Source organism: Stenotrophomonas sp. 05N423, assembly GCF_056397145.1.
Window position 1 is genome coordinate 679,790 of sequence record NZ_JBFTMV010000001.1, and the last position, 55,836, is coordinate 735,625.

55 protein-coding genes (2 of these 55 only partly in view) are annotated in these 55,836 nt (G+C 68.5%); 25 read left to right on the forward strand and 30 right to left on the reverse strand.

Going from position 1 to position 55,836, the window contains the following annotated elements; genetic code table 11:
• On the forward strand, positions 1-603 hold the 3' portion of the coding sequence (cydD, locus tag AC1DGW_RS03120) for a thiol reductant ABC exporter subunit CydD (protein ID WP_478019262.1). The gene continues 1,098 nt to the left of window position 1, outside the view; only the last 603 of its 1,701 coding nucleotides appear in the window; its start codon lies off the left edge, out of view; it ends in the stop codon at positions 601-603.
• The gene (gene cydC, locus AC1DGW_RS03125; protein WP_478019264.1) at positions 600-2,291 is read left to right on the forward strand and encodes a thiol reductant ABC exporter subunit CydC; all 1,692 of its coding nucleotides are present in this window, start codon (positions 600-602) and stop codon (positions 2,289-2,291) included. The genes cydD and cydC overlap by 4 nt, the downstream gene beginning before the upstream one ends.
• A 187-nt stretch (positions 2,292-2,478) precedes the next feature.
• Here cydC and AC1DGW_RS03130 read toward each other — a convergent pair whose 3' ends face one another.
• From AC1DGW_RS03130 to ccmA, 18 genes are all read right to left on the reverse strand, one after another.
• Positions 2,479-2,895 (reverse strand): hypothetical protein, encoded by a 417-nt coding sequence (locus AC1DGW_RS03130; RefSeq protein WP_478019266.1) that lies wholly within the window; start codon positions 2,893-2,895, stop codon positions 2,479-2,481.
• A gap of 92 nt (positions 2,896-2,987) precedes the next feature.
• A complete protein-coding gene (locus tag AC1DGW_RS03135; protein ID WP_478019268.1) occupies positions 2,988-3,839 on the reverse strand; it encodes a DNA ligase in 852 nt (283 codons plus the stop codon).
• Positions 3,840-3,946: 107 nt separating this feature from the next.
• The gene (metX, locus tag AC1DGW_RS03140; protein ID WP_478019270.1) at positions 3,947-5,068 is read right to left on the reverse strand and encodes a homoserine O-acetyltransferase MetX; all 1,122 of its coding nucleotides are present in this window, start codon (positions 5,066-5,068) and stop codon (positions 3,947-3,949) included.
• Between the two features lie 177 nt (positions 5,069-5,245).
• Positions 5,246-5,953: a class I SAM-dependent methyltransferase gene (locus AC1DGW_RS03145; protein WP_478019272.1), complete on the reverse strand. Its 708-nt coding sequence runs from the start codon at positions 5,951-5,953 to the stop codon at positions 5,246-5,248.
• A gap of 22 nt (positions 5,954-5,975) precedes the next feature.
• The gene (locus tag AC1DGW_RS03150) at positions 5,976-7,001 is read right to left on the reverse strand and encodes a tetratricopeptide repeat protein (protein ID WP_478019275.1); all 1,026 of its coding nucleotides are present in this window, start codon (positions 6,999-7,001) and stop codon (positions 5,976-5,978) included.
• Positions 6,995-7,447 (reverse strand): cytochrome c-type biogenesis protein, encoded by a 453-nt coding sequence (locus tag AC1DGW_RS03155; RefSeq protein ID WP_478019277.1) that lies wholly within the window; start codon positions 7,445-7,447, stop codon positions 6,995-6,997. The genes AC1DGW_RS03150 and AC1DGW_RS03155 overlap by 7 nt, the downstream gene beginning before the upstream one ends.
• Positions 7,444-8,037 carry a DsbE family thiol:disulfide interchange protein gene (locus tag AC1DGW_RS03160; protein WP_478019279.1) on the reverse strand — a complete coding sequence of 198 codons (594 nt, stop codon included), beginning with the start codon at positions 8,035-8,037 and terminating at the stop codon, positions 7,444-7,446. The genes AC1DGW_RS03155 and AC1DGW_RS03160 overlap by 4 nt, the downstream gene beginning before the upstream one ends.
• A complete protein-coding gene (locus AC1DGW_RS03165) occupies positions 8,037-9,965 on the reverse strand; it encodes a heme lyase CcmF/NrfE family subunit (protein WP_478019281.1) in 1,929 nt (642 codons plus the stop codon). The genes AC1DGW_RS03160 and AC1DGW_RS03165 overlap by 1 nt, the downstream gene beginning before the upstream one ends.
• Complete coding sequence (ccmE, locus tag AC1DGW_RS03170) at positions 9,966-10,433, reverse strand: cytochrome c maturation protein CcmE (protein WP_478019283.1); 468 nt, start codon at positions 10,431-10,433, stop codon at positions 9,966-9,968.
• A complete protein-coding gene (gene ccmD / locus AC1DGW_RS03175; protein ID WP_478019285.1) occupies positions 10,430-10,609 on the reverse strand; it encodes a heme exporter protein CcmD in 180 nt (59 codons plus the stop codon). The genes ccmE and ccmD overlap by 4 nt, the downstream gene beginning before the upstream one ends.
• Positions 10,606-11,358 carry a heme ABC transporter permease CcmC gene (gene ccmC / locus AC1DGW_RS03180; protein WP_478019287.1) on the reverse strand — a complete coding sequence of 251 codons (753 nt, stop codon included), beginning with the start codon at positions 11,356-11,358 and terminating at the stop codon, positions 10,606-10,608. The genes ccmD and ccmC overlap by 4 nt, the downstream gene beginning before the upstream one ends.
• A 137-nt stretch (positions 11,359-11,495) precedes the next feature.
• The gene (gene azu, locus AC1DGW_RS03185) at positions 11,496-11,951 is read right to left on the reverse strand and encodes an azurin (protein ID WP_478019289.1); all 456 of its coding nucleotides are present in this window, start codon (positions 11,949-11,951) and stop codon (positions 11,496-11,498) included.
• 127 nt (positions 11,952-12,078) lie between these two features.
• Positions 12,079-12,858: a c-type cytochrome gene (locus AC1DGW_RS03190; RefSeq protein WP_478019291.1), complete on the reverse strand. Its 780-nt coding sequence runs from the start codon at positions 12,856-12,858 to the stop codon at positions 12,079-12,081.
• Positions 12,855-15,389: an MtrB/PioB family outer membrane beta-barrel protein gene (locus AC1DGW_RS03195; protein ID WP_478019294.1), complete on the reverse strand. Its 2,535-nt coding sequence runs from the start codon at positions 15,387-15,389 to the stop codon at positions 12,855-12,857. The genes AC1DGW_RS03190 and AC1DGW_RS03195 overlap by 4 nt, the downstream gene beginning before the upstream one ends.
• 12 nt (positions 15,390-15,401) lie before the next feature.
• Positions 15,402-16,445 carry a DmsE family decaheme c-type cytochrome gene (locus AC1DGW_RS03200; protein WP_478019296.1) on the reverse strand — a complete coding sequence of 348 codons (1,044 nt, stop codon included), beginning with the start codon at positions 16,443-16,445 and terminating at the stop codon, positions 15,402-15,404.
• A gap of 116 nt (positions 16,446-16,561) precedes the next feature.
• The gene (locus AC1DGW_RS03205) at positions 16,562-17,233 is read right to left on the reverse strand and encodes a TetR/AcrR family transcriptional regulator (RefSeq protein WP_478019298.1); all 672 of its coding nucleotides are present in this window, start codon (positions 17,231-17,233) and stop codon (positions 16,562-16,564) included.
• Between the two features lie 47 nt (positions 17,234-17,280).
• Positions 17,281-17,976 (reverse strand): heme exporter protein CcmB, encoded by a 696-nt coding sequence (gene ccmB / locus AC1DGW_RS03210; RefSeq protein WP_478019300.1) that lies wholly within the window; start codon positions 17,974-17,976, stop codon positions 17,281-17,283.
• Positions 17,973-18,614, reverse strand: coding sequence for a heme ABC exporter ATP-binding protein CcmA (gene ccmA / locus AC1DGW_RS03215; protein WP_478019302.1), 642 nt, complete (start codon positions 18,612-18,614; stop codon positions 17,973-17,975). Before ccmA ends, ccmB begins: the two co-directional genes overlap by 4 nt.
• 179 nt (positions 18,615-18,793) lie before the next feature.
• Between ccmA and AC1DGW_RS03220 the strand changes: the two genes are divergently transcribed.
• The 3 genes from AC1DGW_RS03220 to AC1DGW_RS03230 all read left to right on the forward strand — a co-directional run bounded on the left by AC1DGW_RS03220 (position 18,794) and on the right by AC1DGW_RS03230 (position 21,293).
• Complete coding sequence (locus AC1DGW_RS03220) at positions 18,794-19,942, forward strand: pyridoxal phosphate-dependent aminotransferase (protein WP_478019304.1); 1,149 nt, start codon at positions 18,794-18,796, stop codon at positions 19,940-19,942.
• Positions 19,943-19,953: 11 nt separating this feature from the next.
• A complete protein-coding gene (locus AC1DGW_RS03225; protein WP_478019306.1) occupies positions 19,954-20,751 on the forward strand; it encodes an amidohydrolase in 798 nt (265 codons plus the stop codon).
• Between the two features lie 110 nt (positions 20,752-20,861).
• Positions 20,862-21,293 (forward strand): hypothetical protein, encoded by a 432-nt coding sequence (locus AC1DGW_RS03230; RefSeq protein WP_055769447.1) that lies wholly within the window; start codon positions 20,862-20,864, stop codon positions 21,291-21,293.
• A gap of 42 nt (positions 21,294-21,335) precedes the next feature.
• Here AC1DGW_RS03230 and AC1DGW_RS03235 read toward each other — a convergent pair whose 3' ends face one another.
• From AC1DGW_RS03235 to AC1DGW_RS03255, 5 genes are all read right to left on the reverse strand, one after another.
• Positions 21,336-21,971: an ATPase gene (locus AC1DGW_RS03235; protein WP_478019309.1), complete on the reverse strand. Its 636-nt coding sequence runs from the start codon at positions 21,969-21,971 to the stop codon at positions 21,336-21,338.
• A gap of 3 nt (positions 21,972-21,974) precedes the next feature.
• Entirely contained in the window at positions 21,975-22,316 is a 342-nt protein-coding gene (locus AC1DGW_RS03240) for a type II toxin-antitoxin system prevent-host-death family antitoxin (RefSeq protein ID WP_478019311.1), read from the reverse strand.
• A gap of 167 nt (positions 22,317-22,483) precedes the next feature.
• Positions 22,484-24,133 (reverse strand): pseudouridine synthase, encoded by a 1,650-nt coding sequence (locus AC1DGW_RS03245; RefSeq protein WP_478019313.1) that lies wholly within the window; start codon positions 24,131-24,133, stop codon positions 22,484-22,486.
• A complete protein-coding gene (gene scpB, locus AC1DGW_RS03250) occupies positions 24,130-24,978 on the reverse strand; it encodes an SMC-Scp complex subunit ScpB (protein ID WP_478019315.1) in 849 nt (282 codons plus the stop codon). Before scpB ends, AC1DGW_RS03245 begins: the two co-directional genes overlap by 4 nt.
• A gap of 16 nt (positions 24,979-24,994) precedes the next feature.
• Positions 24,995-25,927, reverse strand: a complete 933-nt coding sequence (locus tag AC1DGW_RS03255; protein WP_478019317.1) for a segregation and condensation protein A — start codon at positions 25,925-25,927, stop codon at positions 24,995-24,997.
• Positions 25,928-26,275: 348 nt separating this feature from the next.
• Here AC1DGW_RS03255 and AC1DGW_RS03260 point away from each other — a divergent pair, with 348 nt between their 5' ends.
• The 9 genes from AC1DGW_RS03260 (at position 26,276) to AC1DGW_RS03300 (ending at position 39,142) form a co-directional block, all read left to right on the forward strand.
• The gene (locus tag AC1DGW_RS03260) at positions 26,276-26,575 is read left to right on the forward strand and encodes a YciI family protein (protein WP_478019319.1); all 300 of its coding nucleotides are present in this window, start codon (positions 26,276-26,278) and stop codon (positions 26,573-26,575) included.
• Complete coding sequence (locus tag AC1DGW_RS03265; protein ID WP_478019321.1) at positions 26,572-26,844, forward strand: BolA family protein; 273 nt, start codon at positions 26,572-26,574, stop codon at positions 26,842-26,844. The genes AC1DGW_RS03260 and AC1DGW_RS03265 overlap by 4 nt, the downstream gene beginning before the upstream one ends.
• A gap of 166 nt (positions 26,845-27,010) precedes the next feature.
• Positions 27,011-28,033 carry a LacI family DNA-binding transcriptional regulator gene (locus tag AC1DGW_RS03270; protein ID WP_478019323.1) on the forward strand — a complete coding sequence of 341 codons (1,023 nt, stop codon included), beginning with the start codon at positions 27,011-27,013 and terminating at the stop codon, positions 28,031-28,033.
• An 85-nt stretch (positions 28,034-28,118) separates the two neighbouring features.
• Positions 28,119-31,082: a TonB-dependent receptor gene (locus AC1DGW_RS03275; RefSeq protein ID WP_478019325.1), complete on the forward strand. Its 2,964-nt coding sequence runs from the start codon at positions 28,119-28,121 to the stop codon at positions 31,080-31,082.
• 90 nt (positions 31,083-31,172) lie between these two features.
• Positions 31,173-32,789: a glucoamylase family protein gene (locus tag AC1DGW_RS03280; protein WP_478019328.1), complete on the forward strand. Its 1,617-nt coding sequence runs from the start codon at positions 31,173-31,175 to the stop codon at positions 32,787-32,789.
• 15 nt (positions 32,790-32,804) lie between these two features.
• On the forward strand, positions 32,805-34,070 hold the full coding sequence (locus AC1DGW_RS03285) for a sugar ABC transporter substrate-binding protein (RefSeq protein WP_478019630.1): 1,266 nt from the start codon (positions 32,805-32,807) through the stop codon (positions 34,068-34,070).
• Entirely contained in the window at positions 34,067-34,948 is an 882-nt protein-coding gene (locus AC1DGW_RS03290) for a carbohydrate ABC transporter permease (protein ID WP_478019330.1), read from the forward strand. The genes AC1DGW_RS03285 and AC1DGW_RS03290 overlap by 4 nt, the downstream gene beginning before the upstream one ends.
• Complete coding sequence (locus AC1DGW_RS03295; protein WP_478019332.1) at positions 34,945-35,781, forward strand: carbohydrate ABC transporter permease; 837 nt, start codon at positions 34,945-34,947, stop codon at positions 35,779-35,781. The genes AC1DGW_RS03290 and AC1DGW_RS03295 overlap by 4 nt, the downstream gene beginning before the upstream one ends.
• A gap of 193 nt (positions 35,782-35,974) precedes the next feature.
• Positions 35,975-39,142, forward strand: coding sequence for a discoidin domain-containing protein (locus AC1DGW_RS03300; protein WP_478019334.1), 3,168 nt, complete (start codon positions 35,975-35,977; stop codon positions 39,140-39,142).
• Positions 39,143-39,155: 13 nt separating this feature from the next.
• On the opposite strand, the gene AC1DGW_RS03305 is transcribed toward AC1DGW_RS03300, so the two are convergent.
• On the reverse strand, positions 39,156-41,168 hold the full coding sequence (locus AC1DGW_RS03305; RefSeq protein ID WP_478019336.1) for a winged helix-turn-helix domain-containing protein: 2,013 nt from the start codon (positions 41,166-41,168) through the stop codon (positions 39,156-39,158).
• A gap of 179 nt (positions 41,169-41,347) precedes the next feature.
• Between AC1DGW_RS03305 and AC1DGW_RS03310 the strand changes: the two genes are divergently transcribed.
• From AC1DGW_RS03310 to AC1DGW_RS03320, 3 genes are all read left to right on the forward strand, one after another.
• Positions 41,348-42,217 (forward strand): DUF2306 domain-containing protein, encoded by an 870-nt coding sequence (locus AC1DGW_RS03310; RefSeq protein WP_478019338.1) that lies wholly within the window; start codon positions 41,348-41,350, stop codon positions 42,215-42,217.
• A 101-nt stretch (positions 42,218-42,318) separates the two neighbouring features.
• On the forward strand, positions 42,319-42,606 hold the full coding sequence (locus AC1DGW_RS03315; RefSeq protein ID WP_478019340.1) for a type II toxin-antitoxin system TacA family antitoxin: 288 nt from the start codon (positions 42,319-42,321) through the stop codon (positions 42,604-42,606).
• Positions 42,587-43,081 (forward strand): GNAT family N-acetyltransferase, encoded by a 495-nt coding sequence (locus tag AC1DGW_RS03320; protein WP_478019342.1) that lies wholly within the window; start codon positions 42,587-42,589, stop codon positions 43,079-43,081. The genes AC1DGW_RS03315 and AC1DGW_RS03320 overlap by 20 nt, the downstream gene beginning before the upstream one ends.
• Before the next feature lie 120 nt (positions 43,082-43,201).
• On the opposite strand, the gene eda is transcribed toward AC1DGW_RS03320, so the two are convergent.
• From eda to zwf, 5 genes are all read right to left on the reverse strand, one after another.
• Entirely contained in the window at positions 43,202-43,861 is a 660-nt protein-coding gene (gene eda, locus AC1DGW_RS03325; protein WP_478019344.1) for a bifunctional 4-hydroxy-2-oxoglutarate aldolase/2-dehydro-3-deoxy-phosphogluconate aldolase, read from the reverse strand.
• A 43-nt stretch (positions 43,862-43,904) separates the two neighbouring features.
• A complete protein-coding gene (gene edd, locus AC1DGW_RS03330; RefSeq protein ID WP_478019346.1) occupies positions 43,905-45,821 on the reverse strand; it encodes a phosphogluconate dehydratase in 1,917 nt (638 codons plus the stop codon).
• 144 nt (positions 45,822-45,965) lie between these two features.
• On the reverse strand, positions 45,966-46,682 hold the full coding sequence (gene pgl / locus AC1DGW_RS03335; RefSeq protein WP_478019348.1) for a 6-phosphogluconolactonase: 717 nt from the start codon (positions 46,680-46,682) through the stop codon (positions 45,966-45,968).
• Positions 46,679-47,686 (reverse strand): glucokinase, encoded by a 1,008-nt coding sequence (glk, locus tag AC1DGW_RS03340; protein WP_478019350.1) that lies wholly within the window; start codon positions 47,684-47,686, stop codon positions 46,679-46,681. Before glk ends, pgl begins: the two co-directional genes overlap by 4 nt.
• Positions 47,683-49,122, reverse strand: coding sequence for a glucose-6-phosphate dehydrogenase (zwf, locus tag AC1DGW_RS03345; RefSeq protein ID WP_478019353.1), 1,440 nt, complete (start codon positions 49,120-49,122; stop codon positions 47,683-47,685). The genes glk and zwf overlap by 4 nt, the downstream gene beginning before the upstream one ends.
• A gap of 349 nt (positions 49,123-49,471) precedes the next feature.
• On the opposite strand from zwf, the gene AC1DGW_RS03350 reads away from it, so the two are divergent.
• Positions 49,472-50,566, forward strand: a complete 1,095-nt coding sequence (locus AC1DGW_RS03350) for an ABC transporter ATP-binding protein (protein WP_478019357.1) — start codon at positions 49,472-49,474, stop codon at positions 50,564-50,566.
• Positions 50,567-50,630: 64 nt separating this feature from the next.
• On the opposite strand, the gene ygfZ is transcribed toward AC1DGW_RS03350, so the two are convergent.
• Positions 50,631-51,491 (reverse strand): CAF17-like 4Fe-4S cluster assembly/insertion protein YgfZ, encoded by an 861-nt coding sequence (ygfZ, locus tag AC1DGW_RS03355; protein WP_478019361.1) that lies wholly within the window; start codon positions 51,489-51,491, stop codon positions 50,631-50,633.
• 39 nt (positions 51,492-51,530) lie between these two features.
• Here ygfZ and AC1DGW_RS03360 point away from each other — a divergent pair, with 39 nt between their 5' ends.
• The 7 genes from AC1DGW_RS03360 to AC1DGW_RS03390 form a co-directional block, all read left to right on the forward strand.
• On the forward strand, positions 51,531-51,704 hold the full coding sequence (locus tag AC1DGW_RS03360) for a DUF1674 domain-containing protein (RefSeq protein WP_478019363.1): 174 nt from the start codon (positions 51,531-51,533) through the stop codon (positions 51,702-51,704).
• A 53-nt stretch (positions 51,705-51,757) separates the two neighbouring features.
• Positions 51,758-52,153: a succinate dehydrogenase, cytochrome b556 subunit gene (gene sdhC / locus AC1DGW_RS03365; RefSeq protein WP_478019365.1), complete on the forward strand. Its 396-nt coding sequence runs from the start codon at positions 51,758-51,760 to the stop codon at positions 52,151-52,153.
• Positions 52,150-52,533: a succinate dehydrogenase, hydrophobic membrane anchor protein gene (gene sdhD, locus AC1DGW_RS03370; protein ID WP_478019367.1), complete on the forward strand. Its 384-nt coding sequence runs from the start codon at positions 52,150-52,152 to the stop codon at positions 52,531-52,533. The genes sdhC and sdhD overlap by 4 nt, the downstream gene beginning before the upstream one ends.
• Positions 52,534-52,536: 3 nt before the next feature.
• Positions 52,537-54,327 (forward strand): succinate dehydrogenase flavoprotein subunit, encoded by a 1,791-nt coding sequence (sdhA, locus tag AC1DGW_RS03375; protein ID WP_478019369.1) that lies wholly within the window; start codon positions 52,537-52,539, stop codon positions 54,325-54,327.
• 18 nt (positions 54,328-54,345) lie between these two features.
• Positions 54,346-55,131, forward strand: coding sequence for a succinate dehydrogenase iron-sulfur subunit (locus AC1DGW_RS03380; protein ID WP_478019371.1), 786 nt, complete (start codon positions 54,346-54,348; stop codon positions 55,129-55,131).
• Between the two features lie 110 nt (positions 55,132-55,241).
• The gene (locus tag AC1DGW_RS03385) at positions 55,242-55,496 is read left to right on the forward strand and encodes an FAD assembly factor SdhE (protein ID WP_478019373.1); all 255 of its coding nucleotides are present in this window, start codon (positions 55,242-55,244) and stop codon (positions 55,494-55,496) included.
• Positions 55,447-55,836: the 5' portion of a hypothetical protein gene (locus tag AC1DGW_RS03390; RefSeq protein WP_478019375.1), read on the forward strand. It continues 39 nt past the right edge of the window; the window shows 390 of its 429 coding nt (coding positions 1-390); the start codon lies at positions 55,447-55,449; its stop codon lies off the right edge, out of view. The genes AC1DGW_RS03385 and AC1DGW_RS03390 overlap by 50 nt, the downstream gene beginning before the upstream one ends.

The window sequence follows — 55,836 nt, forward strand, 5'->3', positions numbered from 1 at the left end:
TCGCTGGTGCTGCGCCCGATGGGGGCCGGCCACGATGTGTTGACCGGTTTCTCGCTGGACGTCGAGGCGGGGCAGCGTCTGGCGCTGGTTGGTTCCAGTGGCAGCGGCAAGAGCACCCTGCTGGAAGCACTGGCTGGCTGGTTGCCGCCACGCGGCGGGCGCATCGTGTTGCGCGATGGCGTGCGCGTGGGCTACGCCGGGCAGCGCCCGTATCTTTTCCACGGTTCCATCGCTGACAACCTGCGCCTGGCCGATCCCGGCGCCTGTGACGCGCGGCTGCGCGCGGCGGCCGAGGCCGCGCAGGTGATGCGGTTCGCCGGGCAGTTGCCGCAGGGGCTGGATACGGTGATCGGCGAGCGCGGTTTCGGCCTGTCGGGCGGCGAGGCGCGGCGCATCGGACTGGCGCGGCTGCTGCTGCGCGATCCGGACCTGTTGCTGCTGGACGAACCCACCGCCTTCCTCGATCCGCAGACCGAGGCCGACCTGCTGCAGTCGCTGGCCTGTTTCACCCGCGGCCGCGCGGTGTTGATGGCCACGCACAGCGCGGCGGCGATGCAATGGGCCGATCGCGTGGTGCGGCTGCATGACGGGGGACACGCATGAGCGGCGACGATTCCCTGCGCGCGGTGTTCGCGCGGCATCGCTGGCGCCTGCTGCTGGCGGTGGTGCTGCTGCTGGTGACGATGCTGGCGGGTATCGGCCTGCTGGGCCTGTCCGGCGGCTTCCTGACCGCCGCTGCGCTGGCCGGCGCGCTGGGCGCGGGGGCCACGTTCAACTTCTTCTCGCCCTCGGCGGGAATCCGCGCGTTGACCCTGGTGCGCATCGCTTCGCGCTACTTCGAGAAGCTGGTCGGCCACGACGCGACCCTGCGCATCGCCCGCGATCTGCGCGTGTGGTTCTTCCGGCGCGCGCTGCCGCTGGCGCCGGCGCGCCTGGGCGGCACGCGCACCGGCGAACTGCTGGCGCGGCTGATGTCCGACATCGGAGAGGTCGACGGCCTGCTGGTGCGTGCGGTGGGGCCGCTGCTGGCACTGGCCGGCATTGCGCTGGCGGCGATCGCCGTCGCCGCCAGCATCCATTGGCCGGCGGCGGTGCTGTTGCTCCTGCTGTCGCTGCTGGTGGGCGTCGGCGTACCGGTGCTGGCCGTGCGTCGCGGCGAAGCCGGCGAAACCCGGCGCGCGCTGCATCGCACGCGACTGCGTACGCTGGCCTACGAAGGGCTGGAAGGCGCCGCCGACCTTGCCGCGCTGGAAGCACGCGACGACTGGTGCACGCGCGTCGATGGCGCGGCACGCCAGCTCGCGGGCGACGACCACCTGCGCCGCGGTCGCCTGATCGCCGGCAACGTACTGCATTCGGCCAGCGCCGGACTGGGCCTGCTGGCGATGCTGTGGCTGGCACTTTCCGCTTTCCAGGCCGGCAGGGTGGATGCGCCGCTGGCCGCCACGCTGGTATTCCTGACCGTGGCGTTGCTGGAAGTCGCCGCCGGTTGCGGCCTGGCCTGGCAGGCGCTGCAGTCGGCACGCGTATCGGCGGCACGGCTGCAGGCCATCATCGGGCAGGCGCCATCGGTCTTCGATCCCGCACATCCGCGTCCGCTGCCGGAACCGCCAGCCACGCTCTCATTCGAGCAGGTGGTGTTCGCCTGGCCAGGCGAACACCGGCGCCTGCTCGATGGCATCGATCTGCAGCTTCGACCCGGCGAACGCATCGCGATCCGCGGCGACAGCGGTTGCGGCAAGACCACCCTGTCGGCCCTGCTGCTGCGGTTGTGGGATCCGCAGCAGGGCGCCGTGCGCTGGGGCGGCGTGGACCTGCGCGAGGTCGCGCAGGACGACTGGCACCGACACATTGCCTGGTTGCCGCAGGGCGCGCCGGTGTTCGCGGGCAGCATCGCCGACAACCTGCGGCTGGGCGATCCGCAGGCCGACGAGGCGCGATTGTGGGCGGTGCTGGAACAGGTGCGGCTGGGTGACTGGGCGCGCCACCAGGGCGGGTTGCCGGCATGGGTCGGCGAGAACGGCGGCACGATGTCCGCGGGGCAGGCGCGCCGCCTGGCGATGGCGCGCGCGCTGCTGCGCGACGCGCCGTTGATGGTGCTCGACGAACCGACCGAAGGCCTGGACGTGGATACCGCCGACGCGCTGCTCGTCGATCTGGCGGCGGCTCTGGGGTCACGCAGCCTGCTGATGATCACCCACGGCCATCTGCCGGACGGTGTAGTGCACCGCGAATACCGGCTGCAACAAGGGTGCCTGACGCAGGTGACAGGCAGCCACGGGCTGGAATAGGGGGGCGCCTTTACCGCCATGGGACGGGCATCTGGGCGATGGCGCTGTGGACGTGCGGTGGGCAGGGAAAATACGCAGAGCCCGTTGTCGTGAGGCACCATCTGTTTGCCCAGGGTGTAGTCCACAACCGCCGGCAGAATGACCCACCTGACCAGCAGGTTGAGTGGAACGCCAGCGCCACCGGTTCCTACAACGGAACGAGGAAGCAGTAAGTGTCACCGATCTTCCCGAAGGGGTAGGCCACGGATGGCTCCGGGTTGGGGTCGCCATTCTTGTCGTGGCTGTCGAAATGCAGATGGAGCAGGCCATCCGGCTTGACCGTGAATTCCTCCCCGGCCAGTGCTGGCGGAGCAGGCTCAAGAGTGGCCGAGATGATTCCGGTGCCAACGTCCCTGGCGAACAGCCATTGGAATACCGCAAGCGCCTCCGGTTCGGCTCCGTCGCCGCATAACAACCGTTGCGCGGCGGACACGTCGTTTCGCGAATTGGCATCCAGCAGGCTCTGTCGAAGCGCCTCCGGTGAATCCGGGGGAGTGGCCATGGCACTGGTGCACGCCAGGAGCAGGCTGGTGGCCGCAGCAATGCGGTGGAGACGTTTCTTCATGGTGAGGGTTCGAAGTAGACGTCGCGGCACTATAGCCATCGTTTCCGATCCGGGAGAGGTCGATCCCTTCCCGCCGATGATGAACACCCGGATCATGGAGTGTTGCCTGGTGGCGCTTCATCGCGCACACGCAGGAAGCGCGCGAACCGTGGCAGGCCGTTCGTGGTCAACCCGTTGTAGCGGTAGGTGACCAGGCTGCCGACCGGCGGCGGCGCCATGCGCTGGGCGTCCTTGAAACCACTGCCGATACGAAAGCGCGCGCCATCGGCGCGCTCCACCAGCAGCGCGCCTAGCAGATTTGCGTATTTGCCCTTGCCTGGCAGATGCGCGACCACCCGTGCTTCGGCATCGTCCCAGGGCTTGAGCTTGAGCAGGCCGCCGCTGCGGCCTGCAACGTAGTAATTGTCCTGATGGTGCAGCATCAGTCCTTCGCCTCCGGCCGCAACCGTGGCTGCCAGATGGCGATGCAGCGCGGTGGTATCGGCAACGCGCTGTTGCGGGATGAGCTCGAGGCTGGGAGATGCAGCGCGTGCGACCAGCATGCGCAGGGCCATCAGGCGCTGGTCGAAGGTGCCTGAGTGCCCGGGCAGGTCGAAGACCATCAGGCGCAGGCTTCGCCAGCCGGCATCGTCGGGCGGATGCATGCGCACGATGGCGCTGGTGTGCTCGAAACGACCGCGGCCGCCCCACAGCTCGCCATCCAGCGGCTGCACGGGCCAGTTGCGGGTGAATCCGGGCGGGGGCTCGATGCGATGGCCGCCGCGCGTCCACAGCGCCTGCCCGTCCCAGTGTGCGCGCACGCCGTCGAGTTTCTCGCTCACCCAGTAACGGGACACGTCCGGCCCGTCGCGCCATTGGCCGGCCAGCATCAGCGGAGGCGCCGCCGCCACCGCAACCAGCGGCAGCAGCAACAGGTACAGCAGCAGTGTCGGCAGGCGTCGCATGGTCCCTCCGCGTGAATGGGGCAGGGACAGCATGCGTGCACGGCAAAAGCCGTTGGATCAGCCGTAGCTGGAAAAGCGCGTAGGCGCCGACGCCACCAGGTTGTCGGTCAACGGACCGGCAGCGTGTCGAGGAAGCCGCGTACCGCCGGGCCATAACGGTCGTAGTCGACCAGGAAGGCATCGTGGCCCTGCGGCGAATCCATGCCGATGAACTGCGTGTCGGCGCCACCGCCGCGCAGGCCGTCGGCGATCTGCTGCTGTTGTTCGACCGGGAACAGGATGTCGGTGTTGGCGCCGATGGCCAGCGCCCGCTGCACGCGGATCTTCGCCAGGCCGGCCATCACGTCGCCGTCGCCATACTCGGCCAGGTCGAACCAGTCCATCGCCCGGCCCAGGTACAGGTAACAGTTGGGGTCGAAGCGGCGCACGAAGCGGCGCGCGTGGCCCTCCAGGTAGCTTTCGACCTGGAACTCGAGGCCGAACGGGTCGTCGTCGCCCTGCTCCGAATCCAGCCGCACGCGGCCGAAACGGCCGTCCCATTCCAGCGCCGAGCGATAGGTGATGACACCCAGCTTGCGCGCCATGCGCATGCCCGATTCCGGGTAGTGGGCCTCGTCGTAGTCGCCGCCGTTCCACGCCGGGTCCAGGCGGATGGCCTCGCGCTGCAGCGAGCGGATGGCGATGGAGAACGGCAGGGCCTGCGCGCTGCCGGAGATGTTGATGTGGGTGCGTGCGATGCCAGGGTGCTGCAGCAGCAACGCCAACGCGGTCATGCCGCCCATCGAGTTGCCGACCAGGCACGCCAGCTGTCCGATGCCGAGCGTGCGCACCACCTCGGCCGCGGCGTTGGCGATGTCCTCCACCGACAGCTCGGGGAACGACAGCCGGTAGGGCTTGCCGGTGGCCGGGTCGAGGGACGCCGGACCGGTCGAACCCTTGCAGCTGCCCAGCGAGTTGACGCAGACCACGAACCAGCGGTCGGTGTCGATCGGTTTGCCGGGGCCGAGCATCGGCTCCCACCAGCCGGGCGCGGTGTTGCCCGGATGGCTGGCGGCGTGGGCGTCGGGCGACAGGCCGGTGACGATGAGGATGGCGTTGCCGGCATCGGCGGCCAGCGTGCCCCAGGTCTCGTAGGCGATGCGCGCGCCCTGCAGCTGGCCGCCGCGCTTCATCGGGAAGGGCGAGGCGAGCGCGTGGAAGCGGCTGCCTTCGGGGATGAACTCGGTCATCGGCCGATTCTACCGGCCGTGCGCCGATACGTGGACCTCACCTGATGCCCCGGTGTTATCAGGGCATGAGGCGTGGTTACCACGGTCGAAGAGGACGATGCCGGCGCACCCCCGTGGAGTGCTTCCTGTCGGAACGGGATGGGCGCCGATACGCACCGCTCGCCTGACCGGCGGGGCTCAGGGCGCGTGATTCCCGCGCCTGGCCAGCCAGCCGTGGATCAGGCCGGCCTGGAAGAACGGCACGGGCGGCTGGAAACCGCCTGCGGCGATGATCGAGGCGATCCGGTCCGGCGGAAGTATCCCGACATCCCTGGCGTAAGCATCGCGCATGCGTTCCATGGCTTCGGCCGGGACGTCGGCTGCGGCCATGAGGTTCATCCATGCGCGCAGGAGCACCTCGTAGGCGGGCGAGGCCACATCCGAGGCCAGGTCGGAGCTTGCGAGGATTCCACCGGGCGCAAGCCTGCGCGCGATTTCCTGGAAGAATCCGGTACGGGCCGCCGGATCGAGAATGAACTGGGATACGAGGAAGCAGGTAGCCGCGTCGAAGCTGCCCGTGGCGGCGAGCGACTCCAGGTAGCCTTCATGGAAATGGCAGCGCGCCGAAACGTTTTCCCTGTCGGCCGCCTGGCGGCAGAGGGCGAGCATCGCGCCGGAAGGCTCCACCGCGGTGAACTGCCAACCGGGGTGGTTCCGGGCAAGGTGCATCAATTCCGCGCCGGTTCCGACCCCGATACAGAGAATGCGGGCGTCCCGGGGCAGTGTGGCGAAGGCCGAATCCAACAGCAGGTGCAGGCAATCGCGGATCGGGTGGGTCCTGGCCCACTGGGCGTCGTAGCCGGCCGCCTGCTGGTCGAACAGCCGCTTGATTTCGTCCTGATTCACGGCATTCGTTCCGGCGGATGAGTCACGGCTGACCGAGTGTGATGTGCAGCGGTTCACTCGCAGGGAGGGCGACCTTGACCGGCACTGATTCCACATCCCCCTCCTGGCGCATCGCGGTGCCGCTGGCCGAGAGGCGCGCGAACACTTCGACTTCGCCCAGCGCGGAGAGTTTCTGCGTCGGCATCGGGCTGTCGGCGTCGTCGAGGGTGACCGTGAGCGGGCCGGCCTGGGCCGGGTGCCGTTCGACCGCAACCGGCATTGGCGGGCCGTCGGGCACGCGGGCGATGACGAACAGGGTGTCCTTGCCGGCGGCGACACGCGCCTGCAGCGTGGGCGCCAGCGTGACCCGCACGGTGATGGCGTGGCCGTCCGCATTGCCTGTAGCGGCAGGCGCGGCCGCGGCGGGTGTCGACGGGGGCAGGCCGGCATCGGCGCGGGCGGCGTCGATCTGTTCGCGCAGCGCGGTGGCGGCATTGGGTTCCAGGCGTGGCAGCAGGCCTTCCCAGGTGCGCACGGCGGCTTCGTCCTGGCCGCGCTGGCGCTGCACGATGCCGATCAGCCAGGTGGCGCGCTGGTTGTCCGGCGCCACCTCGCGTGCGTGCTGCAGCCATTGCAGGCCAGTGTCGTCGAACAGCATCTTCGGGTGCGCACGGGCGCGCGCCTGCGCCGCTTCGATCAGCAGTTCGGGCTGGTCCGGTTCGAGCTTCAGTGCGCGCTCGAACGATCCGGCGGCATCGGCCATGCGCCCGAGCTCGAGCTGCGAGCGGGCCAGCAGGACCCAGCCCTCGGCGCGCTCGGGATGCTCGTCCAGCACGGCGCGCAGTTGTTCGACCGCCTGCTCCAGGCTTTGCGGCGCTTCGGCGTCGCGCGGCTGCAGCGCCGCCGGCGTCCCCAGCCACAGGTACAGGCCCACGGTGGCGACGACCATCGACGTGACCAGGGTGCCCCAGATCGCGCGCTTGCCCGCGCGCAGCAGTGGCCACAGCATGATGCCGCCGGTGGTGGCGGCCAGCAGCGCGGCCAGCGACAGGAATACCGCCTTCACCATTCGCGTTCGTCCTGGTTGGCGTCTTCGGCGGCGGGGGCGGGCAGGACACGTCCGCGCCGGCTCACGTGCACGTACAGAAGCGCGGCGCCGGCCAGCAGCAGGGCGCCCGGCCCCAGCCACAGCAGCAGGGTGCTGCCTTCCATGCGCGGGCGGTAGAGCACGAATTCGCCATAGCGTTCGACCAGGAACTGCTTGATCTGCGCATCGCTGCGGCCTTCGCGCATGAGATTGAGGACTTCGCGGCGCAGGTCGTGGGCGATCTGCGCGTTGGAGTCGGCCAGCGACTGGTTCTGGCACTGCACGCAGCGCAGTTCGGCGGCCAGCGCATGGAAGCGGGCTTCCTCGGCGTGGTCGCGGTACTGCAGCGGGGCGGGGTCGCCCATCGGCTGCGCCACCGCCAGCCATGGCAGGCACAGCCCCAGCAGGAGGGCGGCCAGCCGCGTCATCGGCGCGCCTTGCCGCTGGACGCGGCCTCGATCTTCTCCAGCGCCGGGATCAGCTGCCGGTCGAGCACGTCCTGGGTGATGGCGCCGCTGTATTTCCAGCGCACGATGCCGTTGCCATCGACCAGGAAGGTTTCCGGCGCGGCGGCGATGCCCCAGTCCAGCGCGGTGCGGCCTTCCTCGTCGGCGATCACCACCATGTACGGATTGCCCAGCTGTTCCAGCCAGCGCAGTGCGTCCTCGCGCTCGTCCTTCCAGTTGTAGCCGATCACGCGCACGCGCTTGGTTTCGGCGAAACGGGTGAGGATGGGGTGTTCGTCGCGGCAGGTCGGGCACCAGCTGCCCCATACGTTGAGTAGGTAGGGCGCGCCGAGCAGGTCGCGGCTTTTGACCTTGACGGTGGGGTCGTGCAGCACCGGAAGGGTGAACGCCGGCGCGGGTTTGTCGATCAGCGCCGACGGCAGGCTGTCGCGGTCGGGGCGGTCCGAACGGCTGACGCCGTAGAGCATCAGGCCGACCAGGCCGAGGAAGAACAGCGCGCCGATGATGAGCGCGACCGGCGGCAGGCGATGGGAGGGGTTCGTGTCGGACATCAGGATTTCTCGGGCAGCCGGCGGAAGCGGCGGTCGACGGCGGTGACGAAACCGCCCAAGGCCATCAACAGCGCGCCCAGCCAGATCCAGCGGACGAAGGGTTTGACCTGCATGCGGACCGCCCAGGCACCATCGCCCAGCGATTCGCCAAGCGCAACATATACATCGCCGCCGAGTGCGGGATGGATGCCGGCCTCGGTCATCGGCATGCCGCCGCTGGCGTACATGCGTTTTTCCGGATGCAGCAGGGCGACTTCGCGGTCGCCGCGGAACACGCGCACGTGGCCACGATCGGAGTGGTAGTTGGGGCCGTCGGTGGCGTCCACGCCCTCGAACTCCAGGCGGTAACCGCCGATTTCGACCGCCTTGCCCGGCGCCAGCGCCACTTCATGCTGGATGCTGAGCGCTTCCACCAGCAGGGCGCCGACCAGGAACACGGCGATGCCGGCGTGGGCGATCAGCATGCCCCAGGTCTCGGCGTTGGGGCGTCCACCGCTACGCAGGCGCTGCCACAGCACGTACAGCGTGCCGGCACCCACCCACACCGCGGCGGCGATGCCGATGGCGGTCTTCAACTTGCCCTGCGGGGCCATGAACCAGCCGATGATGCCCAGCGCCACGGCCAGCGCCGCCCACGGCGCCAGCAGGGCGAGCGTGCGCAGCCCCTGCTCGCGCTGCCAGCGGGTCAGCGGGCCGAACGGCAGCAGCAGGACCAGCGGGGCCATCAGCAGCAGGAACAACGTGCCGAAGTAGGGCGGTCCCACCGAGACCTTGCCAAGGTCCAGCGCATCGGCCAGCAGCGGGTAGAGCGTGCCCAGCAGCACCATCGCGCAGGCGCAGGCGAGCAGCAGGTTGTTGGCCAGCAGCAGGCCCTCGCGCGAATTGAGCGCATAGGCGCGGCGCGGGTCGGCCTGGCCGCCCATCGCCGGCGCGCGCAGCGCGTAGAGCAGCAGCGAGCCGCCGATCACCAGCGCCAGGAAGACCAGGATGAACAGGCCGCGGGCCGGATCGGCGGCGAAGGAGTGCACGCTGGTCAGCACGCCCGAGCGCACCAGGAAGGTGCCCAGCAGCGACAGCGCGAATGCGGTGATGGCCAGCAGCAGGGTCCAGCCGACGAATACGCCGCGCTTTTCCGTGGCGGCCTGCGAATGCAGCAGCGCGGCGCCGGCCAGCCACGGCATGAAGCTGGCGTTCTCCACCGGGTCCCAGAACCACCAGCCGCCCCAGCCCAGTTCGTAATAGGCCCACCAGCTGCCCAGCGCGATGCCCAGGGTGAGGAAGGCCCAGGCCACGTTGGTCCAGGGGCGGGTCCAGCGCAGCCAGCGTACGTCGATGCGGCCGTCGAGCAGTGCGGCGATGGCGAAGGCGAACGGTACCGAGAATCCGACATAGCCCAGGTACAGCATCGGCGGGTGGATGATCAGCCCGGGGTCCTGCAGCAGCGGGTTGAGGTCGCGGCCTTCGACCGGCGCCGGCAGCAGGCGTTCGAACGGATTGGAGGTGAACAGCAGGAAGGCCAGGAAGCCGACGCTGATCAGCCCCATCACCGCCAGCACGCGCGCCACCACCACCGGCGGCAGGCGCCGCGAGAATTCGGCCACCGCCGCGGTCCACAGCGCCAGCACCAGGGTCCACAGCAGCAGCGAGCCCTCGTGCGCGCCCCATACCGCCGAATAGCGGTAGATCATCGGCAGCAGCGAGTTGGAGTTCTCGGCCACATAGCGCAGCGAGAAGTCCTGGCGCACGAAGGCCACGGTCAGCACCACGAACGCGCCCAGCACCATGGTCAGCTGCAGCAACGCGGCCGGGCGGGCGATGGCCACGAACGGAGCGATGCCGCGCTGCGCGCCGAGCAGCGGCAGCACGCTCTGCAGCAGCGCCGCCAGCAGGGCCAGGATCAGCAGGACCTGTCCGATCTCGGCGAGCACTCAGCGCGACTCCGCCGGCGCGGCCGTGGCCGGGACCTGGTGCTTGCCGTGGGCCACGCCCATCTTGTCGGCCAGTTCCTTGGGCATGTAGGTCTCGTCGTGTTTGGCCAGTACTTCCTCGGCCACGAACACGCCGCCGGCCATGCGCCCGGTGGCGACCACCGCCTGTCCCTCGCGGAACAGGTCGGGCAGGATCTTGTCGTAGGTCACCGGCAGCTGCGCGTCGCCGTCGGTCACCTCGAAGCGCGCCAGCAGCGCGCCGGGCGCGCGCTGGAACGAGCCTTTGGCTACCATGCCGCCCAGGCGGAAGCGCGCGTCGGGCGCGACCTTGCCGGCCTTCACTTCGGCCGGCGTGTACAGATAGGCGATGTTGCGCTGCAGGGCGGTGGCCACCAGTACGGCGGCGATGCCGGCCACGGCGACCACCAGCAGCACGAGCAGCAGGCGGCGGCGTTGGGTGGGGCTCATCGGTTCAGTTCCTCGTCGCCGGGCACGGTGGCCGCGGCATTGCGGCTGGCGCGCGCCAGCCGGTTGCGCACCTCGCGCAGCTGCCGCCGCACCTGCAGGCGCGGAACCGCGAAGTCCCAGGCCAGCACCACGAAGAACACGGCATAGGCCAGGGCGACGTACTGGAAGTAGGTCATGTCAGTTTCTCCACGCGCTCGCGCACCCAGGCCTTGCCGGCTTCGCGGCGCAGGTTGTCGGCACGGGCGCGGGCCAGCAGCGAGCCGGCGAACCAGAACTTGGTGGCCAGCACCATCAGCCACAGCGGCAGGACCATGCTGCCGTCCATGCTCGACTCGCCGAACATGCGGATGGTCTGGCCCTGGTGCAGCGAGTTCCACCACACCACCGAATAGCGGATGACCGGCAGCAGCACCACGCCGACGATGGACAGCAGCCCGGCGGCGCGCGCGGCGGCGCGGCGGTCGTCGATGGCGCCGTACAGGCCCATCACGCCCAGGTACAGGAACAGCAGGATCAGTTCGGTGGTCAGGCGCGGGTCCCAGTCCCACCAGGTCCCCCACATCGGCTTGCCCCACAGGCTCCCGGTGAGCAGGGTGATCAGGGTGAAGGCGGCGCCGATCGGCGCGCAGGCCATGGCCAGGATCTCGCACAGCTTGATCCGCCAGATCAGCGCGATGGCACTGTAGAAGGCCATCAGGCCGAATACGAACAGGCTCATCCAGGCCGAGGGCACGTGGATGTAGAGGATGCGGAACGCATCCAGCTGAAGTCGATCCGCCGGCACCACCGCCAGCGCCTGCCACAGCCCGAAGGCGAACAGGGGAAGGGAGGCGACGTAGCACCAGGGCGACCAGCGGGCGGCGAAGGCATCGAAGTAGGCGGGGGAACCCAGCCGGTGGAACCAACCTGCCAAACCTTTGAACATCCGCTTGCTCGCTAGGAAGAACGATGATGGGCTGGTCCCCAGCCATCCCGTCGCCGGGCACCGCGGCGGTCGCCTGCGGGTCCGTGAAGATTAGCCGAAGACGGCGCGGTTGGCACGGCCAGCCCGCGCCGCGGCGGTCACTTCAGGGTGAGCGTGCCCTTCATCAGGGCCGAGTGGCCGGGGAAGCTGCAGAAGAACGACAGCGGCGCGCCGGCGGCGGTGAGCTTGGCCACCGGGACACTGAGGGTGGTGCTTTCGCCGCCACCGACCACCTTGCTGTGGGCGATGACGCGCGCGTCGCCGGCCTTGATGTAGTCGGCGGCCAGCCCGGCCTTGATGCCGTCGGCGTCGATGCCGGACATGTCGGCGGCCTTGGCGACCACCACGTTGTGGCCCATCACGTTCCTGGCCATCTTGCCGGTGTGCTTGAGGTTGATGGTGAAGGTGGCACAGCTCTTGGGGACGTCGATGTTGGCCATGTTGTAGCGCATGGCGTCATTGCCCTCCAGGTTCGCCGAGCAGGTGTCGGCGGCATGGGCGGCACCGGCGGCGCCGAGGGCCAGGGTGGATGCGACGATCAGTTTGCGGAACATCTTCAAAGCTCCTGTCTGCGGGGAGGGGACGCCGCTGCGGGCGGGTGGCCGGCCATGCTGTCGCCGGCGGGGTGGGATGGCAAGCGACGCAATGTCGCAGGGCAAGCATGCTCCGGCATCTGCATGCTCAGTCTTCACGCAGGCTGGAAAGCCAGGCCGATACGGCCTGGATGCTGTCTTCGTCCAGCCGCTTGCCGACGCCGCTCATGATGAAGTCGCTGGTGGAATCCTGCAGGTCGCCATCGCGGTATTCGGCAAGCTTGCCCTGCAGGTAGGCGGCCTGCTGGCCGCGCAGTACCGGGAAGGTCGCATACGGCGTGCGCCCGTTGCGGTCGGCGACGTCGGCATCGCGCATGCCGCGGGCATCGGGGCCGTGGCAGCCTTGGCAGGGGGGGATGCCCTTGGCGGTATCGCCGTGCAGGTAGAGGTCGCGGCCGCGTTCGAGCAGGGCGGCATCGACCGGCCCGGCCGGCGTGTCGCCGGCGTCGGCCCTGGCCGGGTGCAGCGGCAGGCTGGCGTAGTAGGCCGCCAGGTCGCGCATGTCCTGGTCGTCGAGCGTGCTGACCAGCGGCGTCATCGGTGAAGGATGGCGTCCTCGTTTCAGCTCGACCAGCTGCCAGTAGAAGAAGTCGGCGCGCTGTCCGCCGAGGTTGGGGAAAGGTGGCGCGGTGCCGCCCCCGTCGTCGCCGTGGCAGGCGGTGCAGACCTGGGATTTCTCCTTGCCGGCGGCGGCGTTGCCGGCGATGCGCGGGGCCGCGCGCAGGTCGAGATAGCGGGGATGCAGCGCGGGAGCGGGCGGGTCGTCGTCCGCGCCACTGGCGGCATGGGCCAGGCCGGACCTGCCCGGCGCGGACAGGCCGAGCAGGCCTCCGGTGAGGACGAGCAGGAACAGGGTGGAACGTTTCATAGCGCCACCTCGAGCATCATTCCCAGCAGGTTGACGCGGTAGTTGGACGGGCCGCCGTCGGTATAGACGCGGTGGTCATAGACCAGCGTGTCCTCGAAGCCGAAGTAGTGCCAGTCAGAAAGATTGCCGCGCTCCCAGGTGTCGAACACGCGCAGCCGCATGCGCTGGCCCAGCGGCATCGACAGCCCGGCGGTGAGGGTATTGACCCGGTAGACCATCAGCGGATAGCTGCCGCTGGCCAGCGGCGCATTGGCCGGCACGGTGAGCGCGTCGGGCGAATTCATGCGGTAGCCGGTGCGGCCGCGCGAGGATGTCCAGTTCCACGCCAGGTCCAGGGTGGCGCGGCCGAGCCGGCGGCTGAGGTTGAGGCCGGCGTAGTGGTTGCGCTGGGTATCGTCCATCCACCAGCGGCTGGCCTCCGGATAGGTGGGGCCGCCGAGTTCCGGATCGCTGCCGACGGCGTCGTTGACATTGGCGAACACCAGTTTCGAGCGGTCGTGGCCGTACCACGCGCTGGCGGTCGTGTCCGGGTTGGGCTGCCATTCCCACTGCACGCTGGTGGCGTAGCTGTCCAGCTTCTGCCGTCCGATCTGCGCATCGTAGTGGTTGCGGTCGCCGCGCGCGGAAACGTACACGGTCATGTCGCGGGGCAGGACGAAGGTCGCCATCAGGTCGAGCTTCTGCCGGGTGCGCGAGGCGATGTCGTACTTGCGCAGCGCCGCGACCGTATGCGGGCTCAGGCCGCCAGCCGGTTCGACGAAGCCGGGCAGCGAACTGGAGAAGGTGAACTCGTAGGGATCGTAGTAGTACGCGCTGCCGCCGCGGTCCAGCCAGGTGTAGTTGGCGCGGAAGCTCAACCAGTCGGCGGTGCGGTTGTTCCAGCTCAGCTTCACCGTGTTGTCGCGGGTGGTGGCGACCTCGCGGTGGGCGCGCTCGATCCAGGTGAACGTGTAGGTGGCGCCGAGCGTGTTGCGGGTGGACGGGCGCCAGTCCATGCCGGTGGAGATCTCGCGGGTTTCCTTGTCCAGCGGCAGGTTGCGGATGCGGGTGAGCACCGAGCTGTTGGCGCCGCCATCCCACAGGCCCATTTCGCCGGGCACCACCGAACCCTGCGCGCCGTTCTCGGCGACGTAGCCCCACTGGTCGGTCAGCGGGTTGTAGGACCAGTAGGTGCCGGCGTAGTCCTCGCGCAGGTAGCGCGCGGTGCTGCGCCAGGTCAGTCCCTCCATCGGCTGCAGTACCAGCCGGGCGTCGAACTTCTGGTTGTTGATCGCCATGTCGGCGCGGTCGCGCGAAAGCGCGGCGGTGGTGTTCCAGTTGGCGCAGTTGGCCATGAATGGCGGCGCCAGGTCCATGCCGAACTGGCCCTGGCAGTCCATCGGCGGCAGCAGCCGGTCGTTCTGGCGCATCGTGGTCAGCGCCGCGGCAAGGGTGAAATCGCCTTTCCACGCGGGCAGCTTGCGGCTGAAGCTGGCGCCGACGCGGTGATAGTCGTTGTCCGGTTCGTAGGCGAAGGAACCCTGGTACAGCGGCGGCGAACCTGCGCCCGGCACCACCGGTGCCAGGGAAAACGGCACTTCGTAGCTGTAGCCGCGGTTGGCATGGCGGAAGAACGAGCCGGTGTAGCTGAACTCGCTGCGCCACAGGTTGCCGACGAAGCGGAAGCCGCCGGTGAAGTTGAGCGTGCTGTCGTCGATCGGGCGCGGGATCTCGTAGATGCCGCCATTGTTGGCGAAGGGATAATTGAAGAAGAACGGGCCGCCGAACGGACGCGCACCCTTGCGCTCCTCGTGGGTGAGGCTGGCATAGGTGGTCCAGCGCGGGTTGAGCAGGTAGCTGATGCTCACACCCTGCTTGTCGCGCACCACCGCCAGCGTGGTCAGCGGCTGTGCAGCGGAAATGGCCGCGACCTGCGCGGAACTGCTGCCGGCCGCGGTGATCCCCGGCTTGAGGGTGAGGCGGTCGCTGCCCACGCCGTCCCAGATCGAGCGCGCGTTGCCGCTGAGCACATTGGGCGAACTGCGCACGAAGGCCTGCACCCTGTAGCGCCCGGCCTGTCCGAATACCGCGCGGTAGTACTGGTTGTCGCGGTCCAGCCGGCTCAGGCGCACGTCGGCGTAGCTGCCGTCGGCGGTGCGGCGCAGGCTGAAATCGGCCTGCAGGACGAGACCGTCGTCCGGGTCGCGGAACCGCCGCCAGTTGGTATTGGCGGTGTCGCCGCTGACATGCAGGTAGCCCAGCGCGACGTCGCCCGACCACTGCCAGCCGCCGTCGCCGGCCGGCTTCAGCGTCGGCATCTGCGGGTTGCAGCCATAGAGAAAGCCGGTGGGCGTGCGTCTGGGGCTGGCGGTCAGCCAACTGGTGCCGTCCGGATCGCAGCCGCTCCAACCGACGCGGCCGGATGGGTCCAGCCAGTTGCCGAACTGCAGGTCGATCCCGTTCCCGCTGTCCTGCGCCTGGGCCAGGCCGGCAAGCAGGGCGAGGGACAGCAACGACCAGCGGCAGGCGTGGGGGCGTTTCCACATGTACATGGCGTCCTCCCGTTACTTGTGCAGGCGTGGGCCGGAGGGATGGTTGGAGCCGTGGACCTGCGCATGGCAGGTGATGCAGCCGCGGCCCATCAGGCGTTCGTCCGGTGTCATGCCGTTGCCGAGCGACAACTCCGTCTGCAGGTCGTTGGGGTGGCGGGTATGCGAGTGGCACTGCTGGCACAGCATCGGGATCGGTGCGACCAGCAGGGCGTGCTGGTTGGAGCCGTGCACCTGGTGACAGTTGAGGCAGCTTTCGCGTACCGGGGCGTGTTCGAACAGGAACGGCCCGCGCTTCTCGGCGTGGCACTGGTAGCAGGTCTCGTTGACCGTGTCGGTCTTGAGCAGGGTGGCGTTGAGCGTGCCGTGCGGGTTGTGGCAGTCCACACAGCTGATCTGGCCTTCCGGCAGCGGCATGTGCGAACGGCGGTTGAACTGCTGGCGGATGTCCTTGTGGCAGGTGGCGCAGGTCTCGCTCACCGACTGTTTGGCGGTGAGGCCCTCGGCCGAGAATTTCTGCATCGGGTTGTGGCAGTCGCTGCACGACAGGTCGTTGCGCTGGTGGATCGAGCCCAGCCAGACATCGCGCGGACCGCCGGAGTGGCAGCCCAGGCAGCTTTCGGTCTGGTTGGCCACCGGCGTGCCGCCATCGTGGGTGAAGGCGATGATCGAGCCTTTCGCGGTCGGGTTGGCCGCATGCACCGAGCCCGGGCCATGGCAGGCCTCGCAGGTGGCGGTGGCAGGGTTGGCGGCCAGCGCCACCTGCATGCCCAGCGCGTGCGCGGTGTGGGCGAAGTTGTCGTTTTCCTTGGCGTGGCAGGCGGTGCAGACCTGCTCGCCGACCGCCTTGGCCTCCGGGTGCGCCTGGTTGCGCGCCGGTACCGCGTCGGCGAAGCCGGGCGGAGCGTCGAAGCCATGCCCGGAAACGGTGGAAGCGAACCGGGTCTCGGGGAGCTTGACCGCCTGCGCCGAGGCGTCGGCCTTGACCGGGGCGAGCCAGGCAGCGGAAACCAGCACCGCGGTGGCGAGCAGCATCACGAATGCGAGATAGAACCGCACGTGCCTCTCCTTTGTCGTCCCTGCCGATGGGTGGGTGACAACAACGTAATTGCGATTACGGTGCGATTCTGGGAAAGCCTGCGTTCAGGTCAAGCTGCAGCGCAGCAGGCTTGCGTTCAGGAACGGGGGAGGGCGCCCTGCAGGAACATCCGTACCGCCGAACGGGCGCGCTCCTGGATCTGCGGCAATTGGGTGACGTCGACCCAGCCATTGATGGAGCGGATGATCAGTCCGCCGAACACCAGCATGTAGAAATGGTCGGCGGCCATGTCCGGGTCTTCGATGTGCAGGCGTCCGGCGCGGGTCTCGCGGGTGAAGTACTCGCTCAGCAGCCGCTCCGCCGGCTGGATGCCGTGGGCGCGGAACCAGTCGCGCAACGCGGGCTGGCTGATGCCTTCGGTGGTGATGATGCGGTGGCAGGCGATGCGCGCCGGGCTGAGGATCTCCTCGACCATGTGGCAGGCGGCCTCTTCCAGCGCCTGCGCCGGCGGCAGCGGCGAATCCAGCAGTTCTTCGACCTCCTTGCCGAAGTCGTTGATGCTGCGCTCCATCAGCGCGTGCACCAGCCCTTCCTTGTCGCCGAAGGCGCGGTACAGCGTGGCCAGCGAACCGCCGGCGCGCTTGACGATGTCCGACAGCCGCGCGCCCTGGTAGCCCTTCTCGTTGAACACCTCGATGGCGACGTCGAGGAACCGCTCCACGCGCAGTTCGCCACGGCGCTGCAGTTCCACCGCCGGGCGCGGCGGCAGCGTGGGCTTTCCTGTGGAAGGATGTGGCGGTTGGCGCATGCGCGGTCGCGGGGGAAGTCCGGCGCCAAGGATAGCGCCGGTGTTCCTCAGGAGTTGGCGATGCGGATCGCGGCAGCGGCGGTCAGCGGCGCCAGCAGCAGGCTGACCACCAGGCCGGCGGCGAGCAGCAGCAGCGCGCCGCTGGCGTCGAAGCCCTGCGCCGACGCCGCCACCGCGCCGGCGCCGAACACCAGCACCGGCACGTACAGCGGCAGCACCAGCAGCGCCAGCAGGATGCCGGAGCGGCGCATGCCCACGGTCAGGGCCGCGACCACCGCGCCGAGCAGGCTCAGCAGCGGCGTGCCCAGCGCCAGCGAGGCGACCAGCACCGGCAGTTGTTCGTGCGGCAACTGCATCAGTTCGGCCAGCAGCGGGCTGACCAGCACCAGCGGGAAGGCGGTGGTCAGCCAGTGCGAGAACACCCGCACCGCGACCAGCCACGGCAGCGGCACCGGCGAGAGCAGCCACTGTTCCAGCGAGCCGTCCTCGGCATCGCCGCGGAACAGCGTGTCCAGCGACAGCAGGCCGGCCAGCAGCACCGACAGCCACAGCACCGCCGAGGCCACGCGCTGCAGCAGCTGCGGGTTGCCGCCGAGGGCGAGGGCGAACAGCGCCACCACCAGCAGTGCGAACAGGATCGGCTGCGCGGCGTCGCCGCGGCGCCGCCACAGCAGTTTCAGATCGCGCGCGAGCAGCGCCCTGGCGGCGTCGAACAACGTGGGCTGCGGGCCGGGCAGGCTCATGCGGCCGCCTCCGTGGCGGCGCCGAGCGTCAGGGTGCGGTTGCGCACCGGCGGCGCCGCATAGGCGCCGTGGGTGGTGACCAGGGTGCCGCCACCGCTGCGCAGGTGCGCGGAAATCATGCGGTTGACCAGGTTGATGCCGTCCAGATCGAGATTGGCGTAGGGCTCGTCCAGCAGCCACACCGGTGCCGGCGACAACCATAGCCGGGCCAGCGACAGGCGCTTCTTCTGCCCGGCCGACAGCTGCCGCACCAGGGTGTCCTCGTAGCCGGCCAAGCCGACGATGGCCAGCGCGTTGCCGGGCATCTGCCGCACGCGACGGCCCTGCAGGCCGCACAGCACGTGCAGGTTCTCCAGCGTGCCCAGATCCTGCTTGAGCGCCGGAAGGTGGCCCAGATAGGCGATGTAGCGCGAGCGGTCGCCGCTGCCGGCGGGGCGGCCGTCGATGCGGATCGTGCCGTCGTCGGCACGCAGCAGCCCGGCGAGCACGCGCAGCAGGGTGGTCTTGCCGGCGCCGTTGCCGCCCTGCACCAGCAGGGCTTCGCCCGCGTCCACGTGCAGGTCGAGCGGGCCGAACACCGGGTCGTCGTTGCGGGTGAAGCGCAGCCCGCGCGCATCGAGCAGCGGCGGAGTGTTCATGGTCGCGGTCATCGGATCGGGCGCTTCCGTCCTTGGGTGGGAGCGCAGGCAGGCTGGCGCATCGGGCGCGACATTATAGGCATTGCCGCCGGCGCCGCAGCGCGCGGACGGGCGAGGGCGGCCGTTGCCGCCGGCATTGCGTAAACTCGGCGTTCTCCTTCCCCGACGCCGACGCATCGATGCAACCGCAGACCAAGTTGCCCAAGGTGGGCACCACCATCTTCACCGTGATGTCGCAGCTGGCCGCCGAACACGGCGCCGTCAACCTGGGCCAGGGCTTCCCGGATTTCGCAGCGCCACAGCGCCTGGTCGACGAGACCGCCAAGGCCATGCGCGACGGTCTGAACCAGTACGCGCCGATGACCGGCGTCGCGCCGCTGCGCCAGGCCATCGCGCAGAAAGCGCTGGACTGCTATGGCGCGCAGGTGGACCCGGATACGGAAATCACCGTCACGTCCGGCGGTACCGAGGCGATCTTCAACGCCATCCATGCGGTGGTGCGCGCCGGCGACGAGGTCATCGTGCTCGACCCGGCGTACGACTGCTACGAGCCGGCCATCGACCTGGCCGGCGCGCGCGCGGTGCATGTCGCGCTCGATCCGCAGACCTTCGCCGTGGACTGGGAGAAGGTGCGCGCGGCGATCACGCCAAGGACGCGCATGCTGATGGTCAACACGCCGCACAACCCGTCCGGTGCGATGCTCTCGGCGGCGGACATGCAGGCGCTGGCCGACGTGCTGCGTGGCACCGGCATCTACCTGATCTCCGACGAGGTGTACGAACACATCGTCTACGACGGCGCCCGCCACGAATCGGCGCTGCGCTACCCGGAACTGCGCGAGCGCGCCTTCGTCATCTCCAGTTTCGGCAAGACCTACCACTGCACCGGCTGGAAGATCGGCTACGCCATCGCGCCGCCGGCGCTGAGCGCCGAGTTCCGCAAGGTGCACCAGTACAACACCTTCACCACCTACGGCCCCGCGCAGTATGGCTTTGCCGCGATGATCCGCGACGAGCCGGAGCACCACCTTGAGCTGGGCGCGTTCTACCAGGCCAAGCGCGACCGTTTCCGCGAGCAGCTGCTGGGCACGCGGCTGAAGCCGCTGCCGGTGCCGGGCGGTTACTTCCAGCTGGTGGACTACTCGGCGGTCAGCGATCTGCCGGACCACGAGTTCGTGAAGTGGCTGACCATCGAGAAAGGCGTCACCGCGATTCCGCTGTCGCCGTTCTACGAAACTCCGCCTGCCGGGCAGCGCCTGGTGCGGCTGTGCTTCGCCAAGAACGACGCGACCCTGGATGCGGCGATCGAACGCCTGCGCAAGCTGTGATGGAGACGGGCATGCAGGACCTGCGCATTTCGCTGGTACAGGGCGATACCCGCTGGCACGACCCGGCGGGCAACCGCGCGCATTACGGCGCCCTGCTGGCGCCGCTGGCCGGCATCACCGACCTGGTGATCCTGCCGGAGACCTTCACCAGCGGCTTCTCCAACGACGCCATCGACAAGGCCGAAGGCATGGAAGGCCCGACCGTGGCCTGGATCCGCGAACAGGCGCGCGTGCTGGGCGCGGCGGTCACCGGCAGCGTGCAGCTGCGCGTCGGCGACGAGGTCTTCAACCGCCTGCTGTGGGCCATGCCCGATGGCGAGCTGCGGTATTACGACAAGCGCCACCTGTTCCGCTACGGCGGCGAGCACGAGCGTTATGCCGCCGGGCGCGAGCGCCTGTGCGTGGAGTTGAAGGGGTGGCGGATCAATCCGCAGATCTGCTACGACCTGCGCTTCCCGGTGTTCTGCCGCAACCGCTTCGACGTGGAACGGGCGGGGCGGATGGATTTCGACCTGCAGATCTTCGTCGCCAACTGGCCCTCGGCGCGCGCATACGCCTGGCGGACGCTGGCTCGAGCGCGCGCTATCGAGAATCTGTGCTACGTGGCCGTGGTCAACCGCGTCGGCGTGGACGGCAATGGCCTGCACTATGCCGGCGACAGCGCGGTGATCGACTTCCTCGGCCAGCCGCAGGTGGAAATCCGCGAGCGCGAGCAGGTGGTCACCACCACCATCTCGGCGCAGGCGCTGGCTGCCCACCGCGAACGTTTTCCGGCGATGCTGGATGCCGATGCCTTCACCCTGGGGTGACCCCGGGACAACGCTGAACGCCGGCCGGACGATGTCGCCGGCCGCCACCTGGCGGATGCGCCGACGCTGCTAGGCTCGGCCCGTCCCATTGTTGTTATGGAGAGCGAACCATGAAGATCCTGGCGGGAGCCCTGCTGCTGGCGGCTGTTGTTTTTGCGCCGTCCGCGCATGCGGCCGGCAATATCGATTGCGAACTGCGTTTCAACCTGTCCGGCTGGTCGATCTTCTACAAGACCGCCACCGGCAACGGCACCATCACCTGCGACAACGGCGCCAGCATCCCGGTGAAGATCAGCGCCAAGGGCGGCGGCCTGACGGTCGGCAAATCCACGGTCAGCGATGGTCGCGGCAAGTTCACCGGCGCCTACAGCCTCAACGACCTGATCGGCACCTACGGCGGTGCCGAGGTGCATGCCGGCGCTTCCCGCTCCAGCAATGCCCAGGTGGTGACCAAGGGCGATATCTCGCTGGCCCTGGCCGGCACCGGCCGCGGCTGGGACCTGGGCGTGGGCTTCGGCAAGTTCGTGATCGAACGGCGCTGAGTTGCGATGCCCGATGCCCGGTCGCCTGGCCGGGCATCGGGTTCAATCATCCGTCGCCACCGGGAACGCCTTCAGCGTCGCCCACACGATGGGCTTGGCCCATCCGGGTACCTGGGCGAATTCCTCCTGCGTCGCCGGGCAGAGGATCCGCCCGCGCTCCACTTCCAGTACCAGCAGTGGCTCGACCCTGCCATTGGCGTCGGCCGGTCGGCTGTTGTCGTAGAGATGCAGTGCGGTGAGGTGCGGCAACAGTCCGATCAGGTTCAACCGCGAACTGTCGAAGCGCTGGCGGATCTTGCCTTCGGGAATGTCGTGGCCGCCGTTGGCGACGCGTCCAGCGACGCGCTGCAGGTGCAGTTCGACGCTCTCCAGCCCGCAGAACCAGATGCTGACCTCATGCCGCGCGTAGGCTTCGCGCAGCAGGGCGGGGATGGTGTTCGCGCCGAGCGTGGTCTCGAAGACGTAATCGAGATCGTCGGCCATGGCCGCGCGCAGCCGGCGGGTGCCTTCCCGCCAGGCGGTCGCGTTGGCCTCTTCCAGTGGCCAGCCGCGCTCGACCAGTCGGCGGGTGAAGGCATCGGGGTTGAACCAGGCTGCGCCGTCCTCGGCCAGCATCGCGCCCAGCAATGAGCTCTTGCCCGCACCATTGACGCCGGCAAGGACCAGGATCTTCGCCATCGCTTACGACGACTTGCCCAAGGCGATCCCGCGTCCGCGACGGGCGGGGCGGGCCAGGGCTTTTGCCAGGCTGCCCTCCTGCAATGTCGACAGGTGAGCGTCGAACTCGGTCTGGAGAGCCTGCAGCGACTGTGCGCGCTGTGCCGCGGCGGAATGGCCATTGGCCTGGTCGACCAGGCGCTGGTACTCCTCGGCGGACATCACCACCGCCTGCGGATGGTTGTGGTTGGTGACGACCACCGCGCCGCTCCTGAGCACCTTGCGCATCAGTTCCGGCCAGCCTTTGGCCTTGACGTCGCTGGCGGGCGTCTTTTCCAGATCAGGCAGGTTCAGGGTGATATCCATGAGGGCCGTCCAGTGAAGGGGTAGAGGGAAAATATCCCAAATTTCCCATTTTGGACAAATTTCGCATGAGTGGTTCAGGGCGGAGAGCGGATCCGTAAAGCAGAACGCCCGGCACGGGGCCGGGCGTTCACGTCATGCAGAGGGGTAGGGACGAGGCCGACCTTGGATCAGCCGCCGCGCGGGCCGCTGCGGCGTGGGCCGCCCGGACTGCGGTTGCCGCCGGGGCCGCCCGGGCCACGATTGCCGCCTGGACCGCCGGGGCCGCGATTCCCGCCCGGACCGCCGGGACCGCGATTCCCGCCCGGGCCGCGGTTGCCGCCGCCGGGGCGAGCAGCGGCCGGACGCGCGCCGTACGGGCTGAAGCCCGGATTGGCGTGGTCGGACGGGAAGCTCGGGGCATTGCCCGGATGGCCGTATGGATGCTTGCGCTGGCCCTGGCCGGCGGCCTGGCCGCCACCCTGCGTGCGGCCTTGGCCTGCACCCTGGCCGCCGCCCTGCGGACGCCCCTGGCCGGGACCGCCACGACCGGCGCCGCCGGCGCCCGGGCGCGGCTTGCCGTACGGCCGGGCTTGGCCTTCGCCGGCCGGGCCACGGCCCGGACCGCGGTTGCCGCCCGGGCCGGCGTTGCGGTGGCCGCTGGGGCCGGTGCTTACGCCCTCGGGCACGTACCAGGTGCGGAACGCGGCGGGATTGCCTTCCGGCAGGCTGCGGTCGCCCTTGGGCTTGCGCTGCTTGAACGGCTTCTGCGACTGCTTGGCCGCCGCTTCGCCGCTGACGGTCAGGCCGCCCTTGAAGCCGCCGCCCTTGCCGCCGCGGCCACGGCCGCGGTCTTCGCGCAGGGTGTCGAAGCGGCGCAGTTCGCGCCCCTCGTCGGCGGTGTTGTGGCCGTTGACGTAGGCATTGCCGCGACCGCCTTCGCGCACGCGCACGGTGGTCTTGGCCGCCTTGCGCTGGCCGATCACCGGCTGCAGGGTCAGCGCCGACGGCGCGCCTTCCTCAAGCTTCAGTTCGGCGCGCAGCGCCTCGACCTGGGCGTTGGGCAGTTCCACCGACTGGCCGCGCAGCAGTTCGCGCGGCAGTTCTACCTTGCCGTAGCGGGAGCGCTTGAGGCGGCTGACCTGGCAACCCTGCGATTCCCACAGGCGGCGCACTTCGCGGTTGCGGCCTTCCTTGACCACCACGCGGAACCAGTCGTGCGAGTCGGTGCCGCCGATGCGTTCGATTTCGTCGAACTTGGCCGGGCCGTCTTCCAGCGCCACGCCGCGGGCGAGGCGGTCGACGACGTTGTCCGGCACCTTCTCTTGGCCTTCCGGGGCGCGTACGCGCACCACGTACTCGCGCTCGACTTCGAAGGACGGATGCATCATGGCGTTGGCCAGTTCGCCGTCGGTGGTGAGCAGCAGCAGGCCGGTGGTGTTGATGTCCAGGCGACCGATGGCGATCCAGCGCGCGCCCTTGAGCGGCGGCAGCGACTCGAACACGGTCGGGCGGCCTTCAGGGTCCTCGCGGGTGGTCACTTCGCCTTCGGGCTTGTTGTAGACCAGCACGCGCGAGGGATCGGTCAGGGCGCTGGCGACGAAGCTGCGGCCGTCCAGGTCGATCTTGTCGCCGCTCTTGACCGACATGCCGGTCTGCGCGGTCTCGCCGTTGACCTTGACCAGGCCATCGGCGATGCGCTGTTCCAGCGCACGGCGCGAGCCGAGGCCGGCCTGGGCCAGGACCTTGTGCAGGCGCTCTTCCAGCTTGGGCTGTTCGATCGTGGCTTCGCGCTTGAGCGAGAGCTTGTTCAACGACGGCTTGCGGGGGGTGTCACTCATTCTGTTTGGCTCCGGCCGGCGTTTTCTTCGTCGGCCTCAGGTTCGGGATCGGCTTCGTCAACAGCCACGGTCGTCGTCGCGACGGCGTTGTTTCCGGTGTCTTCCACTTCCGCCGCGCGCTCTCCCGGCGCGGCGTCGGGTTCGCCCGTGGGGGCGGTGTCTTCTGCGGCATCTCCGTGGTCTGGAGTTGTCGCGGTATCGGTATCGCCGGTGCCGGCGTCATTGGCCGACGCGGCGGTTCCGGGCGTCGCCGCGCCGGCGGCGAGCGGCGCGGCCAGCTGGCCGTCGTCGCCCAGCGGCAGCTGCGGCTCCAGTTCGCCAATATCGCGCAGTTCGGACAGCGGCGGCAGTTCGTCCAGCCGCTTGAGGCCGAAATAGTCCAGGAATCCCCGGGTGGTACCGAACAGCGCCGGCTTGCCGGGCACATCGCGGTGGCCGACCACGCGGATCCACTCGCGCTCTTCCAGCGCCTGGATGATGTTGCTGCTGACCGCCACGCCGCGCACCTGTTCGATCTCGCCGCGGGTGATCGGCTGGCGGTAGGCGATCAGGGCCAGAGTTTCCAGGGTGGCGCGGGTATAGCGGGTCTTGCGCTCGGTCCACAGCCGCGAGACCCAGCCGTGCACTTCGCGGGTGATCTGGTAGCGGAAGCCGGAAGCGACCTCGACCAGCTCCACGCCGCGTCCCTGGCAACCCTCGCGCAGCAGTTCCAGCGCGCGTTCGACGCTGCCCGGCGGCGCTGGCTGTTCCTCGGGGAACAGCTCCTGCAGCTGCGCCAGGGTCAGCGGCTGGCTGGAGGCCAGCAGCGCGCCTTCGACGATGCGGTTGATCAGCGGTTGATCCATGTGTCGGGACTGTGGCTCAGGCGGGGTCGGGGATGTCGGTGTCGTCGAATTCGCTCGAAAACTGCAGCGGCGCATTGGTGTTGCCGGCCGCCAGCGACTTCACGTAGATCGGTGCCAGCGGCGGACGTTCGCCCTGGTGCACGTCATGGGCATGCTCCTGCACGATGTCCAGCAGCTGTTCCTTGGCCAGCTCCAGCAGGGCCAGGAAGGTGACCAGTACGCCGAGCTTGCCTTCCTCGGCGGTGAACAGGCTCTCGAAACGGTGGAATCTGCCGTCCTCGAGCTGCTCCAGCACGTCGCCCATGCGCTGGCGCACGCTCAGCGCCTCGCGCTTGATGGCGTGGCCGCTGAACAGCTCGGCGCGCTTGAGCACGTCGTGCAGGGCCAGCAGCATTTCCTTCAGGTCCACCGGCGGCGGCACCTTCACCGTGGTCCGGTCCGGCACGAAGGCGTGGGCCTGCGTCGTGTCGCGGTCCTGGCGGGGCAGGGCGTCGATATCCTCGGCAGCCTGCTTGAAGCGTTCGTACTCCTGCAGCCGGCGCACCAGCTCGGCGCGCGGGTCGGCTTCGTCGCCGTCCTCGCTGGGCGGGCGCGGCAGCAACATGCGCGATTTGATCTCGGCCAGCATCGCGGCCATCACCAGGTACTCGGCCGCCAGCTCGAAGCGCAGCTCCTGCATGACGTTGATGTACTCGACGTACTGGCGGGTGATCTCGGCGACCGGGATGTCCAGGATGTCCAGGTTCTGCCGGCGGATCAGGTACAGCAGCAGGTCCAGCGGGCCCTCGAAGGCGTCGAGGATGACTTCCAGCGCATCCGGCGGGATGTACAGGTCCTGCGGGATCTGCAGCACCGGCTGGCCATGCACCACCGCCAGCGGCATTTCCTGCTGCTGCGGAACGGTGGGCGGCGCTGGCGGGTTCGCGGCGGGCGCGAGTTCTGAAGTCATCAGGGCGACATCGGGTGTTGCGAGCCTTTACGTTCCGGGTTCCCGCCCGGGACAGGGTCCTGTCTTCTGGATTGCAAGCCATGCGCGCCTGTCCGGCGTGCGTGCACATCAACAACGCGACATGCCGCGCTTTCATGCGGCAACGTCATCACGAGGAGGTCGTCTACACAGTCCGGGAAGGAATCGTGGATCGGTCGGACGGCGGTGGCCTTGCCTGCCGCCGCACCGGGCCGTTACAGGCCGGCTGCGTGCAATAGGCGTAAAGAGTAATCGCCCCGGCCGGGCGGTGTCCAGCGCCGAGGCGCTAGACTTGCCGGCCATCATTCAGCGGACAAGGAGCGGCGAGCCGTGTGGTATGTGATCGAAGGCTACGACGGGCAGGGCGTGCTGGCCGCGCGCCAGGCCGCGCGGGCGGCGCATCTGGCGCGGCTGCAGGCGCTGCAGGAGCAGGGGCGGCTGCTGCTGGCCGGCCCCTGTCCGGCGATCGACGCCGAGGACCCGGGCGCAGCCGGCTTCAGCGGCAGCGTGGTGATCGCCAGCTTCGATGACCTGGAGGCCGCCCGCGCCTGGGCCGGCGAGGACCCCTATGTGGTCGCCGGTGTCTACCAGCGCGTGGACGTGCGCCCGTTCCGCAAGGTGCTGCCGTGAGCCGGCCTGAGCGGATCAGGGTGGCGTTGGAGGCCGCGTTCTCGCCCCTGCGCCTGGAGGTGGAGGACGACAGCCACCGCCATGCCGGTCACGCGGGTGCGCGCGACGGACGGGGGCATTTCAATGTGGCCATCGTCAGTGAGGCGTTCGCCGGGATGGCGCCACTGGCCCGCCATCGGGCGGTTTATGCGGCACTTGGCGACATGATGCAGACCGATATCCACGCATTGTCGATCGAGGCGCGGACGCCGGCCGAAGCGGGCGGCTGATCCGGGACGCGGGGGAGGGCCACGCTCCGCCCCGTGCGAGGACCATGCAGGTGCGCCAGGTGGACAGGGCCTGTCCCATCGGGGACATCGCCTGTAACAAATCGTTTACAAATCGACGTGGAACCGATTACAGTCGCCGCGACCCCTGCCTGCGGAGGGCACAGCGGTGGCGAAACCGGCAATCACCATCAAGGATGTTGCCCGTGAGGCGAAGGTCTCCGTCGCCACCGTATCGCGCGCCCTCAACGGCCACGAGAACGTCGCCGAGCCGGTGCGCCAGCAGGTGCTGGAAGTGGCCCGCCGGCTCCGCTACACCCCGCACGCCGCCGCGCGCAGCCTGAGCAGCCGCAGCACGCAGACCATCGGCCTGGTGTTGCCCGACCTGCACGGCGAGTTCTTTTCCGAACTGATGCGCGGCATCGATGGCGTGGCGCGCATGCACCGCTGGCACCTGCTGGTGTCCAGCTACCACGGCGACCAGGAGCAGCAGGGCGTGGCCCTGCAGGCGATGCGCGGCCGCGTGGATGGCCTGCTGGTCATGTCGCCCTATACGGCCGATCCCGGGTTCCTGGTGGACAACCTGCCGCCGGCGCTGCCCACCGTGCTGATCAATACGCCGCTGGCGGACGGCCAGTACCCGGCCTTCGGGATCGACGACCACGCCGGTGCCATGGCCATGACCCGGCACCTGCTGGAAGCCGGGCATCGCCGCATCGCCTTCATCGCCGGCCCCGACGGAAACCATGACGCCCGCGAGCGCCTGCGCGGATTCGAGGAAGCGATGGCCGGATCCGGCGCGTCCGCCGAGGGCATCGTCCTGTCCGGCGGCTTCGACGAGGCGTCCGGATACGCGGCCGGACAGGCGCTGCTGCGCGAGGCCCGGCTGCCCGATGCGGTGTTCGCCGCCAACGACATGATGGCGCTGGGCTGTCTGTACGCCTTCAACCAGGCCGGCGTGCGCGTGCCGCAGCAGGTCGCGCTGGCCGGCTTCGACGATATCCCGCTGGCACGTTTCGTTCACCCCTCGTTGACCACGATGCAGGTCAGCATCGCCGACCTCGGCGGGCGGGCGACATCGCATCTGCTGCACCTGATCGACCGCGATGGCGTATCGGAAGAGGTCGGCGGAGCGACCCTGGTCCCCACATTGATCGTGCGTGACTCGACATCCCGACGAGAATCTTCCTGACCCGTTGTCCGTACGCCGGAGCCTCCGGCGGCAACGCACTGGAACGAACCGAATGGCAGCCGCGCTGCCGCACCCGGAGAGCAACATGAATCATCCCGCTACCCGCAAGACGCATCCGGCCCGCAGGCTGCTCAGCTGCGCGCTGGCCAGCTGCCTCGTGCTCGGCGCCGCCCCAGCGTTCGCGCAGAGCACCGGCGCCACCATCCGTGGCCAGGTAATGGCCGATTCGGCACCGGCCGGACAGGCGCAGGTGACCGCGACCAATCTCGCCACCGGCCTGACCCGCAGCGTGCAGAGCACCGCCAATGGCGGTTACTCGCTGGCCGGCCTGCCGCCGGGCACCTATCGCGTGGACGTCAATGCCAGCGGCAAGACCAGCAGCCAGAACATCACCGTGCAGGTCGGGCAGACTGCCACCGTGAACCTGGGCGTCGGCGGGGTGGCCGAAACCGCGAGCGGTGCGGCGACGACGCTGGATGCGGTGCAGGTGACGGCGCAGGCGCCGATCGAGACCAAGACCTCGGAAATCGCCACCTACATCACGTCCAGGCAGATCGAGGCGCTGCCGCAGACCACGCGCAACTTCCTGGCCTTCGCCGATACCGTGCCGGGCATGAGCTTCGAACAGAACCCGTCCAACGGCGCGACCAAGCTGCGCGGCGGCGTGCAGAGCGCCAACAACGTCAACGTCTACATCGACGGCATCGGGCAGAAGAACTATGTCACCCAGGGCGGGTTGACCGGCCAGGACTCCAGCCGCGGCAATCCGTTCCCGCAGCTGGCGATCGGCGAATACAAGGTCATCACCTCCAACTACAAGGCCGAGTACGACCAGATCAGCTCGGCGGCGGTGACCGCGGTGACCAAGTCGGGCACCAACGATTTCTCCGGTTCGTTCTTCTGGGACTACACCAACCAGAACTGGCGCGAGCCGCGCGAGAGCGAGAAGAATGGTGCCGGCAAGACCCGTTCGGGCGAGAAACAGTACGGCGCCGCGTTTGGTGGCCCGATCATCAAGGACAAGGCGCATTTCTTCGTCACCTACGAGGCCAAGGAATACAACGCGCCGCAGGACCTGACGCCGGGCGAGGGCCGCACCGCCGCCGACCTGCCGCAGGCATGGCGCGACCAGCTGGGTGCGGCCAGCACGCCGTTCAAGGAAGACCTGTACTTCGGCAAGCTGGACTGGTCGATCAATGACGAAAACCTGGTCGACCTGACCTACAAGCGCCGCGAGGAAAGCGACATCAGCAACGTCGGCGGGCAGAGCGCGCGCAGCTACGGCACCGATACCGGCGTCAACGAGGACCGCTACGACCTGCACTGGCAGTTCTCCAACACCAACTGGCTCAACGACGCGCATCTGACCTACGAGAAGGCGTTCTGGAGCATGGCGCCGGCCAACTACGGCAACGGCATGGTGCTGACCGACGGGTCGTCCAACGACGGCAGGCAGATCTTCCGCATTGGCGCCGGCAACGGCGGCCTGCAGGACAAGGGCCAGAAGGGCTGGTCGTTCCAGAACGACACCACGTTCTTCGGCTGGGAGGGCCACGCCGTCAAGTTCGGCGTCAAGTACAAGCAGGTCGACCTGGATACGACCGAGCAGCAGCCCTACAACCCGCAGTTCTACTACGACATCAACCAGGGCGGGATGGTGCCGTACTTCGTGCGCTTCGGCAGTCCGGCAGCCGGCACCGGCGGTGGTACGGTCACGTCGAAGAACAAGCAGTTCGGCCTCTACATCCAGGACGACTGGGACGTCACCGATCGCCTGATCCTGAATCTGGGCCTGCGCTGGGATTACGAGAAAACGCCTTCCTACCTGGACTACGTGACCGGCGCGGATGTGCTGGCATCGCTCAACAGCCAGGATCCACAGGCGGGCGCCGCGCCGGGCCAGACCTATGCGCAGACGCTGGCGCTGGGCGGCATCGACATCAACCGATTCATCAGTACCGGCAGCAACCGCAAGCCATTCAAGAAGGCCATCCAGCCGCGCATCGGTTTTTCCTATGACCTCAGCGGCGACGAACGCCATGTGCTGTTCGGCGGCATCGGCCGTTCCTACGATCGCAACCTGTTCGACTACCTGCAGCTGGAACTGACCAAGGCGACGTTCCCGACCCGCGAGTTCATGATCAATTCGCCGGGGCATGCCTGCGATCCGGCCGCAGCCAACTGCCTGGACTGGAACACGCAGCTGCTCGACCGCGACTACCTGATGTCGCTGGTGAATTCGTCCCAGGCCGGTCGTGAAGTGTGGATGTTCGACAACGACCTGAAGACGCCGTATTCGGACCAGATCAGCTTCGGCATCCGCAACACGTTCGAGGTGATGGGCCACGACTGGAATACGTCGGCAACCCTGCAGCACATCCGTTACAAGGATGGCCTGCTGATCATGCGCGGCAACCGCCGTGGCGACGGCAGCTACTACAACGCTTCCGGCAGCCCGTGGAGCGGGGGTGGACTGCCGGGACTGGGCGGGCTGATCCTGGCGACCAATGGCTTCGAGTCCAGGAACAACGCATTGCTGCTCGGTGCCGACAAGCCTTATACGGCCGAAAGCCCATGGAATCTCAACGTCGCCTATACCTTCACCGACGCCAGGCAGAACATCCATGAGAAGGACCCGGTGTATGGCTGGTACTTCCCGGGAGGCGGCTGGTACGACGGCGCATGGACCCCGCGCCATCGCCTGGTGGTCAGTGGCTTCACCGACCTGCCATGGGGCATGAGCGCAGCCGGCAAGCTGACCCTGGCCAGCAAGATCAAGCGCTGGGATGTCGACGGCACCAGCGGCTACGAACACCCGCGTAGCTGGGAGCCGGACGGCACCTATGGCTTCAAGCAGTTCGACATGTCGCTGACCAAGACCTGGGACACCGGCACCGACCTGAAGCTGAAGGTCCGCGCCGACGTGATCAACGTGTTCAACTGGACCAACTGGGGCGGCTACGGCATCAACTGGAACACCGGCGCGATCAACAGCTGGGACCAGTATGCGACCCGTACCTTCAAGCTGTCCTTCGGCCTGGACTGGTAAGACCCCGCTCCCGGCCGCCGGCGACGGCGGCCGGGCGGCCTGTCCGCAGGCATCCCCGTCATCCCACGGTTCCACCCAACGGAAAGCGTCTTGAGCATCCCGCGTACCTCCAAGCTGTTGCTGTGCACCGCCGCCGGCCTCGCGCTGGGCCTGCTGGGCGGGTGCGGCAAAGCGCCAGAGCCGACACCGAAAGTGCTGCCCCAGGTGATCCTGATCGAACCCGACCTGCCGCCGCGGCCGATGAAGCCCGAACTGCCGCCGCTGTTCGACGACATCGAGCGGCGCACCTTCCAGTTCTTCTGGGACACCACCAACGAGCAGAACGGGCTGACGCCGGACCGTTATCCGTCGCGGCCGTTCGCCAGCATCGCCTCGGTCGGTTTCGCCCTGACCGCCTATCCGATCGGCATCGAGAACGGCTGGGTCAGCCGCACCCAGGCCGTGGACCGTACCCTCACCACGCTCAGGTTCCTGCGCGACGTGCCCACCGGTCCGCAGCGCACCGGCAAGGCCGGTTACAAGGGCTTCTACTACCACTTCCTCGACATGCAGGACGGCCGCCGCTACGACAGCTGGGTGGAACTGTCCAGCGTGGATACCGCGCTGCTGATGATGGGCATGCTGTTCGCGCAGTCCTATTACGATGGCAACGACGCGCGCGAGAAGGAGATCCGGCAGATCGCCGACACGCTCTACAGGCGCGTGGACTGGCAGTGGCTGCAGCGCAACAAGCCGCTGGTGTCGATGGGCTGGTTCCCGGAAAGCGGCTTCATCCAGCACGACTGGATGGGCTACAACGAGGCGATGATGCTCTACGTGCTCGCGCTGGGCTCGCCGACGCATCCGGTCCAGCCCGATGCGTGGACGGTGTGGACGCGCACCTACGACAACGACTGGGGCGTGTTCCAGGGGCAGGAATACCTGTCGTTCGGGCCGTTGTTCGGCCACCAGTACAGCCACGTCTGGATCGACTTCCGCGACATCCAGGACGCCTACATGCGCGAGCGCGGCATCGATTATTTCCTCAACAGCCGCCGCGCCACGCTGGCCCAGCGCGAATACGCCATCGCCAACCCGATGCAGTGGAAGGACTACGGCGAGAACGTCTGGGGCCTGACCGCCGGCGATGGCCCGCAGAACACCACCCAGGAGTACAAGGGCGAGCAGCGCCAGTTCCGTCATTACTCCGCGCGCGGCGCGGGCCTGCGCGAGAATTTCGACGATGGCACCATCGTGCCGTCGGCGGCGATTTCCTCGCTGCCGTTCGCGCCGGAGGTGGTGATCCCGGCCACGCAGGAAATGCACAAGCGGTACGGCGACTACCTGTATTCGAGCTATGGCTTCCTGGATTCGTTCAACCCCAGCTTCAATTACGACATCCCGCTCAAGACAGGCCGCCTGATTCCCGATCGCGGCTGGGTGGCCAGCGACTACATCGCCATCGACCAGGGGCCGATACTCGCCGGCATCGCCAACTACCGCGACGAGTTCGTCTGGAACGTGATGAAGAAGAACCCCTATATCCGCAAGGGCCTGGAGCGCGCCGGTTTCGCCGGCGGCTGGCTGTCGCCGGAAGGCGAGGAATGGCAGCCGTTGCAGAAGGACGACAAGGCCGCCGCGGCGCGCGCGGTGGGCATCGCCGAGTCGCGCGCCGCCGCCGCGCAGGAGCAGAAGGCGGTGGACAAGCCCGCGGCGCGGCCGCAGTAGGCCTGGCCGATGGTGCTGCGCCTGCCCGCGTTGTTGTGCCTGCTCCTGCTGGCCGGCTGTGCGCGGCCGCAGGAAGGCATCACCCTGCGCTTCTGGGCGATGGGCCGCGAAGCCGAGGTGGTCGGCGAACTGGTGCGCGAGTTCGAGGCCGAGAATCCCGGCATCCGCGTCGAGGTGCAGAACGTCCCATGGACGGCGGCGCACGAGAAACTGCTGACCGCCTACGCGGCCGACGGACTGCCGGACATCTGCCAGCTCGGCAACACCTGGATTCCCGAATTCGCCACCCTGCGGTCGCTCACGCCGCTGCAGCCCTACGTGGCCGGTTCGCGCGGGATCGTGCCCGCGGACTACTTCCCGGGCATCTGGGATACCAACGTGGTCGAGGGGCAGCTGGTCGGCATTCCCTGGTATGTGGACACGCGGTTGCTGTTCTACCGCAAGGACCTGCTGCGGCAGGCCGGCTACGACCATCCGCCGCGCGATTGGGCCGAGTGGGCGCGGATGAACGCCGCGCTGAAGCAGGTGATCGGGCCGGACCGCTACCCGGTATTGATGCCGCTCAACGAGTTCGAACCGCAGCTGTCGCTGGCGCTGCAGCAGGACGATCCGCTGCTGCGCGACCACGACACCCGCGGCAATTTTGAAAGTCCCGGTTTCCGTCGCGCGCTGGACTTCTACGCCAACATGTTCGAGCAGGGCTGGGCGCCGAAGATGTCCGAAACCCAGATCTCCAATGTATGGGACGAATTCTTCCGCGGCTTCACCGTGTTCTACTTGTCGGGGCCGTGGAACATCCGCGAGTTCCGCGAGCGTCAACCGCCATCGCTGGAAGGCGAGTGGGGCACCGCGCCGCTGCCGGGGCCGCACGGGCCGGGTGCCGGCATCGCCGGCGGCACCAGTCTGGTGATCTTCCAGTCGTCCCGTCACAAGCAGGCAGCATGGAAGCTGATCGAGTTCCTGTCGCGGCCGGCGGTGCAGCAGCGTTTCCACGCCATCATCGGCGACCTGCCGCCGCGCCGCAGCGTGTGGAAGAGCGCGGCATTGGCCGATGATCCGCTGGCCGCCGCGTTCGGCGAGCAGCTGGAGCGGGTGAAACCCACGCCCAAGGTACTGGAATGGGAGCGCATCGCGCAGGAAATGCGCATCGTCACCGAGCAGGTGGTGCGTGGCGGGCTGGCGCAGGATGTGGCGGTCAAGCGGCTGGATGCTCGCGTGGACGACATCCTCGCCAAACGGCGCTGGATCGTCGAACAACAACGCGCAGAGGCGGCGCAATGAAGCGGCGCCCGCTCGCCGGCTGGGTGTTCGCCGCGCCTGCGCTGATCGTCATCGGCGTGTTCTTCGGCCTGCCGGTGCTGTCGGCGCTGGCGCTGAGCCTGACCGATTTCGACCTGTACGCGCTGGCCGACCCGCACAACCTGCGCTTCGTCGGCCTGCACAACTACCTGGACCTGCTGCGCACACCGATGTTCTGGAAGTCGCTGGGCAACACCGCGTACTTCGTGGTGCTGGGCGTGCCGATGTCCATCGCGTTGTCGCTGGGTGCGGCGATGCTGCTCAACGCGCCGGTGGCGCGCTTCAAGGCCCTGTTCCGGACCGCGCTGTTCGCGCCGGTGGTGACCACCCTGGTGGCGGTGGCGGTGATCTGGCGCTATCTGTTCCACACCCGCTACGGGCTGGTGAACTGGGCACTGGGGCATGCCGGCATCAATCCGGTGGACTGGTTGGGCGACCCGCACTGGGCGATGCCGACCATCATCCTGTTCGCGGTGTGGAAGAACTTCGGCTACAACATGGTGATCTTCCTGGCCGGGCTGCAGGCCATCCCGCGCGATCTGTACGAGGCCGCGCGCATCGACGGCGCTTCGCGCTGGAAGCAGTTCCTGCACATCACCCTGCCGATGCTCGGGCCGGTGCTGCTGGTGGTGGGCGTGATCACCGTGTCCGGCTATTTCCAGCTGTTCGCCGAGCCCTACGTGATGACCCGCGGCGACCCGCTGCAGAGCACGGTGAGCGTGCTGTATTTCATGTTCGAGGAAGGCTTCAAGTGGTGGAACCTGGGTCGCGCCTCGGCGGTGGCCTTCCTGCTGTTCCTGATCATCCTCGGCGTGACCACGCTGATGCTGCGCTTCGGCAGGAAAAGGGAACTGGTATGAGCCGCGAGATCGGCCAATCGCGTACCTGGGGCTGGTGGATCAACGGCGCGCTGTTGCTGCTGGCGCTGGTGAGCCTGGCGCCGCTGGCGTGGATGGTGTCGGTGTCGTTCATGCCCAGCGGGCAGGCCTCGCAGTTCCCGCCGCCGCTGTTGCCGGCGCAGTTCACCACCGGCAATTACCGCGAACTGTTCGCGCGCACCGGCATGGCCGGCAACTTCCTCAACAGCCTGGGCATGTCGGTGGGCATCACCCTGGGCTCGCTGCTGTTCAATACGCTGGCCGGCTATGCCTTCGCCAAACTGCGCTTCGCGGGGCGCGAGCGCGTATTCCAGGCGCTGCTGGCGGCACTGGTGATCCCGGCACAGGTGGCGATGCTGCCGCTGTTCCTTTTGATGAAACAGATGGGGCTGGTCAACACCTGGGGCGGCGTGGTGGTGCCGGCGCTGGCCAGCGTGTTCGGCATCTTCCTGGTGCGGCAGTACGCGCGCTCGATCCCCGACGAACTGCTGGAGGCCGCGCGCATCGACGGCGCCAGCGAGGCGCGCATCTTCTTCCAGATCGTGCTGCCCATGCTCAAGCCGGTACTGGTGACGCTGGCGATCTTCACCTTCATGGGCGCATGGAACGACTTCATGTGGCCGCTGATCGTGCTCACCGACCAGGAGCATTACACCCTGCCGGTGGCGCTGGCCTCGCTCTCGCGCGAGCACATCATGGACGTGGAGATGATGATGGCCGGCGCGGTGATCACGGTGCTGCCTGTGCTGGTGCTGTTCCTGCTGCTGCAGCGCTACTACATCCAGGGCCTGCTGCTGGGCAGCGTGAAGGGGTGAGTCGGCGCGCTTGCGAGGCATTGCCTCGCGCGTCGGCGAACGCCCGGTCGTGGATGGCCGGGCAGGGCGTTCCGGAGCCGGTGGCGTCGTGCCAGGGAAGGTGGCCTGAAGCTGCTGGACCACAGTCTGCACCGGCCTTCAGTTCTGCGAAAATCCCGCAATGGCCGCCGACCCCGCACCGAGATATCCCGCGATGAACAAGCTCCCCGCCATCCTGCTGCTTTCCACCGCCGTACTGACCGGCAATGGACTGGCGGCCGAGAGCGGAAGCCGGGTGCTCGCGAAGTTCGACGACGTCGGCGCCTGGCAGCTGATCACCTCGCCGCAGGTCAGCGGCTCGCTGCGGCCGGTGAGCGGCAACGGCGGCCGCGCGCTGTGCCTGGACTACGACTTCCACGAGGTTTCCGGCTATGCGGGCATCCGTCGCCCGCTGGATATCACCTGGCCGGACAACTACCAGGTGTCGTTCGGCCTGCGCGGCGATTCGCCGGCCAACGACCTGCAGTTCAAGCTGGTCGATGCCAGCGGCGACAACGTGTGGTGGGTCAACCGTACCGGCTACAGTTTCCCGAAGAACTGGACGCGGGTGAGCTACCGCAAGCGCGAGATCGAGAAGGCCTGGGGGCCGGGCCAGGACAAGACCCTGCGTCGCAGCGCGGCGGTGGAATTCACCATTTACAGCAAGGTCGGTGGCAAGGGCACGGTCTGCTTCGACCAGCTGACGCTGCAGCCGCTGCCCAAGGAAGACAACTCGGCGCTGACTGCAACCGTCATCGCCGACACCGCGACCGCGCTGCAGCAGCGCATCGCCGATGGCAAGCCGGATACGGTGTGGATCAGCGGCGGGGTCAAGCAGCAGACCGTCAGCCTGGACCTGGGCAAGGTGCGCGAGTTCGGCGGTGCGGTGATCCAGTGGGTGCCGGGACTGGAGGCGTCGCGCTACACGGTGCAGGCCTCCAGCGACGGCCGCGACTGGCACAAGCTGCGCGAAGTGACCGCCGGCGGTGGCGGGCGCGATTGGCTGGCCTTGCCCGGGACCGAGGCGCGCTACCTGCGTTTCGACCTGATCGACGGCCCCAACTGGCGCTATGGCATCCGCGACATCAGCCTGAAACCGCTGGATTTCGCCGACACGCCCAACGATTTCGTCCGCTCGGTGGCGCGCGACCTGCCGCGTGGATCGCTGCCGCGCGGCTTCAGCGGCGAGCAGCCTTACTGGACCCTGCTGGGCCTGGACGGCGGCCGCGAGCAGGCCTTGATGGGCGAAGACGGCACGCTGGAAGCGGTCAAATCCGGCTTCAGCATCGAACCGTTCGTGGTGCTGGACGGCAAGGTGCTGGGCTGGGCCGACGTGACCGCCAGCCAGCGCCTGCAGGACGGTTATCTGCCGGTTCCTTCGGTCGACTGGAAGCATGAAAAGTTCGACCTGCAGGTGACCGGCTTCGTGCAGGGCCGCCCCGAACAGGCGCAGCTGGTGGCGCGCTACCGCCTGCACAACCCGGACAAGGCGGCGCACGAGTATCGGCTGGCGCTGGCGGTGCGGCCGTTCCAGGTCAACCCACCGAGCCAGTTCCTCAACACCGTCGGCGGCGTGAGCCGGATCGAGCGGCTGGCGATCCAGGGCGGGCAGGTGACGGTCAATGGCCAGCCGCGGATATTCGCCGCGACGCCGCCCGACGCCGGTTTCGCCAGCGCGTTCGACAGCAAGCTCGACGTCGCCCACCTGGCCGACAAGACCCTGCCGGCAACGCGCGAGGTCAACGACCCGACCGGGCTGGCGTCCGGCGCGCTGCTCTATACATGGAAGCTGGAGCCGGGGCAGAGCCGCGAGGTCGCGCTGGTGCTGCCGCAGACCGGCGCGTGGTCGATGCCGGGCGGCTTCGATGCCGACAAGGCGCAGCAGCAGGTCGCGGCGATGTGGCGGCAGAAGCTCGACCAGGTGCGGCTGCAGCTGCCCGACGCCGGCCAGCCGCTGGCCGACACGCTGCGTACCGCGCTGGCGCACATGCTGATCTCGCGGGTTGGCCCGAGCCTGCAGCCGGGCACCCGCTCGTATGCGCGCAGCTGGATCCGCGATGGCGCGATGATTTCCGAAGGGCTGCTGCGCCTGGGGCGCGAGGATGCGGTGCGGCAGTACCTGGACTGGTATGCGCCGTACCAGTTCGACAGCGGCATGGTGCCGTGCTGCGTGGATGCGCGCGGCAGCGACCCGGTGCCGGAGAACGACAGCCATGGCGAGCTGATCCACGCCATCGCCGGATACTGGCGCCACACCGGCGACATGGCCTTCCTGCAGCGAATGTGGCCGCACATACTGGCGGCCTGGGGCTACATGGAAGACCTGCGGTTGAGCGAGCGCACGGAAGAAAACCGCGCGCGCAACCCGGGCTTCTACGGAATGATGCCGGCCTCGATCAGCCACGAGGGCTATTCGGCCAAGCCGGTGCACTCGTACTGGGACGATTTCTGGGCGTTGCGCGGCTACAAGGATGCCGCCGACATGGCGGTGGCGCTGGGGCTGGAAACCGAAGCGCAGGCCATGGCCGGATCGCGCGACCAGTTCCGCCAGGATCTGTACGACTCGCTGCATGCGGCCATGGCCCAGCACCACATCGACTACCTGCCGGGTTCGGTGGAACTGGGCGATTTCGACGCGACTTCGACCACCATCGCGCTGGCGCCGGGCGGCGAGCAGGGTCGCCTGCCGCAGCCGGCGCTGGACAACACTTTCGAGCGCTACTGGCGGCAGTTCGTCGAGCGCCGCGACGGCACGCGCCAGTGGAAGGACTACACCCCGTACGAGTGGCGCAACGTCGGCGCCTTCGTGCGTCTGGGCTGGCGCGAACGGGCGTGGGAGGCCAGCGGGTTCTTCTTCAAGGACCGCGCGCCGCCGGCCTGGAACCAGTGGGCCGAGGTGGTGTCCTCGACGCCGCGCACGCCGTTCTTCGTCGGCGACCTGCCGCATGCCTGGGTGGCCTCGGACTTCGTGCGCTCGGCGCTGGACATGTTCGCCTACGAACGCGAGATCGACGACGCCATCGTGCTTGCCGCCGGCGTGCCGGCGCCGTGGCTGGCGGGCAAGGGCATCACCGTCGAGGGCCTGCGCACCGCACATGGCCCGCTGCGGTATTCGCTGGTGCGCGGCGACCGGCAGTTGACCCTGAAGGTCGCCGATGGCCTGCGCCTGCCCGGCGGCGGGCTGGTGCTGCCCTGGCCCTATGAGGGCGAACCTGGCGCGGCCAGCATCAATGGCGAGCCTGCGCCGTGGTCGGGCAGGGAGCTGCGGATCATGGCGTTGCCGGCGAAGGTCGAGATCGAGATTCCGGCCGAGCTGCGGCGCAGCGAGCGCGGCCGGCGCTGAGCCGCGCGGGGGCCTACCGGCACTGGAAGTCCTGCGGTCCCAGCGGCTGGCAGCCGTCGCCCCAGTGGCCGGTCTGCCGCCAGTAGCCGGCGACGCCGGTTTCGACCAGCAGTTTCCTGAAATCGGGATGGGCGCGCAGCGCGGAATAGGGCGCGTTCCAGAGCGCGACATAGGGTGCCGGCGCCACCGCACCCTGCTGGAATCCCTCCTGCGCTTCCATGCCGGCGCGCAGCGTCGCCACCGCCAGATCGGCGTCGTCCAGCGCATCGGCCACGCTGGTCCAGACATGGGCGCGTTCGATGCCGCCGCCATAACCGGGATCGGCCAGCGCCCGGCGGACCAGGGCGAGCATCGCGACGCGGTCGTCCAGTACCGTGCCCAGTTCGGTGAAGAACGACGTGTCGAAATCAGCGCCGTTGCCGCTCAGGCGCCGGTGAAGTTCCTGCAGTTCGGCCAGTCCGCCCGGGCGCTTGCCGGCGAGCTGGCGGAAGAAGGCGACGGCATCCGGTTCCAGCTGGCTGCCTTCCAGGGTTCTGCCGCGCAGGTATTCGGACTCGGCATCGGCGTAGCGGCGCGCGGCGGTGTAGTCGTATTGCAGGTCGCGCGAAAGGTAGAGTGCCATCGGTTCGACTGCGCGCACCTGTTCCACCAGGGCGATGGTTTGGTCCAGGTGACCCATGGCATAGAGCATGTACGCGTAATCCCAGACGCGTTCCTTGGTCGGCGGGCCGGACTCGGCGATCTGCCTGGCCAACGCGATGGCCTCGGCGCGCTTGCCTTCGCGCCACAGCGCATTGGCGCGATCGCGCCTGGCGACCCAGCTGTCCGGCGCGATGCGCGCGATCTGCGCGCGTACCTGCAGCGCTTCGTTCTTCAACTGCCGCGCCTGGGTGCCGCCCAGTTCCTGCGCCATGGCGTTCAACGACACCGCCAGCGCATCGCGGCACAGAACGCACTGCGGGTCCATGGCGACCATTTCCCGTGCCAGCCGCAGGCGCTCGCGGTCGTGTTCCAGGTCGAAGCGTTCGGCCATGACGATGCCGCGCCAGCGCAGGTAGCGTTCGTAGACCTCGACCTGGGTGGTGCCACCCTGTTCGCGGTTGAACCGGGCCACGTCCAGTTTCACGCTCAGGGCCAGTGCCACGTCGCGGGCGATCTCGTCCTGCACCGCGAATACGTCGCGCAGTTCGCGCGCGTAGGTCTTCGACCAGAGATAGCTGCCGTCCGCGGCGCGGAGCAGCTGCGCGGTGACCCGCAGGCGGTCGCCTTCGCGGCGGATGCTGCCTTCCAGCAGGTGATCGACACCGAGCTTCCCACCGATCGCCCGGGGCGTTTCGTGCCGGCCCTTGAACGAGAAGCTCGACGTGCGCCCCACCACGCGCAGCGTGGGCGCCTGCGCCAGCTGATCGAGGATTTCCTCGGCCAGGCCGTCGGCCAGATATTCCTGGTCGCCGGCGCGTGACAGGTCGTCGAACGGGAGCACTGCCAGCGACACCTCGGCAGCAGGCCGATCGGTAGCCGCCCGCCATGGCTTTGACGGCAGCCACCATGCGAGTGCCGCGAGCAGCGACAGCGTCGCGGCCACGGCGATCGTGGCGATGACAGGCCGGCGCCGGCGTCCACCGGGTGGCGTGGGCGCCGACGGGGCCGCGCCGGCGCCGGCATCGATGGGTATCACCGGCGCTCCGGCTTCGGTGCCCGCCGCCCCGGCCGGCAGGTCGAAGCGGTAACCGACGCCATGCACCGTATGCAGCCGCCGCGGATGCGCCGCATCCTCGCCCAGTGCCTGGCGCAGCAGGCTCATGATCCGGTTCAGCACGCTCTGGGTGACGTGGCGGTGGCCCCAGACGGCGTCGAGGATCTCATCCCGGGTGAATGCGCGCCCTGGCGCTCCGGCCAGCAGTGCCAGCACGGCGAAGGCCTTGGGCTCCAGCGCCTGTTCCCGCCCGGCCCGCGACAGCCGCCGCCCGGCCAGGTCGATGACCACATCGTCGAAGGCGACCCGTTGCGGGGTGGATGGCGGCATACCGGCTCCGGAGGGTGAAAGCCATTCTTGTCAACAACCTGCATGCGGCCTGCGGCGACCAGGCCCTTCCTAAGCTTTTCCTCACGAACCTGCGCAGGGCCTGAGCCGTTCCGAAAGACATGCCGGCGCCAAGGGAGGGACGCTGGCGCAACACGCCGTCAACGCCGGGAGAGAGTGCCATGAATGAACGCGCCAGAGTGGCCATGGGGCAACGCCAGCCGGCGGTGCGCGGGATGGACGAGCGCCTGCTGTGCTGGAGCGGGCGCCTGTTCCGTCTGGTGGCGCTGGTCGGCATGGCGGTTTTCGGCAGCTATATCCTGCTTCGCGCCAGCGGCGCCACGTTCCGGAATTTCGCGCAGTGGCGGCCGCTGGTCGAAGGTCAGCCGATGCCGGCCTGGTCGGACTGGGTCGCCTCTATCGGCATCGGGATGCACTTCGCGATGGGGGCGATCCTGCTGTTCGCCTGGCCGATCCTGTTCTCGTCCATGATCCGTACCCGCCACCGGGCGGTGCATCGCTGGACCGGGCGGATCTACGTGAGCGCCGGGTTCCTGGCCGGCTGCGGCGGGCTGTCCTTCATCTTTGCCCATGGCGCCTATACCCCGGCGGCGTCGGTCGCATTCGGCATCTGGGGCGGGGTGATGATGCTCAGCGCGGTCATGGCCTATGTCCATGCGCGGGGGCGGCGGTTCGACCTGCACCGGGCGTGGGTCATCCGGCTGTTCGCCATGGTGCTCGGTTCGTGGCTGTTCGATATCGAATTCCGGGCCTGGAAAGACCTCACCGGCGGTGCCGGGATCGGGCAGGGTGAGGCCAGCGGCTTTTTCGACCATGCGCTGCTTTACCTGTTCTTCGTCCCCAACCTGCTGGTCGCCGAATTTTTCATCCGCAACAAACACAGGCGGATCGCCCTGCCGCATGCATGGCGCTGGCCGGCGCTGGCAGGGTTGGCCGCGGTCGCAGGGGTCTTCGTCTATGCGGTGGTCGCGGTGAGCGCGACCGGCACCGGCAAATACGGCAGGCACCTGCTGCAGCTCGTGACGGGGTGAGGCCGGGCACCGGGTTTCGTTTGTGTCGGCAAGGTTGTGTTGACAATGGATATACGTCGGCGCAGCATCTGTATATCTTTTGTGTATTGGAGGGCTGGGCCATGCGGGCCGCTGCCATCAACCTGCGTGCCTTGCCCGAGCAGCGCGACCTGATCGACCAGGCCGCCAGCCTGCTGGGCAAGAGCCGTTCCGATTTCATGCTGGAAACCGCCTGCCAGCGCGCGCGAGAAGTGGTGCTGGACCAGGTGTTCTTCACCCTGGACGCGGAGAAGTTCGAGCAGTTCATGGCGATGCTGGATGCGCCGCCCGAGCCGAATCCTGGTCTGGAGCGGTTGCTGGCAGTAAAGGCTCCCTGGGAGAAGGCGCCTGATGCGTCTACCGCTGACTGAGCCTTGCGCACTGGCGGCGGCCCACCGACTGGATGACTTCGATTGCGGCGAAGCCGAACTCGATGATTGGTTGAAGCAGCGTGCGCAGGTCAACCAACTGGGCGGCGCCAGCCGTACCTTCGTCGTGGCGGATGCGGACAACATTGTGCGCGGCTATTACGCCTTGGCTGCCGGCGCGATTTCACACGAGCTGGCCTTGGGGCGGATCAAGCGCAACATGCCAGATCCGGTGCCGGCCATCGTGCTGGGACGTTTGGCGGTGGATCGGTCGGCGCACGGTATCCAACTGGGTGGCGCACTGCTGAAGGATGCACAGCTGCGTGTGGCGGGAATCGCGCGACAGGCCGGCGTACGCGCCCTGCTGGTGCACGCGCTGCACGAACGCGCGCAGCAGTTCTACATGCACTACGGTTTCCAGCCTTCGCCATTGCAGCCGTTGATGTTGATGCTGCGGCTGGATGCCGGCCGGGATTGAACCCCCGGACCTCTATTGTTGTAGGAGCTGGTTTTACCAGCGGATGCTCTACGCAAACGGGTCGGGAAGCATTCGCCGGTAAAGCCGGCTCCTGCAGAAATACGGATCCACGCTGCCGGATCAGCCGGCACGCACCGAGCGCACGATGGCGGCAGCGGCGGCGGCGGATTTCCTCACCTCGTCCCATTGGCCGTTGCGGATCCAGGCGTCGGACACCATCCACGAGCCGCCGATGCAGACCACGTTCTTCTGGCTGAGATAGTCGGCCGCGGTGGCCTCGGTGATGCCGCCGGTGGGACACAGCTTCAGTTCGGGGATCGGCCCGGCCACGCCCTTGATCATCGCCAGCCCGCCCACGGCGGTGGCCGGGAACAGCTTGCAAATGCGGAAGCCACGCGCCAGCAGCGCCAACAGCTCAGTGGGCGAAGCGGCGCCCGGCACCACCGGCAGCGGCGCCTTGGCCAGCGCGTCGGCCATGTGCGCCGGTGTGCCGGGGGTCACCAGGAAGTCGGCGCCGACGTCGATGGCCTGGCGCATCTGCTCGATGGTCAGCACCGTGCCGGCGCCGACCACCACGTCGGGCAGCTCGCGCTTGAGCATGGACAGCGCTTCCATCGCCACCGGCGTACGCAGGGTCAGTTCGATGGCCGGCAGGCCGCCTTCCAGCAACGCGGCGCTGACCGCGCGCGCCTGGTCGAGGGTGTGGACGGTGACGACGGGCAGGATGCCGGCGGCGGTGAGCAGGTGTTCGGCGCGATCCTGGTGCTGGGCGATGGTCATGGCGTTGTTCCGGTGGAGCGGGCCGGGGTGCGGCACGCGAAGGTCAGGCGTCCTTGGCTTCGTGCGGGGCCGCGGCGGCGGCTGCGTCATGGCCAAGTTCGTATTCGGCGTCGTATTCCCAGACGCCGCCATCGGGCCGCGCCGGGCCGCAGGAAATCGAGATGGCGCCCTGGTCGGCAGGGCCGACGATGCGGCGGTTCATCGCGAACAGGTTGCGGCCCAGGTCGTTGCCGGCCGGTGCAGTGTTGGCGGCGATGCCGCGCGCCGCCCATTCGGTGGCGTCGACCAGCACTTCCAGCGTGCCGGCCTCGCCGTCCAGGCGGACGATATCGCCCTCGCGGATGCGGGCGATGGGACCGCCGCGCGCGGCTTCGGGGGTGACGTGGATGGCGGCGGGAATCTTGCCCGAGGCGCCGGACAGGCGGCCGTCGGTGACCAGCGCCACGCGCCGGCCCTGGTTCTGCAGCAGGCCCAGCAGCGGCGCCAGCGAATGCAGTTCCGGCATGCCGTTTGCCCGCGGTCCCTGGTAGCGGACCACGGCGACGAAATCCTGCGGCAGGGCGCCGGCGGCATGCAGCTTGTTCAGCGCCTGCGGTGCGTCCACGACCACGGCCGGCGCTTCGATCGTGCGGTATTGCGGCTTCACCGCCGACAGCTTGATCAGCGAACTGCCGATATTGCCCTTGAGCAGGCGCAGCCCGCCCTGGGCTTCGAACGGCTCCGTGGCCGGACGCACGACCTCGGTATCGGCGCTCTGCGCGACGGCCGGCGCATAGACGACCTTGCCGTCGATCAGCCGCGGTTCCTGCGCGTAGGCGCGCATGCCGCCCTCGGCGATGGTTTGCAGGTCGTCATGCATCAGGCCGGCATCCATCAGCTCGCGGAACACGAAGCCCGGCCCGCCGGCGGCGGCGAAGCGGTTCACGTCGGCTTCGCCGTTGGGGTAGACGCGCGCCAGCAGCGGGACGATCTGCGAGAGCTGGTCCATGTCGTCCCAGGTCAGCACGATGCCGGCCGCCCGTGCCACCGCGATCCAGTGGATGGTGTGGTTGGTGGAGCCGCCGGTGGCCATCAGTGCGACGACGGCGTTGACGATGGCGCGTTCGTCGATCAGCCGGCCCAGCGGGCGGAAGTCGTCGCCCAGCGCGCAGATTTCCAGCGCGCGCGTGGTGGCGGCGCGGGTCAGCGCGTCGCGCAGCGGCAGTTCCGGATTGACGAAGGAAGATCCGGGCAACTGCACGCCCATCGCTTCCAGCAGGACCTGGTTGGAGTTGGCGGTGCCGTAGAAGGTGCAGGTGCCCGGCGCATGGTAGGAGTCGGCCTCGGCCTGCAGCAGTTCCTCGCGGGTCGCTTCGCCGGCGGCGTAGCGCTCGCGCACCTCGGCCTTCTTCTTGTTGGGAATGCCCGGCGTCATCGGCCCGGCCGGCACGAACACCGCCGGCAGGTGGCCGAACGCCAGCGCGCCGATCAGCAGGCCCGGCACGATCTTGTCGCACACGCCCAGATGGATGGTGGCATCGAACATGTCGTGGCTCAGGCCGATGGCGGTGGCCTGGGCGATGATGTCGCGGGAGAACAGCGACAGCTCCATGCCGCCGCGGCCTTGGGTGACGCCGTCGCACATCGCCGGCACGCCGCCGGCGACCTGCGCGGTGGCGCCGAGTTCGCGCGCCGCGTCGCGGATCAGCTGCGGGTAATGCTCGAACGGCTGGTGTGCCGAGAGCATGTCGTTGTAGGCGGTGATGATGCCGAGGTTGGCCGTCACGTCGCCGCGCAGCCGGCCCTTGTCGGTCGGGCCGCAGGCGGCGAAGGCGTGGGCCAGGTTGCCGCAGCTCAGGCGCGAACGGAAGGGGCCCTCGCGCAAAGCGGCCTCGATGCCCGCCAGGTAGGCCGCGCGCGACGGAGCGCTGCGCTGGCGGATGCGTTCGGTGATGGCGTGGATTTTCGGATGCAGGCTCATGGCTTTACACGCGGGGAAGGGGGAATAGGGAAGTGGGAGTAGCGGGGAAGCGGAAAACGGAAAGCGGAGGGTGCGGCTTGGTCTGGATCATTGCCTCGGCCAGGCGATCTCCCATTCCCGCTTCCTGTACCCCGTTCCCGGCTTTCACGCGCACCAGTGCACGCGTAGTTTCGTGCCGGGCGCGTCGATGGCGGCCAGCACCGGGTAGCGGTGCACATCGCCGGAGGCGAGCGCGGCTTCGAGCACGTCGAGCTTCTGCTGGCCGCGCAGCAGCAGCAGGCGGGTGCCGATGGAGGCGAGTCCGCGCGGGGTAAGCGTGATGCGCAGGTGCCAGTCCCTGGCGACCGGGCAGCCGCTGGCGTCCAGCGCCGCATACGGCTTGCCGCCCTGCAGAGCGCGTTCCAGGTCGCGCGAACCGGGGAACAGCGAGGCGGTATGGCCGTCGTTGCCCATGCCCAGCACCACCAGGCAGGCCGGCTGCGAATGCTCGGCCTGCAGGTTGGCGTCATGCACGCATTCGGCCAGCGATTTGCCCACGCGTACCAGCGGGTCGAAATGCGCCCCTTCGGCCTGGTTGAGGAAACTGTGGCGCACCAGCCAGGCGTTGCTGTCGCGGTCCTGCGGCGACAGCCAGCGTTCGTCGGCCAGGCCGACTTCCACGCGCGCCCATTCCAGCGGCTGCTCGGCCAGCATCTCGTAGACCGGAGCCGGGGTGGTGCCGCCGGACAGCAGCATGCGTGCGCGGCCGCGCTGGCCGATCTCGTGGCCGAGGATCGTCGCCATTTCGTGGGCCACGCTTTCGGTCCACTGCTCTTCGTCGGAATGACGGATCAGGGTAAGGCGTTCGGAGAGGGCGCTCATGCGGATGCTCCGGTTGGAGCCTGCTCCAGGTCCAGTGCGTAGGCGGCCGCACCGAGCAGGCCAGGGCAGGGGTGGACGATGGCCAGCGAGGGCACCTGCGACAGCGTCGCGGTGAAGCGGCCCTTGTTCTCGAAGTGACTGCGGAACCCGGAGTGCTGCAATGGCCCGAGCAGGCGCGGCACCAGTCCGCCGGTCAGGAACACGCCATCCCAGGCGCCCTGTACCAGCACGGCATCGCCGGCGACGGCGCCGAAGATGTCCATGAACACCTCGATCGCGCGCATGGCGATCGGATCGCCGGCCGCGGCGCGTTCGCTGACCTGTGCAGGCTGCAGCTGCCCTGGGTCCTGGCCGGCGATCTCGCTCAGCGCGCGGTGCAGGTTGACCAGGCCAGGGCCGCAGATCAGGCGCTCGTTGGAGACGCGGCCGAACTGCTGGGCGAGGATCTCCAGGATGCGGATCTGCTCGGGCGTGGTCGGCGCGAAACTGGCATGGCCGCCTTCGGTCGCCAGCGGATAGCAGCGGCCATCGCGGACCAGCAGGCCGCCCACGCCGAGCCCGGTGCCCGGGCCGATCACGCAATAGTTGCGCGGTACCGACGGTGCGGCCGGCTGCCAGCCGGCGCCGCCGACCTGGACCACATCGGCCGGCTGCAGCAGGGCCACCGACATCGCCTGGGCGACGAAGTCGTTGATCAGGTGCAGGCGGGACATGCCCAGCTGTGCCGCGGTGCGCGAACGCGAAATCACCCACGGATGGTTGGTGATGCGTGCCTCGTCGCCATCCACGCGCCCGGCCACGGCGAACACGCCGCTGCGTACCGTGGCACCGCGTTCCTGCAGGTAACAGGCGGCGGCTTCGGCCAGCGAAGGAAAGCGCGCCACCGGGTACTCGCCGATACTGCCCTGGTCCAGGGGAACCGCGGCGGTGATGTCGGCCAGCGCGAAGCGCGCATTGGTGCCGCCGATATCGGCGACCAGCACGTGTTCCGCGGGACCGCTCACAGTTCGCTGTCCGAACGGTTGTCGGCGACGATGGCCGCGGGCAGGAACAGGTGCGCCTGGTCCGGGCCCCAACTGCCGGCCGGGTAGGGTTCCATCGGCAGGTTGGCGGCCTTCCATGCATCGCTGACGCTGTCGATCCAGGCCCAGGCCGCGCGCACTTCGTCATCGCGCACGAACAGCGCGTGGTTGCCGTTGAAGGCGTCCAGGAACAGGCGTTCATAGGCGATGCGGCGATGCAGGCCGGTCGGCACCGACAGTTCCAGTTCCAGCGGCTGCAGTTCCAGCGCGCCCCATTCCGGGCCGGCCAGCGAGCTCATCAGCCCCAGCTGGATGTTCTCCTGCGGCTGCAGCTGGAAGGTCAGCCGGTTGGGCTGCGCATGGCGGCGGTCGGGGCGTTCGAACAGCCAGTGCGTGACTGGCTTGAGGTTGACCTCGATGCGGGTGGTGCGTTCGGGCAGGCGCTTGCCGGTGACCAGGTGGAACGGCACGCCGGCCCAGCGCCAGTTGTCGATGTGCGCGGTGACGCCTACGAAAGTTTCGGCCTCGCTGCCTTCAGGCGGCTGGTAGGCCTGCGCCGGCTGGCCGTTGATGGTGCCCGCGGTATAACGGCCGCGCACGCTGTCCTTGGCGGCATGGCGGGCATCGAGTGGACGCAGCGCGCGCAGCACCTTGACCTTCTCGTCGCGGATGCGGTCGGCTTCCAGCGAGGCTGGCGGCTCCATCGCCACCAGGCACAGCAGTTGCAGGATATGGCTCTGTACCATGTCGCGCATCGCGCCGGAACGCGAGTAATAGGAATCGCGGCCGTCCACGCCATCGCTCTCGGCCACCATGATGTGCACCGATTCGATGTAATTGCGGTTCCACACGGCCTCCAGCAGGGTGTTGCCGAAGCGCAGCGCCATCAGGTTCTGCACCGCTGCCTTGCCCAGGTAGTGGTCGATGCGGAACACGCGGTCCTCATCGATCAGCGCGCCGATCGACTGCAGGATTTCCTCCGCGCTGGCGCTGTCCGAGCCGATCGGCTTCTCCAGCATCAGCCGGTGCGGCGCTCCCAGCGCGCCCCCCAGGGCCAGCCCCTCGCAGGTGGAGATATACAGGCCCGGCGGGATCGACAGGTAGCTCACGCAGCGGCGGCCATTGAACTCGCGCACCGCCTCGGCGATCGAGCCGGGGTCGCGCAGGTCCACCGAACGGTAGTCGATGCGCCGCAGCAGGTTGTTGATGTCGTCCTGGCTGGCCTGCGGCAGCGCCTGTTCCAGCCGTGGCCGCAGGATGTCGCGGAATTTTTCGGTGTCGTGCGGCGACAGCGCCATCGCACGCACCCGGAAGTCCTCGGGGAGCAGGCCGTCGCCCAGCAGGCGCAGCAGGGAGGGGAACAGATAGCGCTGGGCCAGATCGCCTGTGGCACCGAACAGGAGGAGGGTGTCGTGCATGGCTCGAGTTTCGTGGTCTGGTGACATCGTTGTCAATTGCCCTTCTCTATGTTCTGGTTGCTGTTCCGGTGGGGGTCCCGCAGCCTTCGGCCGCACCTGGGCCGGCTCGGGACGAGCGGGGCGGGGCGTGCTCGAAGGGAGTGCGTCCCGGGCGCGAGGAGGCAGGCCGGCATGGGCTTGCACGGGGCGCTGCCGCGAGCCGTTGATGGTGCCATGGGAAAACGTTTGCGTGGCAGAATGTTTCCACTGTATTCGTATTCGGGAGCGGTCGTCCCGAGGGCGTTGGCGGCAGGTGCCGTCATCCACTCCGCCGGTCGCCGTGGCGCGATCGGAATGAATGAGGCAGGCGATGGCGGACGTGCGGTTCGACGAGGTGCGCAAGGTCTACGACAACGGCCAGGTCGCCGTGCACGGGGCCAGTTTCGGGATCGCCGACGGCGAGCTGATGGTGCTGGTGGGGCCATCGGGCTGCGGCAAGTCCACCCTGCTGCGGATGGTGGCGGGGCTGGAAGAGATCAGCGCCGGCACGCTGTCCATCGGCGGGCGCGTGGTCAACGACGTAGCGCCGAAGGACCGCGACATCGCCATGGTGTTCCAGAACTACGCGCTGTACCCGCACATGACCGTGGCCGAGAACCTCGCCTTCGGCCTGAAGCTGCGCGGGTACGACAAGGCCGAGGTGGCCCGCCGCGTGCAGGCCGCCGCCGACATGCTGGGGCTGGACGGGATGCTCGACAAACTGCCGCGGGCGATGTCCGGCGGCCAGCGCCAGCGCGTGGCGCTGGGACGCGCGCTGGTGCGCGAGCCGGCGGTGTTCCTGCTGGACGAGCCCTTGTCCAACCTCGATGCCAAGCTGCGCCATTCGGTGCGGACCGAGATCGCGCAGCTGCACCGCAAGCTGGGCACGACGATGATCTACGTCACCCACGACCAGGTCGAGGCGATGACCCTGGGGCAACGCATCGTGGTGCTCAACGACGGCGCGATCCAGCAGATCGACACGCCGATGGCGCTGTACGAGCGGCCGGCCAACCTGTTCGTCGCCGGTTTCCTCGGCAGCCCGGCCATGAACACGCTGCGGGGGCGGCTGCAGGTCGCGGCGGACGGGCGGTTCGAACTGGGCATGGGCGAAGGGGAGCGGATCCCGCTCGGCCGTCCCCCGATTGCGCCGGACTGGTCGGGGCGCGAGGTGGTGGTCGGCATCCGCCCGGAACACCTGCAGCCGGCGGGTGGCGAAACGGCGTTCGCGGCGGTCATCGAGAGCATCGAGCCGGTCGGCAACGAGATGTTCGTGAATCTGCGCCTTGGCGCGCGGCCGCTGGTGATGCGGGTGCCGCCGCAGGCGCTGCCTGCGGTGGGCGAGAGGATCGGTGTGGCGGTCGCGTCCGCAAGCCTGCATTTCTTCGACGCGGCCAGCGGCCTGCGCCTGGAGTCCGGCGCGTAGCGGACCTGCTACGCGGTACCGGGAAGCCGGACAGGCGGGAGGCTGCTGCCGGTGGACAGCCGCATCAGCGCGCCAGTCCGTCGAGCAGGTCCAGGCGTCTGGCCTTTCCGTTGCCCACTTCCAGCCCGTCATCGGCCAGGCCCAGCGGCAGCACGGCCAGTGCCAGCACGCCGGCACTGCTGGCGACGACCCCGACGCTGGCGCCGGCCTGTGTCACTGCGTCGCCGGCCGTACTGGCGGCGTCGGTGTGCAGCAGCACCAGCGAGCGCTTGGCCTTGCCCAGGAAATGGGTGCGCGCCACGATTTCCTGGCCGGGGTAGCAGCCCTTCTTCACGCTGTAGGCCGACAGGCGATCCAGGCCCAGTTGCTGCGGCGTCCACTGTTCGCGCTGCGAATCGTCCAGCCGAGGCAGGCCGAAGCGCAGGTCGGACTGGCGCCAGGCCAGCTCCGCCGCTTCCTCGCAAGGCGCGCTGCCGGCCTCGACCAGGCGCAGCGTGCGCGGATGCGCGGCATTGCCGACGTCCAGCTCGATGGCGCCGTCCTCCAGGCGGGCCAGCGCCGTGCCGCGGGCCAGGGATGGCGTCTGGAAAGCAGCCTCGACGGAGAGCGTGCCGGCAGGCGCCAGGCTCACCTTGCGCCTGAACACGAAGCGCCGCAGCTGTTCAGCCATCGCCTCGGTGCCGCCGTCGTGGCAGACCAGCAGCAGGTGTTCGGCGTCCAGCCGCAGCAGCTGGAACACCGCCAGCACGCGCCCCTTGGCGGTCAGCCAGGCGTTCCATTGCCAGTGGCCATCGGCCAGCGACGGCACGTCGTTGGCGAACTGGGCCTGGGCGAAAGCGACCGCATCCGGGCCGGAAAGGCCCAGCACCTGGGGCTGGCGCAGTGTGCGCAAACCGCTGAAAAGAGGGGCGAGGTTGTCAGACACGTGAACGGGGACTAAAATTTGTGCGTTGCGAGACCGATCATGATAGGCCAAACAACCCCCACTCCCGAGGACGGAACCGAAGCCCTGCCGGAACCGGAGAAGCAGCCGCTTCCCGATGCCGGATCGGTACCGCAGGAAATCGGCGGACGCGGCGGACTTGATCCGGTGCGTTACGGCGATTGGGAGAAAAACGGTCGCTGCATCGATTTCTGAGCAGCGTCAGCCAACGCGGCAACCGCCGCCCAGCCGAGATAACGAGTCAGCGAATGGCGAACAGACCCCGCCCCCTTTCTCCGCACCTGCAGGTGTATCGCTGGCAGATCCAGATGGCCACCTCGATCCTGCATCGAGCCACCGGCATCGTTCTGTCCGTCGGAGCCCTGATCATTGCCGGCGGCCTGCTCGCCCTGATGATGGGCCCCGAGTCCTGGAACTGCTTCACCACCCACGCCAGCGCGTGGTACGGCAAGGTGATCCTGTTCGGCTGGACCTGGTGCTTCGCCTATCACCTGTGCAATGGCCTGCGCCACATCATCCAGGACTTCGCCATCGGTTACAGCAAGCCGGCCTTCATCCGCAGCAGCTGGCTGTCGGTGATCGGTTCGCTGGTCATCACCGCGCTGGTCTGGGCCTACGTCTGCTGCTTCGGAGGCGCCGCATGAGCAATTTCCGCACCCCCCTGAAGAACGCACGCGGCCTGGGCAGCGCCAAGTCCGGCACCATGCACTTCATCCACCAGCGCCTGACCGCCACCGCGCTGGTCGCGCTGACCCTGTGGTTCCTGTGCTTCGTGCTGAGCCTGATCGGCGCCGACTATGTCACCGCCGTCACCGCCGTGGCCAAGCCGTGGAACGCGATCGCACTGGTCGGCTTCCTGGTCGCCATGTTCTGGCACGCGCAGCTCGGCCTGCAGGTCGTGCTCGAGGACTACATCCACAACTCGCTGATGGCGCTGGCACTGCAGACCACGGTCAAGTTCGTCGCCGTGCTCGGCGCGATCGTCAGCATCTTCGCGGTCGCCCGCGTCGCGCTTGGGAACTGATACATGTCCGCTTACAACATCACTGAACACAAGGTCGACATGGTGGTCGTCGGCGCCGGCGGCGCCGGCCTGCGCGCGACCTTCGGCCTGGCCCAGAAGGGCCTGCAGACCGTCTGCATCACCAAGGTATTCCCGACCCGCTCGCACACCGTGGCGGCGCAGGGCGGCATTTCCGCCGCGCTGGGCAACATGGGCGAGGACGACTGGCGCTACCACTTCTACGACACCATCAAGGGCTCGGACTGGCTGGGCGACCAGGACGCCATCGAGTACATGGTGCGCGAGGCGATTCCGGCGATCATCGAACTGGAGCACTACGGCGTTCCGTTCAGCCGCACCGAGGACGGCAAGATCTACCAGCGTCCGTTCGGTGGCATGACCACCAAGTACGGCGAAGGCCCGTCCGCGCAGCGCACCTGCGCCGCCGCCGACCGTACCGGCCATGCCATGCTGCACACGCTGTACCAGCAGTCGCTGGCGCACAACGCGCAGTTCATGATCGAGTACTTCGCACTCGACCTGATCTTCGACGAAGAGGGCGTCTGCCGCGGCGTGCTGGCGCTGGACATGGCCGAGGGCACCCTGCACCTGTTCCGTGCCCACGGCGTGGTGCTGGCCACCGGCGGCTACGGCCGCGCCTACTTCAGCGCCACCTCGGCGCACACCTGCACCGGCGACGGCGGCGGCCTCGTGGCCCGCGCCGGCCTGCCGCTGCAGGACATGGAGTTCGTGCAGTTCCACCCGACCGGCATCTATGGTGCCGGCTGCCTGATCACCGAGGGTGTCCGAGGTGAAGGCGGCATCCTGCGCAACAGCAGCGGCGAGCGCTTCATGGAGCGCTACGCGCCGCACTACAAGGACCTGGCCTCGCGTGATGTGGTGTCGCGTTCGATGACCATCGAGATCCGCGAAGGCCGCGGCGTCGGCGAGCACAAGGACCACATCCTGCTCGACCTGACCCACCTGGGCCCGGGCGTGATCGACGAGAAGCTGCCGGGCATCGCCGAGAGCGCGCGCATCTTCGCCGGCGTCGACGTGCACAAGCAGCCGATCCCGGTGATCCCGACCGTGCACTACAACATGGGCGGCATCCCGACCAACTACCACGGCGAAGTGGTGCGCAAGGTCGGCGACAACCCCGACGCGGTGGTGCCGGGCCTGTACGCCATCGGCGAGGCCGCCTGCGTGTCGGTGCACGGCGCCAACCGCCTGGGCTCCAACTCGCTGCTCGACCTGGTGGTGTTCGGCCGCGCCGTGGCCAACCGCTGCGCCGAGACGATCAAGCCGGGCGCGCCGCACAAGACCCTGGGTTCCGACGCCTGCGACAAGGCGCTGGGCCTGCTGGACAAGCTGCGCCACGCCAATGGCGACACCCCGACCGCCGTCATCCGCGACCGCATGCAGCGCACGATGCAGGCCGACGCCGCCGTGTTCCGCACCAGCAAGACGCTGGCCGAGGGCTGCGAGAAGATGGCCGAGGTGTTCGATTCGTTCCAGGACGTCAAGGTGTCCGACCGCTCGCTGGTCTGGAACTCGGACCTGATCGAGACCTACGAGCTCAACAACCTGCTGCTCAACGCCGTGGCCACCATCAACTCGGCCGAGCAGCGCAAGGAAAGCCGTGGCGCGCATGCCCACGAGGACTATCCGGAGCGCGACGACGCCAACTGGATGAAGCACACGCTGGTCAGCGTCGACGACAAGGGCAAGTGCAGCTTCGACTACCGTCCGGTGCACATGTACACGCTCACCGACGATGTCGCCGTCGTGCCACCCAAGCCGCGCGTCTACTGATCCGGGGAACCTACGAACATGGCTGAATTTGCACTCCCGAAGAACTCCCGGATCACCCAGGGCAAGCACTTCCCCGCCAAGACCGGCGGCAGGAACCTGCGTACCTTCAAGATCTACCGCTGGAGCCCGGACGACGACCAGAACCCGCGTACCGACACCTACGAGGTAGACCTCGATGCGTGCGGGCCGATGGTTCTGGACGCGCTGATCAAGATCAAGAACGAGATCGATCCGACCCTGACCTTCCGCCGCTCCTGCCGCGAAGGCATCTGCGGTTCGTGCGCGATGAACATCGACGGCACCAACACGCTGGCCTGCACCCGCGCCATCAGCGACTGCGCCAAGGCCGAGGTGCCGATCTACCCGCTGCCGCACATGGAAGTGGTCAAGGACCTGGTGCCGGACCTGACCCACTTCTACGCGCAGTACGCCTCGATCAAGCCGTGGATCCGCACCCAGACCCCGGCGCCGCCGGACCGTGAGCGCCTGCAGTCGCCGGAAGACCGCAAGAAGCTCGACGGCCTGTATGAGTGCATCCTGTGCGCCTGCTGCTCGACCTCGTGCCCGAGCTACTGGTGGAACGGCGAGCGTTACCTGGGCCCGGCGATCCTGCTGCAGGCCTACCGCTGGATCATCGACTCGCGCGACGAGGACACAGGTGCGCGCCTGGACGATCTGGAAGATCCGTTCAAGCTGTACCGTTGCCACACCATCATGAACTGCGCCCGGACCTGCCCGAAGGGGCTGAACCCGGCGCTGGCGATCGCCGAGATCAAGAAGTTGATGATGGCGCGCCGCGCCTGATGCGCCGGCTCCCGCGATGCCCTGCATCGCGGTCATGGCGGCACCGGTCCTTCGGGCCGGTGCCGTTTTCGTTTCCGCCACGGCGAGGTCGTGGCATCGGCAGGTGAGCGATGAGCCCCGAAGACGAAATCGAATTGAAGAAGCTGCGCTGGCGCTGCCGACGCGGCATGCGCGAGTTGGACCAGTTGTTCGGCCGCTATCTCGACCAGCGCTGGGAACAGGCGCCTACAGCCGAACGCGCGGTTTTCCTGCAGTTGCTGGAAACCGAAGACGACAAGCTGTGGCGCTGGTCCATGGGCTACGAGGCCTGTCCCGATGCGCAGCAGGCAACCCTGTTGGAGTACATCCGCGACCTTCCGCTGTGAGTGGCGGCCCTCGCGCTGGCAGGCCGGCGCCCTGCTGCTGCTCGGCCTGCTGGGCGCCGTCGCGCTGCTGAACTGCGAACTCGAACGGCCTGTCGCATGGCCGGCGGCGTTGCTTGGTTCATGCTGGGGCCTGCGCATGGCGCGCCGCGGGCTGCGCCAGCCGGCCCGGCAACTGCTGGTTCCGCCGGCACCGGTGCCGGCCAGCCTGGATGGCGTGGCGATCGACGCGCTGGAACTGCTGGAACGCGGCCCGCTGCTGGTGCTGCGCTGGCGCATGGGGAAGCGGTGCGGCCAGCTGCTGTTCTGGCCGGATACGCTGCCGCGCGCACGGCGACGTGAA

Coding starts and splice junctions, on each gene's coding strand:
- cydC (WP_478019264.1), top strand. CDS start 600: ATGAGCGGCGACGATTCCCTGCGCGCGGTGTTCGCGCGGCATCGCTGG.
- AC1DGW_RS03130 (WP_478019266.1), bottom strand. CDS start 2,895: ATGAAGAAACGTCTCCACCGCATTGCTGCGGCCACCAGCCTGCTCCTG.
- AC1DGW_RS03135 (WP_478019268.1), bottom strand. CDS start 3,839: ATGCGACGCCTGCCGACACTGCTGCTGTACCTGTTGCTGCTGCCGCTG.
- metX (WP_478019270.1), bottom strand. CDS start 5,068: ATGACCGAGTTCATCCCCGAAGGCAGCCGCTTCCACGCGCTCGCCTCG.
- AC1DGW_RS03150 (WP_478019275.1), bottom strand. CDS start 7,001: ATGGTGAAGGCGGTATTCCTGTCGCTGGCCGCGCTGCTGGCCGCCACC.
- AC1DGW_RS03155 (WP_478019277.1), bottom strand. CDS start 7,447: ATGACGCGGCTGGCCGCCCTCCTGCTGGGGCTGTGCCTGCCATGGCTG.
- AC1DGW_RS03160 (WP_478019279.1), bottom strand. CDS start 8,037: ATGTCCGACACGAACCCCTCCCATCGCCTGCCGCCGGTCGCGCTCATC.
- ccmE (WP_478019283.1), bottom strand. CDS start 10,433: ATGAGCCCCACCCAACGCCGCCGCCTGCTGCTCGTGCTGCTGGTGGTC.
- ccmD (WP_478019285.1), bottom strand. CDS start 10,609: ATGACCTACTTCCAGTACGTCGCCCTGGCCTATGCCGTGTTCTTCGTG.
- ccmC (WP_478019287.1), bottom strand. CDS start 11,358: ATGTTCAAAGGTTTGGCAGGTTGGTTCCACCGGCTGGGTTCCCCCGCC.
- azu (WP_478019289.1), bottom strand. CDS start 11,951: ATGTTCCGCAAACTGATCGTCGCATCCACCCTGGCCCTCGGCGCCGCC.
- AC1DGW_RS03190 (WP_478019291.1), bottom strand. CDS start 12,858: ATGAAACGTTCCACCCTGTTCCTGCTCGTCCTCACCGGAGGCCTGCTC.
- AC1DGW_RS03195 (WP_478019294.1), bottom strand. CDS start 15,389: ATGTACATGTGGAAACGCCCCCACGCCTGCCGCTGGTCGTTGCTGTCC.
- AC1DGW_RS03205 (WP_478019298.1), bottom strand. CDS start 17,233: ATGCGCCAACCGCCACATCCTTCCACAGGAAAGCCCACGCTGCCGCCG.
- ccmB (WP_478019300.1), bottom strand. CDS start 17,976: ATGAGCCTGCCCGGCCCGCAGCCCACGTTGTTCGACGCCGCCAGGGCG.
- ccmA (WP_478019302.1), bottom strand. CDS start 18,614: ATGAACACTCCGCCGCTGCTCGATGCGCGCGGGCTGCGCTTCACCCGC.
- AC1DGW_RS03220 (WP_478019304.1), top strand. CDS start 18,794: ATGCAACCGCAGACCAAGTTGCCCAAGGTGGGCACCACCATCTTCACC.
- AC1DGW_RS03225 (WP_478019306.1), top strand. CDS start 19,954: ATGCAGGACCTGCGCATTTCGCTGGTACAGGGCGATACCCGCTGGCAC.
- AC1DGW_RS03230 (WP_055769447.1), top strand. CDS start 20,862: ATGAAGATCCTGGCGGGAGCCCTGCTGCTGGCGGCTGTTGTTTTTGCG.
- AC1DGW_RS03235 (WP_478019309.1), bottom strand. CDS start 21,971: ATGGCGAAGATCCTGGTCCTTGCCGGCGTCAATGGTGCGGGCAAGAGC.
- AC1DGW_RS03240 (WP_478019311.1), bottom strand. CDS start 22,316: ATGGATATCACCCTGAACCTGCCTGATCTGGAAAAGACGCCCGCCAGC.
- AC1DGW_RS03245 (WP_478019313.1), bottom strand. CDS start 24,133: ATGAGTGACACCCCCCGCAAGCCGTCGTTGAACAAGCTCTCGCTCAAG.
- scpB (WP_478019315.1), bottom strand. CDS start 24,978: ATGGATCAACCGCTGATCAACCGCATCGTCGAAGGCGCGCTGCTGGCC.
- AC1DGW_RS03255 (WP_478019317.1), bottom strand. CDS start 25,927: ATGACTTCAGAACTCGCGCCCGCCGCGAACCCGCCAGCGCCGCCCACC.
- AC1DGW_RS03275 (WP_478019325.1), top strand. CDS start 28,119: ATGAATCATCCCGCTACCCGCAAGACGCATCCGGCCCGCAGGCTGCTC.
- AC1DGW_RS03290 (WP_478019330.1), top strand. CDS start 34,067: ATGAAGCGGCGCCCGCTCGCCGGCTGGGTGTTCGCCGCGCCTGCGCTG.
- AC1DGW_RS03295 (WP_478019332.1), top strand. CDS start 34,945: ATGAGCCGCGAGATCGGCCAATCGCGTACCTGGGGCTGGTGGATCAAC.
- AC1DGW_RS03300 (WP_478019334.1), top strand. CDS start 35,975: ATGAACAAGCTCCCCGCCATCCTGCTGCTTTCCACCGCCGTACTGACC.
- AC1DGW_RS03305 (WP_478019336.1), bottom strand. CDS start 41,168: ATGCCGCCATCCACCCCGCAACGGGTCGCCTTCGACGATGTGGTCATC.
- AC1DGW_RS03310 (WP_478019338.1), top strand. CDS start 41,348: ATGAATGAACGCGCCAGAGTGGCCATGGGGCAACGCCAGCCGGCGGTG.
- AC1DGW_RS03315 (WP_478019340.1), top strand. CDS start 42,319: ATGCGGGCCGCTGCCATCAACCTGCGTGCCTTGCCCGAGCAGCGCGAC.
- AC1DGW_RS03320 (WP_478019342.1), top strand. CDS start 42,587: ATGCGTCTACCGCTGACTGAGCCTTGCGCACTGGCGGCGGCCCACCGA.
- eda (WP_478019344.1), bottom strand. CDS start 43,861: ATGACCATCGCCCAGCACCAGGATCGCGCCGAACACCTGCTCACCGCC.
- edd (WP_478019346.1), bottom strand. CDS start 45,821: ATGAGCCTGCATCCGAAAATCCACGCCATCACCGAACGCATCCGCCAG.
- pgl (WP_478019348.1), bottom strand. CDS start 46,682: ATGAGCGCCCTCTCCGAACGCCTTACCCTGATCCGTCATTCCGACGAA.
- zwf (WP_478019353.1), bottom strand. CDS start 49,122: ATGCACGACACCCTCCTCCTGTTCGGTGCCACAGGCGATCTGGCCCAG.
- AC1DGW_RS03350 (WP_478019357.1), top strand. CDS start 49,472: ATGGCGGACGTGCGGTTCGACGAGGTGCGCAAGGTCTACGACAACGGC.
- AC1DGW_RS03360 (WP_478019363.1), top strand. CDS start 51,531: ATGATAGGCCAAACAACCCCCACTCCCGAGGACGGAACCGAAGCCCTG.
- sdhC (WP_478019365.1), top strand. CDS start 51,758: ATGGCGAACAGACCCCGCCCCCTTTCTCCGCACCTGCAGGTGTATCGC.
- sdhD (WP_478019367.1), top strand. CDS start 52,150: ATGAGCAATTTCCGCACCCCCCTGAAGAACGCACGCGGCCTGGGCAGC.
- sdhA (WP_478019369.1), top strand. CDS start 52,537: ATGTCCGCTTACAACATCACTGAACACAAGGTCGACATGGTGGTCGTC.
- AC1DGW_RS03380 (WP_478019371.1), top strand. CDS start 54,346: ATGGCTGAATTTGCACTCCCGAAGAACTCCCGGATCACCCAGGGCAAG.
- AC1DGW_RS03385 (WP_478019373.1), top strand. CDS start 55,242: ATGAGCCCCGAAGACGAAATCGAATTGAAGAAGCTGCGCTGGCGCTGC.